The organism is Streptacidiphilus anmyonensis, assembly GCF_000787855.1.
GTDB lineage: Bacteria > Actinomycetota > Actinomycetes > Streptomycetales > Streptomycetaceae > Streptacidiphilus > Streptacidiphilus anmyonensis.
This window is the reverse complement of record NZ_BBPQ01000044.1, coordinates 1-55,405: the sequence shown is the minus strand read 5'-3', so window position 1 is coordinate 55,405 and position 55,405 is coordinate 1. Positions and strand designations below refer to the sequence as shown.

Sequence of the window (55,405 nt, the reverse complement as noted above, 5' to 3'; positions counted from 1 at the left end):
GACGACCTGGGCGAGCTCGGACTGATCCTGCTCGTCGCGGTGGGCGGCAAGTTCGTCGGGGCCTTCTCCGGGGCCCGGCTGCTGGGTCTGGGCGGCCGCGACTCGGCGGTGATGGCCACGCTGATGAACACCCGCGGCCTGACCGAGCTGGTGATCCTCACCGTCGGGCTCCAACTCGGTGTGCTGGACACCGGGCTGTACTCCCTCATGGTGGTCATGGCGCTGGTCACGACATTCATGACGGGCCCGCTGATCCGGTTGCTGCGCGGCAGCGAGCCGCAGCCGGAGCTGGTCTTCGGCGCTGCGGCACCGGTCGTCGAGCCCGTCGGCTGACCGGACCCGCGAGGAGGGCCGGGGCCCAGAGCCCCGGCCCTCCTTCGTGCATGCGATCAGAGCGCGGCCTCGGCCAGCAGGTCGAGGTGCTTGGGGTCGCCGGTGCAGGGGAAGAAGAGCAGTTCGTCGCAGCCGGCCGCGCCGTAGTCGTCGACGGTGGCGCGCACCGCCTCCGGGGTGGTGAGCACACCGGCGGCGGCGCGCTCCGCCTTCGGGCCGATGAAGGCGTAGTAGCGGCGCAGGTAGTTCTCGGCCGTCTGCTGCCCGTCGGGGCCGAGGGAGACGTAGGCGAGCGACAGGGTGCGCGGCCTGTCGGGGCGGCCCGCCTCCGCGAAGACGGTGCGGGCCTGCTCGGCGAGCGCGGCGAAGCCGGCGACGGAGGAGCCGCCCGCGATCCAGCCCTCGGCGTGCCGGGCGGCACGGCGCATCGCCGCCGGCGAGTGGCCGCCGACGATCAGCCGGGGCCCGCCCGGGGTGACCGGCCTCGGGCCGATGGGCGAGGAGTCCGCCCAGTGGCCGCGCAGCTCCTCGATGATGGCGTCCAGGCGGCGGCCCCGGTCCCCGTAGCTGGCGCCGGTGGCGGCGTAGTCGTCCTCCCGACCGCCCGCCGCCAGGCCCAGGCGCAGCCGCCCGCCGGAGAGGGCGTCCAGGGTGGCCGCCTGCTTCGCCAGCACGGCGGTGTCGCGGCGGTAGGGGGCGATGAGGATCGTGGTGGCCAGGCGGATCCGTGAGGTGGCGGCCGCGGCGGCCGCGAGCGCGATCAGCGACTCGTCGTTGTCGTAGACGAGCCGGTCCAGGGTGGACAGGGTGCTGAACCCGAGCGACTCGGCGTGCGCGGCCCAGGCCGGCAGGCGCGTGATGTCACGGTCGGGAACGGTGGTGGGCAGACCGACGCCGATGTCCATGGCAGCTCCGTAGCTGGGGGGTTGGCGGGAAGCAGGGGAACGGGAGGCGGCCCCGGGCTCCCGGGAGGGGAGACCGGGGCCGCCGGAACGGGCACGGGCCCAGGGGCGTCAGACGCCGCCGTCGACGTTGAGGGTCTGGCCCGTGATGTAGCGGGAGTCGTCGCCGGCGAGGAAGAGCACCGCCCCGGCCACGTCCTCCGGGGTGCAGATGCGGCCGAGCGCCGTCATCCCGACGATGCGCTCCACCGCCTCCGGCGGCAGGCCCGCGCCGGGCTCCGTCTCGGTCAGGCCCGGCGCCACGGTGTTGACGCGGATGCGGCGCTCGCCGGCCTCCTTGCACAGGGCCCGGGTGAAGCCGACCAGCGCCGCCTTCGACGCGGTGTAGTGGACTCCGCGCGCCCGGCCGCGCAGCCCGGCCGAGGAGCCGATGATGACGACCGAGCCGCCGTCGACGGTCTTGGGCAGCAGCGCCTGGGTGACCAGGAAGACCGAGGTGACGTTGGCGTCCATGACGCGGTGCCACTCGTCCTCGCGCAGGTCCCCGAACCAGAACTGGCTGTCCACACCGACGTTGTTGACGACGGCGTCCAGCTCGCCGAAGACCTCGCCGACGCGCTCGGCCAGCGCGGCGACCTGGCCTGAGTCGGTCACGTCCGCCTGGAGCAGGACGTGTCCGGGGCCGATCTCGTCGAGCTCCTTGGCGAGCGAGGTCGCCTCCTCCCCGCCGCCGCGGGAGACCACCGCGACCTTGGCGCCCGCGCGGGCGAAGGCCAGGGCCGTGGCCCGGCCGATGCCGCGGGTGCCGCCGGTCACCAGGACGCGCTTGCCGTTGACGCTCATGCCCCGGCCTCCTTCTGCGCGGCGCCGTTCTCGCCGGCACGCTTGAGACCCAGCTGCGGGAAGAACGACAGGTACAGGCCGGCCACGGCCTGCTCCTCGTTCAGCGGGGCCTGCTTCTGCTCGTGCACCCGGTTGAGGTTGTTCAGCGGGATCGGGTCGCCGCTCTCCGCGCCGTTGAGGTGGCCGTGCACCGCCGCATAGACGTCCTGCGCGTCGTTGAGGTCCTCGATGCCGGTGATGATGCGGTCGAACGCGGCCTGCAGGTCCAGCTCGTCGCGCTGCTCGCTGCTCAGCTTCTGCGCGTTGTAGAAGTGGTAGTCCTTGCCGCGGTAGCTCTCGTAGAAGACCGAGACCAGGACCAGCAGCCGCTCGTAGGCGTGCCGGTAGACCTTCTGGTAGAAGGCCCAGGCCTCCTCCTCGGTCGCCTCGCCGCGCAGCGTCGAGCCGATCGAGGCGGCGGCCAGCATGCCGCTGTAGGTGGCCAGGTGGACGCCGGTGGACAGCAGCGGGTCCAGGAAGCAGGCCGCGTCGCCGGAGAGCAGGTAGCCGGGGCCGCAGAAGGACTCGGCGGCGTAGGAGTAGTCCGCCTCGACCTTGAAGTCGGCCGTCTGCTCGGCGCCGTCGAGGATGTCCTTGACGATCGGCTGGTCGGCCACGGCCGCCGAGTAGACCTGCTCGACGCCGCCCAGCTCGGCCTTGCGGGCCAGGAAGTGGTCGCGGCCGGTGACCAGGCCGACGCTGGTGACGCCCTGGCCCATCGGGATGATCCAGAACCAGCCGTTGGGCATCGAGGCGACGCCGATCGCGCCCTCGGGGCCCTTGGGCAGCGGCTTGGCGTTCTTCCAGTAGGTCCAGGCGGCCATGTTCTTGAAGATGTCGTGGAACTTGCGGCTGTTGAACTGACGGGCCGCCAGCACGCCGTTGCGGCCGGAGGCGTCGACCACGTAGTCGAAGGTGATCCGGCCCTTCTTCGCCTCGTCCGTGGCGTCCTGCCAGCGGGCCGCGACCGGGCGTCCGCCCGCGAACTCGATCTCGCTGACGCCGGTCTCCTCGAGCACCTCGACGCCCAGCTCACGGGCGTGGTCGAGGAGGATCTTGTCGAACTCGGCGCGGCGCACCTGCCAGGCGTTGGTGGCGTCGCCCATGTCGCTGAAGCGGACCTCCCACTCCTCCTCTCCCCAGAAGAAGAAGGCGCCGCCCTTGGGCTGGAAGCCGTGGGCCTCGATCTTCTCCCAGACGCCGAGCAGCTCGAAGATGGGACGGCAGGAGGGCAGGATCGACTCGCCGATGTGGTAGCGCGGGAATCGGTCCCGTTCCAGCAGGGTGACCTCGAAACCCTGCTTGGCCAGCAGCCCCGCGGCGGTGGAGCCGGCCGGGCCGCCCCCCACGACGAGGATCTGGGTGTGTTCGCGCATGGATCTCTCCATCCTTTCAGGGAGTGGTCTGCGGGACGGGACCCTGGGCGTCCCACGCCGAGGCGACCTCGTAGATGCCGAACGGGACCGCGAGCCGGTCGTCGCGGTAGGCGCGCAGCGGCGCGGTGTCCTGGCGGTGCTCCGCGCCGCGCTCCCACGCCTCGAACGCGGCCCGGTCGGCCCAGCGGCTGGCGACGACCAGGCTGGTCGGGTCGGTGGAGGAGCGCAGCAGCTCGTTGCCGAGCAGCCCGGGGACGCCCGCCATGCGGGCGGAGACCAGCTGGTAGGCCGCCTCGACGGCGGCCAGTTCGGCGGCGTCCCTGGCCCGCTGGTGGACCATCACCCGGACCTCACCCGACACGGGTCGCCGCTCCCTCGATGTGGTGGACCACCCGCATCGTGGCGAAGGTGGCGTCGGCCCGGTAGGCGTGCAGGCGCTCGCGGTGCTCGACGTGGGCGCCGCTGTCCTCGAAGTCCTTGAACCCGGCCTCGTCGACCCAGTCGCTGACGATGAAGTAGGTGTCCGGGTCGGTGCTGCTGCGGCCCAGCCACTGGCCCAGGTTGGCCCGGTGGCCGGTGACGGCGTCCGTCCCGGAGAGCCACTCCTGCTCGAACGCGGCGGCCTGGCCCTCCTTGATCTTCATGGAGAGCAGGACGCGGAAGGTCTCGGCGCTCTGGGCCGCCATCAGGAGATGCCCCCGTCGACCGAGACGGTGGAGCCGGTGACGTAGCGGGAGAGGTCGCTCGCCAGCCACAGGATCGCGCCGGCGACCTCCTCGGGCAGGCCCAGGCGGCCCAGCGCGGTCTTCGCCGAGTAGCGCTCGACCATCAGCGCGCGCTGCTCCTCGGGCATCTTGTAGAGGTTCTCCGTCTCGACGACGCCGAGCGCGACCACGTTGAACCGGATGCCCTTGCTGCCGAACTCCTTGGCCAGCGACCGGTTCAGGCCGGCCAGCGCCGCCTTGGTGGCGGTGTAGTGGGAGCGCAGCGGGATGCCCGCGTCGACCGCCTTGGAGCCGATGCTGACCACCGAGGACCCGGCGTCCAGCAGCGGCAGCGCGTTCTGGATGACCAGGTGCGCGCCGGTGACGTTGACCGCGAAGACCCGCTGGAACTCCTCGAGGGGCAGCTCGGCGTAGGGGATGTGGCTGATCGCGCCGGCGTTGTTGACGACCAGGTCGAGCCGGCCGAACTTGGCCCGCGCGTGCTCGACCAGCGCGGCCACCTGGGCCGGGTCGGAGACGTCGGCCTGGACCACCAGGTGGTCGCCGCCGATCTCCTTCAGGTCCCGCTCCAGCGCGGTGACGGCCTCACCGGGCTGCTGGTAGCAGGTGACGACGTCCACTCCGGCCCGGGCGAGCGCCAGCACGATGCCGCGCCCGACGCCCCGGGTCCCGCCGGTGACCAGTGCCTTCTTACCGGTGAGGCCGAGATCCATGACTCCTCGTTCCTTGGGTGATCGGTTCCGAGCGGTGGCTTTACAGCAGGGCTGACAGGGCGGCGCAGTTGACGAGCAGGGCGGCGATGGCGACCAGGCTGCGGCGCCGGTTCCAGACGCCCCAGGCGGCCTTCTTGGCGGGCAGGTCCGCGGGCGGGGCGTCCGGGTCGACGGACTGGATCCACCGGTTGGTGGGCACGTTCTTGCTCACCGAGATGGCGACCGTGGTCACCGCCAGCGCCGCCGCGACCAGGAAGAGCGCACGGGCGGCGGGGTGGCTGCCCACCGAGGAGAGCGACGCCAGCGTGACGTCCCCGGCCAGGGTCCCGAGCAGGCAGATCGGCATGGCCGGGTCGTAGCGGGTGGCGAGGAACGCGTACGCCTCGACGTAGCGGTCCGCGGGCAGTGCGGCCAGCAGCGGCCAGCCGCCGAGCAGGGTGCCGAGCATTACGCCGGCGGCGAGGCCGTTGAGCAGCAGCACCACGGGTGCGAGCAGGGCGAGCACATCGGCTCCCTTCTGGCGTCGGTCGGTGGGATCGCCTCAGCGCGCGGCGACGGCCGCCGCCTCGACCTTCTCCTTGATGAGCTTCATCTGGACGGCCGTGTTGCGGTTCAGGTGCGCGGTCATCCCGGCGTCGTCGACCGGAGCGGCGGGCTTCATGTGGAAGTCCTGGATCCAGCGCATGACCACGCCGGAGCCGTCCTCCGCCTCGCGGTACTCCCACCGGATGTCCATGAACTCGAACGGGCCGGTCTCCACGCGGTGCGCGGTGACGGTGCGGGTCTCCGGGTCGGGCGTGCGCTCGGAGACCCAGCTCCAGACGGTGCCGTCCTCGTCGGGGTGCATCGTCAGCCGGAACCGGACGGTGGCGCCGTTCCGCTCGATGACGTCGACGGAGGCGTACTCGCTGAACAGCTGCGGCCAGGAGGCGAGATCGTTGGTGCGCTCCCAGACGAGCTCCATCGGCGCCTCGATGGTGATCTCGTTGTCGGTGTGTCCGGCCATGGACGGGGCTCCTTCCGAACCTGTGCGAACGTCGTGGGATCAGTGCGGGACGGCGCCGAGGACCAGGGCCGCGTTGAAGCCGCCGTAGCCGCGGGCCACGATCAGGGCGGTGCGCAGGGCGGCCGGACGGGGCCCGTCCAGCACCAGGTCGAGCCCGAACTCGGGCCGCGCCGACGGCACGCCCGGGGTGTGCGGGATGACCTGGTGGTGCAGCGCCAGCGCGGCGGTGGCGACGTCCAGCGGGGCGCCGCCGCCGTAGAGGCGGCCCGTCAGCGTCTTCGGCGCGGTGACCGGGACGCCGTACGCGCCGAACAGCGCGCGCAGCGCCGCCGCCTCCTCCGCGTCGGCCTGCGGCACGCCGGAGGCGTCGGCGAAGACCACGTCGACCTCCTGCGGGCGCAGCCCCGCGTCCGCGAGGGCCCGCTCGATCGTGCGGGTGAGCACCGGCGGGCGGTCACCGCCCGGCGCCGGGTCGAAGCCGGCCGCGTAGCCGAGCACCCGGGCGTAGGCGCGGCCGCCGCCGCGCTCGGCGAGGGCGTCGGGGCGCTCCGTGATCAGGATCGCGCCGCCCTCCCCCGGCAGGAAGCCGGAGGCGTCCGCGGAGAAGGGCAGGTAGGCCCGGAGCGGGTCGTCCACCGTGGACAGTCCCTCGGAGCTGAGCTGCGCGGTCACCCCGTAGGGACAGAGCGAGGAGTCGGTGCCGCCGGTCACGACCAGACGAGCGTCGCGGCGCAGCAGCCTTCTGCTCTGCCCTACCGCGTCCAGGCCGCCGGCCTGCTCGCAGCAGATCACGCCGCAGGGGCCGCGCATGCCGTGCCGGATGGAGACCTGGCCGGTGGTGGCCGCGTAGAACCAGGCGATCGACTGGTAGGCGCCCACCCAGGACGGGTCGTGCTGGTACAGGTTCTCCATCTCGTGCTGGCCGAACTCGGTGCCGCCCGAGGAGGACGAGGTGACCACGGCCATCTCGAACTCCGGCAGTTGCTTGGGATCGACGGCCGCGTCCTCCAGCGCGTCGGCGGTCGCCGCGAGCGCCAGGTGGGTCCACCGGTCGGTCTGGGTGACCAGCCGGCTGGGCACCTGCGCCGCGGTGTCGAAGCCGGGCACCTCGCCCGCGTAGCGGACCGGGTAGGTCGCCGGGTCGAAGCGGCTGATCGGGCCGATGCCGGACTTGCCCGCGAGGACCGCGGCCCAGTGATCGGCGGTGCCCAGCCCGGTCGGCGCGACCACGCCGATACCGGTGATCAGCGGGGCGTCGTCTGCTGATGCGGACACGCTCAGCTCCTCTCGTAGGCGACGACGCCCGGTCGGGCGAGCAGCATCGCGCTCTGGAATCCGCCGAATCCGCTGCCGACGCTCAGCACCACGTCCATGCGGTGCTCGCGCGCGGTCTTGGGGACGTAGTCCAGATCGCACTCGGCGTCGGCGACCTCCAGGTTGGCCGTGGGCGGCACCACCTGGTGTTCCAGGGCCAGCGCGCTGGCGGCGACCTCGATCGAGCCGATCGCGCCGAGCGAGTGGCCGACCATCGACTTGATGGAGCTGACCGGCGTCCGGTAGGCGTGGTCGCCCAGGCTGCGCTTGAAGGCCGCCGTCTCGTGACGGTCGTTCTGCTTGGTGCCGGAGCCGTGCGCGTTGATGTAGCCGACGGCGGTCGGGTCCAGCTTCGCCTGGGCCAGCGCCCGGGTGATGGCCTCGGCCATCTCCCGGCCGTCGGCCTTCAGGCCCGTCATGTGGAAGGCGTTGCTGCGGCCGGCGAAGCCGACCAGCTCGGCGTAGATGTGCGCGCCGCGCGCCTCGGCCGCGCTCTTCTCCTCCAGCACCAGCACCGCCGAGCCCTCGGCCAGCACGAAGCCGGAGCGGTCCCGGTCGAAGGGCCGCGACGCCGACTCGGGACGGTGGTTGTCCGGGGTGGTGGCCTTGATCGCGTCGAAACAGGCGGAGGTGATCGGGGAGAGCGGCGCGTCGGTCGCGCCCGCGAGCACGACGTCGGCCGAACCCTCCTCGATCAGCTGCATGGCGTGGCCGATGGAGTCGAGCCCGGAGGTGCAGCCGGTCGAGATCAGCGCGACCGGCCCCTCCGCGCCCGCGTCCCTGGCCACCTCGACGGCCAGGGTGCTCGGCACCATGTAGCCGTACAGGTGCGGCACGCCCTTGGTGTGGTCGACGAGCCAGTTGCGGCCGCCGTCGCTCAGGGTGACGTACTCCTGCTCCAGGCCCATGGTGCAGCCCACGGCGCTGCCGATGCTGACCGCGATCCGCTCGGGTTCGACGGCGTCCAGCTCGATGCCGCTGTCCTCGACGGCCTCACGCGCGCCGACGACGGCGAACTGCGCGGCCCGGTCCATGCGCAGGATCTGGGCGTCCGTCAGCCCCCGGGCCGCCGGGTCGAAGTCGACCTCGGCGGCCACCTGGGAACGGAACGGGGTGGGGTCGAAGAGGGAGATCCGCCGGGTCGCGGTGCGCCCGGCGGACAGCAGGTCCCAGAAGGCCTCCCGGTCGGGTCCGCCGGGAGCGACCACCCCTATGCCGGTGATGACGGCACGACGGGTCATGGGGCATCGCCCACCTGCGGCTGCGGCGCGCCCGCGTCGACGACGTCCTCGGTGTCCACGTGGCCCAGCTCGGGGCGGGGCGCCAGCGGCGACAGGTGGAAGACGGCGGTGGCCCGCACCTTGCCGACGTTGACCAGCCGGTGGTCGACGCCGATCGGGATCAGCACCGAGTCCTCCGGGCCGAGTTCGAGCGGCTTGCCGTCCAGGGTCAGCTCCAGCTGGCCCTGGACGACGTGCAGGAACTCCTCGGAGTACGGGTGGTAGTGGCGGGTGATGTACTCGCCGGCCTCCAGGTGCAGCACACCGCCGAAGCCGGAGCCGCAGCCGACGGTGACGGGGCTCAGGGTGACCCGGATGTCACCGCCGCGCTTGCGGTTGGGCGTGGCGTCGGAGACGTTGACGCGAAGGATGCTCGGGTCGTTGACGGGCGTGGTCACTGGATCCTCCCCTGCTCGCTGGTCCACACGTAGAACGGGGACGCCATGGCGTCCTTCGGCTCCTGCCAGTTCGGGTCGTACGGCGAGATCCACTCGGTCAGACCGGTGTTGATCCGCTCGTACAGCGGGTGGCTGCGGGCCTTGTAGAGGTTCGGGGAGATGTCCTGGTCCGCCTCGACGAGGTGGAAGTACAGGTTGTGGAAGTTGAAGAGCGTGCGGCGGGACACGCCGATCAGGTGCGGCAGATCCGTCCCGTCCGACTCCTCGAACAGCTTCGCGACAGGCTCAGCGTTCCTCGGGTCCATCCGTGCCACGATCAGTGTCCGGTGCACCGCCGCCTCCTCTGCGGGTCGATGACTTGCTTCACAGCAGCGGTCCGAACACTCCTCCGCCTCCCTCGAGTGGCGCTCGACATGGGCTGCACGGTCGGCGGACCAGCCGCCCTCGAGTCCGGCGCGAAAGCGCGGGCCAGCATGGAGGGGCCGGGCGGGCCGCGCGGCCGTCGGCCTTCCCCCCGCCGACGGCCCGGCCCGCCCGCGACCATGAGGAGAGGAGAGGGCATGCCCTTCGCGGCGATCCAGTACGACATCAAGTCCGGCTTCGAGAAGGAGCTGGCGGAGATCTTCGGCAGCTTCAAGCGGGTCGGCTCGTCGTCCGTGCAGGGCCGGCCGGGAGCGGGAGCGGGCGCGGCGCCGGACGCCGACGCGCCGGCGCCGACGACGCGGATCCTGTCCACGGCCGTCTTCCTGCGCGACGCGACGATGGTCCGGCTCATCGAGTACGAGGGCGACCTCCAGGAGGTCGCCTGGCACATGGCCACCCAGCCGGGCGTGCAGGAGGTCGAGGCCAAGCTGAAGCCCTACCTCAGCAAGCCGCGCGACACCGGCACGCCGGAGGGCTTCGTGGCGACCTTCAACCGCAGCCTGCTGCCCTGCCTGACGCAGATCTCGATACGCGGCTGACGTCCCGGACCGTCCCCGGACGCGTCGAGGCCGGACCCCCTGCGGGTCCGGCCTCCTTGTGCGCCGCTCAGCTGGAGACGTTCACTCCGGCCGAGCCGTCGTTGACGTCCGCGAGCTTCAGGTGGAACCGGCCGAGCTTCAGGTCGAAGCCCTTCTGGAGCGTGTAGCTGAAGCCGTGCGAACTGATGACGATCGAGGCCGCGTCGACCCGCTTGACCACGAAGTCGGCTCCGTCGAGCGAGAGTTGCGAGCCCTCGTGCAGGTCGAGGCGGCACTGCCCCTTGTCGCACGAGCCCTTGGCGTCGGCGCAGGCCGCGAGCCCCGGCAGGGCCAGGCCCAGCACCAGCGCCGTGGTGAGCAGGCGTCGTCGTAATCGGATGGATGGTGGTCGCATGGGTGGTCGTCTCCTTGGCCGGCCGCCCGCGGGCGGGAAAGGGCGGGACTCCGAGGAGCCCCGCCCGGGGACTGTCAGTGCAGAGCTGTCGCGCCGCTGCCCACCACGAGGGCGGCCAGCGCCAGGCCGGTGCGCAGCATGTGCCACCGCCGCCAGAGGGGACGCGGGTCCTCCCAGTCCGACGGTAGCGCCCCGTCCGTGGCGACCGCCTTGACTCTGCGGTTGATGGGGACGTTGCACAGGTGCGAGACCGTCGAGACGCCCAACAGCAGCACCGAGGTCACGATGTACAGCTCACGCGCCGTGCCGGTCCGCAGCACCGCGAGCGCCACGTTGAGGCCGGTGCTGGTGAGCACGATCAGCGGCATCACCGGATCCCAGTTGCGACCCAGCAGCCGGTGCGCCTCCACGTAGGTGCGCGGCTCCATCGCGAACAGCGCGGGCAGCACGCTGAGCGCGACGGCGAACAGCACGCCCGCGGTGACTCCGGTGCCCAGGGCCGCGAGCACGCTGAGGGTCTCGACCACGGCCCTCCCTCCTCTCTCGGCCGTGCCGGTCAGCGGCCCGGGTGGGTGTCCACCGTGAGCTGGGCGATGGAGCGCATCGTCGCGTCCTTGAAGTACGCGGCGAAGTCCGCGTCGCTGCGGGTGTCGCGCTCCTCGGCGAGGTACGGGAGAAGCTCCTCCTCCAGCTTGTGGACGCCCTTCTGCGCGGCCATGTGACGCCCGACCGCGGCGAACTCCCCCTCGTAGTGGATGACCCGGACCAGGACGTCGTCCTTGATGAAGACGCCGGTGCCGAGCAGGCGCCCGGCGGGCGCCTCGCCGGCCTGGAACGAGGGGAGATCGGGCGTGTCCACCCGCTGGAACCCGGCGAAGATCGCGGCGATCTCGTCCTCGAAGCCGGGCTTGACCCGGTAGGTGATGGCTGCGTACGGCATGAACGTTCGACCTTTCGAATCAGGCGGCGCGCGACGGAGCGGCGTTGATGATCTTCAGCAGCAGGCGCGGCGTCTCCGCCTGCGCCACCGCGTCGTCCTCGATCTGGATGCCGAGCTGGCGCCCGATCACACCGGTGACCTGGAGCACCGCGAGGGAGTCGTAACCGAGCTCGAAGAACGTGACGTCGAGGACGGAGTCGTCGGCCGTGGACAGGTCGTAGGTGTCGGAGTCGCCGGCGCACTCGCGCAGCGCAGCGGTCAGCTCCTGCACGGTATAGGTGGCCATCGCGTGCGGTCCTTTCGGTGAGGTGAGTGGTGCCCTTGCGGCGCCGAGGGGCTGACCAGGTCTCAGCCCGACCGGCCCACCGCCAGCGAACCGGGCCCGATTCCCGCTCCCGCTCCCGCGTACTCCAGCTCGGGGTCGTCGGAGAGCATCGCCCGTTGCAGGCCCTGCAGGGTCGGGGACGGGTCCAGGCCCAGCTCGCGGCCGAGGGTGATCCGGAGCCGCTGGTAGGTCTCCAGGGCGCTGCCACGACGTCCGGCCCGGTACAGGGCCAGCATCAACTGCGCCTGGAGCCGCTCATGGGTGGTGTGGCGGGCGGCCAGACCGGCCAGCTCGCCGAGGATCTCGTGGTGCATGCCGAGGGCCAGGTCGGCCTCGATCCGCTGGCTCAGGATGCTCAGCCGGCACTCCTCCAGCCGGATCACGTCGGCCTCCAGCAGCGGGCCGACCTGCACGTCGACCAGGACCGGGCCGCGCCACAGGGCCAGCGCCTGGCGGAAGCGGGAGGCGGCGGTCTGGTGGTCGCCGACCGACAGGGCGCGGTGGCCGATGGCGGCGAGCCGCTCGGCCTCGACGGCGTCGACCAGGCCGCCCTGGGTGTCGAGCATGTAGCCGTTGGCGGAGGTGACCAGGATGTCCTTGGGGCCGCAGCCCAGGTTCCCGCCGGGGCCCACCGCGAGCGCGGCGCCGATGAGGTTGCGCACCTGGAGGATGTAGGTCTGGAGCGTGGTCTGCACGCTCCGGGGCGGGTTGGCGCCCCACAGCTCCTCGATCAGCCGGGAGACCGCCACCACCTGGTCGGGGTACATCGCCAGCAGCGCCAGCACCTTGCGCGGCTTGATCGCTGTCGGTACGACGGAGGCCCCCGCCAGCGTGACCTGGCAGGGCCCGAGCACACCAATGTCCATCGTCGAGCTCCTTCTTGAGTCAGCCCAGGGGGGCGGCGGTCGCGGAGGTCAGGCAGTCCGCCGGGATCTGTCCGAGCCGTTCCGCGAGCAGCGCCACGACCGGTTCGTCACGGACGAAGAAGTGGTCGCCGGGAAGGCTCCGCAGCGTGAAGCCCCCGACCGTGTAGGCGCTCCACTCGGCGACCTGGGCCACCGGCGCGACATGGTCGGCCTGACCGGCCAGGGCGAGCACGGGAACGTCCAACGTCCGGCCCGCGGCCGCCCGAAGACCCCGGGCCAGCAGCAGGTCGTCCCTGAGGATGTCGAGCATGGTCTGCGACCAGACCGGCCCCAGGGAGCTCTGCGGCATCTCGCCGCCGGTGCGCTCGAGCAGGCCGTGCAGCGCGCGGTCGTCGAGCTCGGCGCCGTCGAGCAGCGGCATGCCGAGGTGGGGCGGGGAGCAGGCGCCGACGGCGAGCAGCTCCGGCGGGCGCAGCCCTCGGCTGCGCAGCCGGTCCGCGACGGAGTAGGCGACCAGCGCGCCCAGGCTGTGCCCGTAGAGCGCGTACGGCTCGTCGCAGTACGCGCGCAGGGCCGCCTCGAGTTCGTCGAGCAGACGCGTCGCCGAGGTGATCCGCGGTTCGCGCAGCCGGCTCTCGCGCCCGGGAAGCCGCACGGGCACCACACGTACCGGCGCCTCCACGGGGAGAGCGCTGAGGAAACGATTCTGCCAGCGGGCGAAGGAGAGCGCGCCCGCCCCCGCATGGTGGAAGCAGAACAGACGCATCGGCCCCGAAGGCCCCGGGTCCACCGCGAACCAGCCGCCCATGACCGCACCCCCTCGTCACGTCGCGCACACCCTGAGCAACCTCAGGTGTGAACGATCGTCCTCAGAGAAGCTGCAGGAACGCTTGACATGCTCTTGAGCCCGCGCACGGCGGCGGAGCCGACGGCGCGGGCCGGGGCGGAGCGATGGTGGTGTGCGGGCGCCTCAGCCGCGGCTCCCTGCCCTCGGGGCCATGGCCCGGCCCGGCCCGTCGAGGGTCTGCCGACGCTCCGTGCCGACCGGCTGCGACCTGGGACTCTGCGGACGCAACGGACTGACCGGGTCGAGCATCGGATCCGAGGACAGCACCGCCCGCTGCAGCCGCTGCACCGGCGCGGAGGGCTCCAGGCCCAACTCGTCGATCAGCGAGGCGCGCAGCCGCCGGAAGACCTCCAAGGCCCGCGCGGACATCCCGCAGCGGTAGAGCGCCAGCATGAACTGGGCGTGCAGGTTCTCGTGCAGCGGGTACTGGGCGGTCAGCCCGGCCAGTTCCCCGAGGATCTCGTGGTGCCGCCCCAGCTGCAGGTCCGCGTCGAGGCGTCGCTCCAAAGCCGCGACCCGGCTCTCGTCCAGCCGGGTCGCCTCGATCTCCAGCCTGCTGCCGCGCGGAAGATCGATCAGCGCCGGACCTCGCCAGAGGCCCAGCGCCTGACCGAGCTGGCGCGACGCGGCCTCCGGGTCTCCCGCCTCGAAGGCCGCGTAGCCTCTGACGGTCAACTCGTCGAACCGGCAGGCGTCGACGTCGCCCATCGGAGTCTCCAGCAGATATCCCGCACTGCGGGTGATCAGCACCTCCTTGGCGTCGCGCCCCGTGCCGACCATCGCGGCCGAGAGCGAACGACGCAGTTGAAAGATGTAGGTCTGCAAGGTGGTCGCCGCACTGCGCGGCGGACGCGGACCCCACAGCTCGTCCATCATCGCGACCACAGGCACCATCTGACGCGCGTTCAGCGCCAGCAGGGCGAGCAGTTGACGCGGCTTGCCGGCCGTGGGAACGATCGAGACTTCCGCTTCGACCGCCTCAAGCGGGCCCAGTACCTTGATCTCCATGCCCTCACCGTCCCCTCCACGGTAGGCGCCGCGGCCTTCTCCTTTCGAGGTCGCTGCGGAGAGAGCCAAGCACCAGAGTGCCAAAGGCCGGACGGTCGGGAACAGTGAGATCTTCACGACTTGCGAAGGACTTCCTCAATCACCCTCAAACGCGATCAATCGCCCCACGGCCGCCCTCAGCTGCTGAGGTCCAACTGACGCAGCACCTCACGCTCGTAGGAGGAGAGCCCGACCCCGGCGGTCAGCCGCTCCGGGTGCCCCAGCGGCGGCCCGGCGAGGCCGAGGAACGTGGCCGGCACGGACGGCACCCGGTCGTCCGCCGGACGCAGCTGACGGGCCAGCTCCGTCGGGTTGATGTCCGGGTGGAAGACCCCTACCTGGCACTGCCCGTAGACGGCCAGTGCCCGCAACACCGGATAGAAGCAGTACTTGGCGAGACCTCGCCCCAACCTGCCCACGAGGGCACCTCCTTGGCACAAAGGGGATGCCTTCCATGGTCGGCCCGGCCGCTCGAGAGCCACTCCAGGGCGAGTCATGGTCGGTGTGGTTCACGATCTCGACCGGAATCCGAGCGGCCGCGCCGACACTCCCCGCATGAGCCTCGACTACCCGCCCGCCCGTGCGAACGCCACCGAGGTGCCCGCCGCCTACCGCGAGCTGCGCGGCTCCTGCCCCGTCGCCCACGTGCGCTTCCCCAGCGGCGACCACGGCTACCTGGTCAGCCGTTACGAGGACGTGCGCCGGATCCTCGGCGACCCCGACTTCAGCCGCGCCGCGACGGTCCTGCCGGAGGCCCCGAAGCTGACCCGGCTCCCCTTCGACCCCGGCGGCCTGTTCACGCTGGACAGCCCCGAGCACACCCGCCTGCGCGCCCTGGTCGCGAAGGAGTTCAACCCGCGGCGCACGGCCGCGCTCCAGCCGCTGCTGGACGAGGCTGCGGACCGCCTCGTCGACGGCCTCGTCGCGGCCGGTCCCGGGGCCGACCTCATCAGCCACTTCGCCTTCCCCCTGCCCGCGTTCGTCATCTGCGAGCTGCTGGGCGTGCCCTTCGCCGACCGCGACACCTTCCAGTCCTGGTCCGACCAGGTCCTCTCGCTCACCGCCCCCAGCCCCGAGGCCCGCGGCGCGCTGCTCCAGTACCTCGGCGGCCTGGTCGCCGCGAAGCGCCGCGACCCCGGTGACGACCTCCTCAGCGCGCTGGCCCTCGGCGGCCTCGACGAACGCGAACTGCTGACGATGGCGGTCACCCTGCTGCTCGCCGGCCACGAGACCACCGCCGGCGTCATCGGCACCTCCGTGCTGACGCTGCTGCTGCGCCCGGAAGGGCTGCGCGCGGTCCCCTCGACCGGGGCGGCGCTCGACTCCCTGGTCGAGGAGTTGCTGCGGTACAACCCCGTCGGCGACGGCGGCCCGCTGCGCGTCACCCTGCGCGACGTCGAGATCGCCGGGACGTTCGTCCCGCGCAACAGCGCGGTGATCGCGTCGATCTGCTCGGCGGACCGCGACGAGTCCGTCTTCCCCGACCCGGACCGCTTCGACGCTTCCCGCGACGGCCGCCCCCACCTGGCCTTCGGCCAGGGCCCCCACTACTGCCTCGGCGCCTCCCTCGCCCGCGCGGAGCTGCGCACGGCGCTCAGTGCGCTGGCGCGCAGGGTGCCGCAGCTGCGTCTGGGCGTGCCGGTCGACGAACTGCGGATGCACAGCGGGTTGTTGGTGAACCGGTTGGTGGAGCTTCCGGTCGAGTGGTAACCCCGGGGGCGCGAGGAACTGCGCGAGAAACCCCCGACATGCGGATGGCCCTGCGCGTTCGGGGCTCTACCCGCGTGGGTGGCTTGTCGCGCAGTTCCTCGCGCCCCTAGGCGTGTGCAACGAACCCTTCGGCGTCGCGTGGCCCGTAACCGAACGCGCGGTCGACCGCGATGTGCGCCAGCCAGGCGAGGCCGGCGACCGTGGTGCCGCGATGGCGCGAGATCCCCGCGGCCAAGAGAAGCGCGGCAGGGACGACAGGCGAGTGCAGCGTGTTGTACGGGCGGATCGCGTAGGACGGCAGCTGCTTCCACGTCGGCGCGGCCGATAGGCCGATCAGCAGGGCCACGTCCGGCACCACCGCGCAGACCCACAGGGTCCTGCTCCGCGGCCCGGCGAGGCCCCGCGCCGCGGCCAGCGCGGCGACGCCGACCAGCGCGCTCGTCGCGCGGCCGGTCGGCGTGCGGTAGGTCCAGCCCGGTGTCATCTCCCCGCCCCCGGGGCGCCTCTGAACGTCGCGAGCGCGCCGCCGATCAGGTGGAGGCGGGTCTCGTCCAGGTGGTCCGGCGCGCCGTGGACGTCGTCGAAGGCGCGGTCCGTGCCGGGCACGCCCGCCCGGCGCAGCAGGTCGGCCTCCCCCGGGGGCGTGATCTCGTCGCGCAGGCTCGCGACGTAGTGCACCGGCACCCGCTGCTCGGCCAGCCGCGCCAGCTCCCCGTCCGTCAACGCCCAGTCGCGCAACCGCTCCCGCAGCTCGGTCGGCGGCGTCCGCATGGTGTGGGCGAGGCACGCCCGTGTCGTGGCGGGCAGCGTCGACCACCAGGCGGCGTCGGTGAAGAACCGCCGCACGGGCGCGCCGACCGTCGCGACGGACGCGATCCGCGGATCCTCCAGCGCGCAGCGCATCGCGAGGTGACCGCCGAAGCTCAGTGCCACCGCCGCGACGCGGCGCACGTCGGCGAGGCCGAGCAGCGCGTCGAGCAGGGCGGAGAGCATCCGCGGCGCGGCCGCGTCGTACCGCAGGGTGTTCTCGCCGACGCCCGGGAGTTCGGTGACGGCCAGGGCCACGCCCAGCGCGTCGGCCTGCGTCAGCAGCGGCGCCCACTGCTCCTTGACGCTGACGATGCCGCCGAGCACCAGCAGCAGCGGCCGGGGCCGCACCGGGTCCAGGCCCGCCGTCCAGGCGACGAAGCGCTCGCCGTCCAGGGAGACCGTCAGCCGGTCGATCGGGGTCGGCTGCGCGTGGCGCCAGCGGTCGAAGCTCTCGACGCAGCGCCGCTGCGCGACGCGACGCGGCTCGTCGCCGGGGAAGGGGAAGCGGGCGACGGCGTAGAGACGGCAGGCCTCCAGCAGACGGCCGAGCCCGGCGAGCCGGTCCGCGGCCGCCGTCCAGACCGGCCCCCACGCGTCGGAGCCCTCGCCCCACGGGCGGCGCACCCGCGTCAGCAGCTCCCGCGCCGTCGGTTCGTCGATGCCCTGGGCGAGCGCGTGCAGCAGCGCGAGCTCGGACAGCTCCTCGACGCCGACGCCGTCGTGGACTCTGCTGACGGTCATGCCCCTGCTCCGTCCATGAGTGCCTCCAGCAGCCCGGGATCGAGCATGGTGCTGGCCCGGGTGTCCTCGGTGTCGCCGAAGCCGGCGTCGTACAGGGCCCAGCTGACGGTGTACCTGCCGTCGATGGTGCAGCTGTCGAGGACCCACTCGTCCCCGGTGCCCGGCGAGCCGTCGGGCCGCAGCACCTGGAGCGGGCGTCCCGCCGGGCCGAAGCCGAACTCGTTGAAGCGGAACCGCAGGCCCTGCCCGATGGCCTTGCTGTAGGCCTCCTTGAGCGTCCACAGCCGGACCATCTCGTGGTTGCGGTCGTCCTCCTCCACGTCGGCCAGCATGGCGCGCTCGTACGCGGTACAGACCTGGCGCTCGATGCCGGGGCTCAGCATGGGCCGGTCCGAGAGCTCCGCGTCGACGCCGATCCAGCCGCGCCGGGTGATGCCGACCAGCAGCAGCTCGTCGGTGTGGCTCAGGCTGATGTCGATCTGGTCGCAGCCGCGCAGGTAGGGGCGGCCGCCGGGCTTGTACGCGATCTCGACCGTCTCCGGCGGCGCGTCCATGGCCTGTCCGGCGACCCAGTGCAGCAGCGAGCGCGACGCGGCGAACCGCTCGCGGACGGGCCGGTGGCGCATGTCGCGGAAGCGCGCGTAGTCGCGGCCGAGCGCGAGGGCGAGCCCGGGGTCGTCCAGGTCCTCGGGGACCCAGTCGGCCAGCCGGGCGTGCACCATGGCCACGCCGTGCTCACGGAAGGCCTTGGCGAACCGGTGCCAGGGCCCCTCCGGACCGGTCAGGCGGATCGGCCGGTCCATCACCGAGACGGAGTCGAGGGTCGTCCCACCCCCCGGGAAGAGCGGCATCACAGGCCTCCAGCAAGTGGACGAGCTCGTCGAGGACATCCGCGGCTGCGGCGCCGTCGATGACGCGGTGGTCGAAGGTGAGCCCCAGGCGCAGCACCGGGGTGGGGTGCTGCTTGATCCGGCCGGCGGTGAGGGTGACCGCCGTGCCGCCGAAGGCGTCGAAGGTGTCCACGCGCCGGTGGCCGAGCGAGCTGACGGCGACCGTGCCGAGCAGCTCGGGCCTGCGCGAGGTGCGGGCCATCGCGGCCCGGAAGGCGAGCCGGCCCACGGGGGCCGGCAGGCGGGCCAGCAGCCGTGCGGCGTCGGCGCTGCCGTCCGTGTGGTCGTCGCGGTGGTGCTCCACGAGCCGCTGGAGCTCCGCCAGCGGGAGCCGGTCCACGTCGTGCAGCACGGCGGTGTGCACCCGCCGTTCCCCGCCCGTGCCCCCGGCCGGTCCGCCGCCCGTGTCGACGGCGAGCTTGGCGTGGACCCGGTCGAAGCGGACCGTCCTCGGGAAGACCCGGCCGACGGCGACGGCGTTGGCCTCGGGGTGGCGGGCCAGCACTCGTCCGGCGGCGTAGAGCAGGTAGCTGACGACGGACGTCGGCGAGCCCGCCGCACGGGCGGCGGCCCGGTGCGCCTCGACGCCGCGCATGTCGACCTCGGCGCCCAGATGCACCGGGGCGGCGCTGCGCGCCCAGTCGAGGAAGTACCGGGTGTGACGCCGCGCCCGGTCGCGGCGGCTCACCGCCGCACCGCCCGGTGCAGCTCGCGCAGCGTCCCGGCGGTGAGCAGGTCGGCGAGCGACTGCGCCCGGCCCGCGGCGGCCTCGATGGCGAGCAGGACGCGCAGCAGCAGCATCGAGTCCCAGCCGGGCAGCGCGTCCAGCGGCAGGTCGGCCTGCTCCGCCGAGAGCTCCAGGTCCAGCTCCTCGTTGAGCAGCGCCACCAGGCCGCCCAGGTCGGCCAGTTCGGCAGGCCCGGTCCCGTTCACACCGGTCATGCCGATCGCCCTTCCCCGGGCTGCGGGCCGGGCGTGCCCAGCGCGAGCGTGCCGGTGATCCAGCGGCTCGACTCGACGCAGACCGCGAGCGTCCGCTCCCCCTCGCGCAGCAGCGGCAGCAGCAGCGCCAACTGCTGGAGCAGCAGCGCGTTCCCGGTGTTGCCGGTGTCCGCGACGCAGGACAGCTCCGCGGCTCGCTCCGCGCCGAGCGCGGCCCGCAGCCGGGCGGTGATCGCGGTCGTCATCCGGCCGCCGAGCTGCGGCGGCAGCAGGTGGTCCAGCTGCTCGCCGGTCCAACCCAGGGTCGCCAGCTGCTCCTTGGCGGCCTGCTCGGCCAGCTCGGGGACGCGCTGCTCCACGGCGGCGTAGTCCTCCGTCGCGGGCGGCAGCTGCGAGTCGCGCTCCGCCGCGCCGTACCACTCCAGCCGCTGGCCGGGCGCCACGCCCGGCAGCACCGGGCGGTGGCCGACGGCCGCGCAGCGGGCCGCGCCCGGCGCGCGGTCGGCGGAGACGACCGCCGCGCCCGCGCCGTCCCCGAAGACGACGTAGTTGACCAGCTGGGCCGGGCGCATCGAGCGGAAGTCCTGGTCCAGGTCCAGGTGTTTGGCCGCGACGTCGCCGCCGAGGACGAGGCCCAGCCCGGCCCCGTCGGCGAGCAGCGCCCGGGCCAGCGCCAACGCCTGCACAGTGCCGGAACAGCCGGACTGGAGCTGGTAGACGGGCGCGTCGCCGGCGCCGATCCGGTCCGCGACGACGGCCGCCGTGGTCGGCATCAACGCGTCCGGGGTGGCGGTGGCCAGGACCACGAAGTCGAGCTCGCGGGCCGCGACACCGGCCCGGCCGAGCGCGTCGCGCGCGGCGCGCTCGCACAGGCCCGCCAGGTCGGTGCGGCCCTTGGCGAAGTGCCGCGCGCGGGTGCCGACGAAGCGGTCGATCCACTCGGCCGGCAGACCGATCCTGGCCCCCAGCGCGGCGTTGTCCACCGGCGGTCCGGGCAGCGCGGCCGCGGCGGAGCGCAGCCACATCGTCGTGCTCATGCGGCCCTGCTCAGGGCCAGTTGCTCGTCCAGGTGGCTGACCAGCGAGTCGACGCTGACCAGGGCGGCCATCATCTCGGGCAGCGCGAGCTCGCCGAGCGCCGGCAGCCGCTCCTCCAGCAGCGTCTTCAGCTCCATCAGCATCACCGAGTCGAAGCCGAGGTCGTCGTAGAAGCGGTCGTAGCGGCCGACCTCGGCCGCGTCGACGCCGAGCACGGCGGCCACGCTGGCGGGGACCGCCTCCGCCGGGCTCTCGGTACGGGCGGGGCGGTCACGCTCGCGCTCCGCCTGATCGTGCCCGGCCGCGGGCGGGGCGGCCGACCGCACGACGGGCGCGGACGGGCGGCGCCACAGCCGCACCGAGTCGTCGAAGACCTGCGGCAGCAGCCGGGTCAGGCGCTGGTCGCCGGGGGTGTAGAGGGGGTCGAAGGACAGCTCCGCGCCCTGCCGGTACAGCTCGGCGGCGGCCGCGGCGAGCGCCTGCGCCCCCGACTGCGGGCCGCTGAGCACGCTGAACCCCGGTACTCGCGTGCCGCCCGGCACACGTCGGGCCAGCGTCAGCAGCACCGGCTTGGGGCCGAGCTCCACCAGGTGCGTGATGCCGGCCCGCAGCATCGTCTGCGCCGCGTCGGCGAAGCGGACGGTGCCGGTGATGTGCGCGCACCAGTAGTCCGCGTCCAGGCTGTGCTCCAGGCCGTGGTCGAGCACGGCGCCGGTGACGGTGGAGAACATGGGCAGCCGCGGGCTGCCCGCGGGGATCCGCCCGGCGCGGCGCAGGAACTCGGGCAGCACCGGCTCCATCAGCGTGGAGTGGAAGGCGTGCGAGACCTTCAGCGCGGTCGCGCCCGTGCCCTGCTCCGCGAAGCGCTCGCGCAGTCTGGCCAGCGCGCCCAGGTCACCGGCGAGGACGGTGGCGCCGGGGCCGTTGACGGCGGCGAGGGAGACCAGGGGCTCGGCCGCGACGATCTCGGCGAGCGCGTCCGCGTCGGCGCGTACCGCGAGCATTCCGCCGCCCTCGGGCAGCGCGCCCATCGCGGTGGCGCGGGCGGCGACGACGGCCGCGGCCTCGTCCAGGGTCAGCGCCTCCGCGGCGACGGCGGCGGCGAACTCGCCGATGCTGTGCCCGACCACGCTGTCCGGCCGCACGCCCAGCTCGGCGAGCGAGGCGGCGAGGGCGTACTCGACGGCGAAGACGCAGGGCTGCGTCCACTCGGTGCGGTGCACTGCCTCGTCGCCGCGGAGCAGCAACTCCACGACGGAACCGGGAAGGTGGGGGTCCAGGGCGCGCGAGGCCAGGTCCAGGTGGTGCCGGTACAGGGCGCTCTCGCGGTACAGCCGGGCGGTCATGCCGGGGTACTGCGCGCCCTGTCCGGTGAAGAGGAACCCGAGCACCGGCGTCTCGCCCGGCGCGTTGCCGCACCGCTCCTCGCCCGACGCGGCGTCACGCAGCCCCTCCACCAGACCCGGCAGGTCGGCGGCGGCCAGTGCGAGCCGGTACGGCTGCCCGGTGCGCACTCTGTTGCTGGTCCAGCAGACGCGGCCCACCGACACCGCAGCGGGCTCGCCCGCCCAGTCGGGCGTGAGCCGCGCCAGCGCGTCCGCCTGGGCGGCCGCGTTGCGCCGCAGTCCCTGCGCGGAGGGCGCGGTGAGGGTGAACACGGAGGCGGAGACCTCCTCGTGGTCCGTCGCCGCCGCAGCCGGTGACACGGCGGCCGCCGCGACGACGGCCTCACGCGGCGCGCCGGCGAGGATCACGTGCGCGTTGCTGCCGCCCATGCCGAAGCTGGAGACCCCGATCAGCACCCCGGTGACGTCGGCGGGCAGCGGCTCGGGCCGCTCGATGAGCCGCAGACCGTGGTCGCGCAGGGCCAGCCCCGGGTGCTCGCCGCCGACCGTGGCCAGCGGCGGGACCACGCCGTGGCGCAGCGCCAGCGTCGCCTTGATCAGCCCGGCGATGCCGGCCGCGCCCTCGGCGTGGCCGATGTTGCCCTTGACCGACCCGATCCCGCAGGGGACCGCCCGGCCCGGCCCGTAGACGTCGCCCAGCGCCCGCGCCTCGATCAGGTCGCCGATCGGGGTGCCGGTGCCGTGCGCCTCGACGAAGGAGACCTCGGCCGGCTCCACCCCGGCCCGGCGGCAGGCCGCGAGCATGACCTCGCGCTGCGCCCGTCGCGACGGGGCCATGATGCCGTTGCTGCGCCCGTCCTGGTTGACGGCGCTGCCCAGCAGCAGCGCGTGGACGAGCTGCCCGTCGCGCCGCGCGTCCGCCGCGCGCCGCAGCACCACCGCGCCGACGCCCTCGGCCCGGCCGATGCCGTCGCTGGCCGCGCCGAACGGCTTGCAGCGCCCGTCCGGCGCGGCGAGCCCGGCCTGCCGGTAGATCGCGTCGAGCGCGTCCGTCAGCACCAGGTTGACGCCGCCGACCACGGCAGTGTCGCACTCCCCGGCCAGCAGCGAGTTGACCGCCAGGTGCACCGCGAGCAGCGCCGAGGAGCAGGCCGAGTCGACGGTGAGGCTGGGACCGCGCAGATCCAGCTGGTAGGAGAGGCGGTTGGCGAGCATGGAGCGGCCCGCGCCGATGCCGAGCCGCGGCGTCGGCTCGCTGGTGTCGGAGAGCTGGAGCCGGGCCCAGTCGTCGGCCATGGCGCCGACGAAGACGCCGGTGCTGCTGCCCGCCAGCTGGAGCGGGCTGAGACCGGCGTCCTCCAGCGCCCGCCAGGCGGTCTGCAGCAGCAGCCGCTGCTGCGGATCCATCGCCGCCGCGTCGGCCCGGCTGATGCCGAAGAAGGCGTGGTCGAACGCGTCGGCGTCGTCGAGGAAGCCGCCGGGCGCGCCCGTCCCCTCCCCCTGCGCGCCGCGGCTGGCCGGACGGGGGGCGACGCTCTCCGCGCCCGCCAGCAGCATCCGCCAGAAGGCGTCGGGGTCGGCGGCCCCCGGAAACCGGCAGTCGAGCCCGACCACGGCGATCGGCCCGGCGATCGGCCCAGAGGTCGGCCCGGCGCTCGGCCCGGCCGTGGGTTCGGGCATCACAGCGCCCCGTCGCTTCCGGCGCGGACCAGGAAGCGGGCCAGCGCCTCGATGGTCGGGTAGTCCCAGGCGACCGTCGGCTCCAGGTACAGCCCGAAAGCGTCCTCGATGTCGCCGAACAGGCTCAGCGCCGCCACCGAGTCCATCCCGTACTCGCTGAACGGGATGCAGACGTTGATGTCGTTCTCCGGTCGGCGCAGGTAGCCGCTGAGCCGGGTGACGAGCCAGTCGCGGTACTCGGCCTCGAGAGGCGTGACAGCAGGCATCGCGTGGTCCCTTCGAATCGGCCCAGTCGAGTCAGTGGCGGGCGGCGGCGGGCTCGTCGTCGACGAGCGGACCGGCCAGGTGGGTGTCGTACAGGTCGAAGCTGCGGCCCTCGTGGTACCGGCCGAGCACCTCGGCGAGCATCCACTCGCTGTGCTCGTCGGCCTCCTCCGGCAGCGGCAGGCCCAGGTGGCGGCAGACGCGGGTGAGCGCGGCGACCACCCAGCGCGGGTCGGCGAGGAAGTCCCCGCCGTCCTGACGCTGCGCCAGCCACACGTTGACGCAGGCCGATCCGGCCAGCAGCAGGGTGTAGCGGTCGGCCAGCGCGTAGGCGTGCGGGCTGGCCATCGCGGTGCGGTCGTGCGGCCCGAGGGCCAGGCACTCCTCGCGGACCCGGGTCAGCTCGGCCACCAGCGCGCGGACCAGGGCCCGGACCGGCGCGAGCTCGGCGCCCGCCTCCCGCGGCCCCTCCAGCCGGTCGGCGGCCGCCAGCAGCGAGGCCACCAGGGCGTCGTCCTCGGCGGCCAGCACCAGCCGGTCGGTGTCCAGCGCGGGCAGCCCGCCGCCGGTGCGGAACAGCGCCTCGGGCGCGGGGGTCCCCTGCGTCCACGAGCGCCGGGCCAGCCGGGGCAGCTGCGGGATGATCGTCGCCTGGCAGGCGGCGCTGCCCGCGTGCCCCAGGCTCACCATGGGCAGGTCCCTGACGTGCTTCTGGAAGACGCCGTAGTCCCCGTCGCGCACGTAGAAGTTGGCGCCGAGCACGATGGAGAGGTTGTAGCAGGCGTCCTGGAGCAGCTTGGGCACCAGGTACTTGACCGCCGCCGCGTAGACGCTGGTCTGCTCCGGCAGCAGGTGCACCGCCCGGGTCGCGGCCAGGCAGATGCTGTCGCAGACCAGCAGGTCGGTGAAGGCGCTGGCCACCGTCGCCTGCGCGTGCGGGATGTCCAGCACCGACCTGCGGTACAGCTCCCGGCTGGTGGCGAAGCGCACCACGGTGCGCAGCGCCGTGTCCGCCCCGCCCAGCACCATGCCGGGCACCACGCTGCGGGTGATCTGGAAGGAGCGCAGCGCCGTCTCCACACCGCCGCCCTGACGTCCCACCAGGGCGTCGGCGGGGACGCGGCACCGCTCGAACGAGAAGCCCGCGACCTGGCAGCCGCGCACGCCGACCGTCCGGTACCGGTCCGTCACCCGCCAGGCGTCCTCCGGCAGCCCGGCGGTGTCGACCAGCAGCACCGAATGGCTGCGCGGGCCGCGCTGACCGGGCGGCGCGGTCAGGCAGAACAGCACCAGGCCCTCCGCGCGCCCGGCGTTGTTGATGACGTCCTTGCGCCCGTCGAGCAGGTAGCCGCCGCTGCCGTCCGGACGGGCGGAGAACTCGTTGCGGACGAAGTCGTTGCCGTGCGCCAGCTCGTGGTAGGCGATCGCGAGGCGGCCGCCGCCGCGCAGCAGGTCCGCGGTCCGGCCGCGCTGCGCCTCGTCGCCCGCCGCCCACACCGCGATCGCGGCGAGGAACGAGGTGACGCCGTAGCCGAGCCCCAGCGAGGCGTCGCGCCGGAACAGCGGGCGCAGCACGCGGGCCAGCCCGTCGATCCGGTCCAGGTTGCCGCCCAGCTCACGCGGGACGAACTCGTCGTTGAGCCGGAAGGCCGCCAGCGCCCGCTCCGCCTCCACCGACAGCTCGCCGCGCTCGTCCGCCTCCAGCAGCGCCGCGTTGCCGAAGGGGTTGCCCGCCTCGTGCGGGTCGCCCAGCAGCTCCTCGAACGCGGCGACCCGCTCCCGGATCTGCCGCTCCCCCGCGTCCAGGCCGACGCCCCCGTGGTCGGGCGTGGCGCCTGCCTGGCCGTGCGTCGTGCCTGCGCCGTGTGGACCCTCCGCCGGATCGCCGCTGCACGGCGTGTCGTTCAGCCTGCTCAACATGACACGGGTCCCTCCGCCACTGGGCAGGGCAGCAGCGAGAAGAGGCTGCCCCGCTGGTACTGCTCGATGAGCCGGGCCTCGAGCCGCTCGCTCAGGTCCGTCTCAGTGGCGCCGCCCGCCGCCGGCGCCGACAGCCGGGCCGGCCCGCCGAGGGCCTGACGCCGCAGCACCCGGTCGAGTACGGCCTCCAACCACAGGCCGTCCCGCCACAGTTCGCCCGTCGGCCCGCACTCGGCGGCCTGATGGGAGTGCAGCCACAGCCCCAGCGCCGCCGCGCCGGCGAAGCACAGGGAGTACCTGCGGGCGTCCTCGAAGCTCGCCGGGGCCGCGTCGCCGACGGTCGAGGTGCACGTCGCGATCCGCTCGTGCAGCTCGCGGGCGGTCCGGTCCAGCTCCTCCGCCAGCGCGGCCGCACGGGCCAGCGCGGGCCGGCCGACCGCCTCGGCGCGCAGCTCGCGGACGGCCGCGGGCAGGGTGCCCATGATGCTGCTGCCGTAGCGCGAGACCAGCACCAGCTGCCCCGGGTCGAACTCGGGCAGCCGCCGGTCCAGGTCGAACAGCGAGGCCAGACGCGGCCGATGGTCCGCGGGGGCGAGGAAGCTGCGCGCCAGCGCCCGGAACTGGACCACCAGCGAGTACAGGTTGACCATCGTGTTGCCGTCGAAGATGCCGACGATCCGGTGGTCGCGCGCCAGCTTCTGGTAGCGGCCGTGGGCGTAGTGGTCGGCGAGGAAGCTGCGCGCGCCCAGCAGCCCGCCCAGATCGGCGACGATCTCGTCGACCACCGACGGCACCAGGTACTTGGCCACGGCGGCGGTCACGCCCAACTCGCTGGTGAGCGCGTGGATGCTGCGCACCGCGACGGTGTTGAGCGCCTCGCACAGCAGCAGGTCGGCGTAGGCGCCGGCGAGGGTGTGACGCGTGAGCGGCAGCTCGGCCAGCATCCTGCCGTACAGCTCCCGCTCCTGCGCGAAACCGACGGCCAGCCGCAGCGCGTGGTCGGCGGCGCCCAGCGAGAGCGCCGGGCACAGCGTCCGGGTGACCTGAAGCGTGCGCAGCACCAGCTCGGCCCCGCCGCCCACGCCGCCGACGACGGCGTCCGCGCCCACGGGCGCGTCCTGGAGGACGACGCCGCTGATGTCCGCGCCGCGGATGCCGAGGGTGCGCAGCTTGGGCAGGTGCCGGTAGGTGCCCTCGGGCAGCTCGTCCTTGTCGACCAGCACCAGCGAGAATCCGCGCGGGCCGCCGGTGGGCGAGGTCCGGGTGAGCAGCGACAGCAGCCGCCCCCGGGTGGCGTTGTTGATCAGCCACTTCTCGCCGTTCAGGCGCAGTCCGTCGCCGTGGTTCTCGGCGGTGAGCTCACCGGCCAGGATGTCGCTGCCGTGGGTGCGCTCGGTCAGCCCGAGCGAGACCCGGGCCCCGCGCCGGACCAGCCGGGCCAGCCGCCGGGCGGCCGCGTGGTCGCCCGAGAGGAAGACCGGCGCCGCGCCGAGGAAGGTCTTGCCGTGCGCGATCGCGACCGTGAGGTCCCGTCGGGCCAGCATCCGGATCAGCTGGGACAGGTCCTGGTAGTCCGTCAGCCGACCGCCGTACTGGGCCGGGACGTAGTACTCGGCCAGCCCCCACAGGTCGAGCGCGGCCAGCTGCTCGGCGGGGAACTCCTCGCCCTCGTCCAGCCGGATCGACTCCTGGTAGGAGTGCACCCCGGCGTCGTCGGCCGGGTCGCCGAGCTCCCGGTCGAGCCGGGCGCCGAGCTCCCAGGAGGGGTGCGGCAGCGGCCAGTCGAGCCCGGCGGGCGCAGTGCGCCGCGGCGTCGTCACCACGACGGCCTCCCGCCCGCGCCTGGCGATCCCATCGTGCCGTTCGGCATCGTGCCGTTCGGCATGGCACCGTTCGGCATCGCACCGCCCCTGAAGCCGCTCATCCCGCTGCCCATGCCGCTGCCCATCCGGCTGCCCATGGCCCTGCCCGCTCCGCCTAGGGCTGCGCCGGCGACCCCGCTGGCGACCCCGCTGGCGATCAGCTCGCTCAGGTACGGGTGCAGCACCGAGTGGATCGGGCGGATCGAGCCGTTGAGCAGCAGCTGCCGCATCTCGCCGCGCCGCGGCTTGCCGCTGGTCGTGCGGCGCAGCGTGCCGGGGCGGACCAGCAGCACGTTCTCCGCCGGGATGTCGAACTCGCGCAGGATGCTGCGCTGCGCGGTGGCCGCGAGCGCGGCGAAGTCGGTGTCGGGCTGCCCGGGGCGGCGCACCTCCTGGATCAGGACGACCTGCTCGCGGCCGGACTCGCCGGTGTCGATCCCGAACGCGGCCCCGGATCCGAACTGCGCGTCCGCACGCTGCACGGCCCGCTCGATGTCCTGCGGGTAGAGGTTGCGCCCGGCCAGGATCACGATCTCCTTGATCCGGCCGGTGACGAACAGCCGCCCCTCGTGCAGCACACCGAGGTCGCCGGTGCGCAACCAGCCGATGTCGCCCTCGGCGGTGACGGCCTGGAAGGTCTCGCCGGTCTCCAGCGGCCGGTTCCAGTAGCCGAGCGCGACCCCGGGACCGCGGAGCCAGATCTCGCCGACGGTGCCGTCGGGCAGGCTCGCGTGCGTGTCGGGGTCGACGACGCGCAGCTCGCAGCCGTGCGGACGGCCGCTGCTGACGATGGTGCGCGGCGTCCCGCCGCCGATGGCGGCGCCCTTGAGGCGACGCCCGTCCAACTCCTCGCCGTCGGCGCGGAACCGCATCGGCTGACGGCCCGGGGTGTCGCCGGCGACCAGCAGCGTCGCCTCGGCCATGCCGTAGCAGGGGTAGAGCGCGCCCCGCTGGAGCCCGACGGGCGCGAAGCGCTCCGCGAACCGGGCCAGCGTGCCGGCCTTGATCGGCTCGGAGCCGTTGACCGCGTTGCGCCAGCTGGAGAGCTCCAACCCCTCCATCTGCGCGTCGCTGATCCGGTCCAGGCAGAGCTGGTAGCCGAAGTCGGGCCCGCCGCCGGTGGTGACCCGGTACTCGGTGATCATGCGCAGCCAGGACACCGGTCGGCGGATGAACGCCACCGGCTCCATGTGCACGCCCGACGCGCCCAGCCAGAGCGGGTGCAGCAGGTGGCCGACCAGGCCCATGTCGTGGTGGAACGGCAGCCAGCCGCCGATGACCGAGTCCGGCCCGGTGCGCATGGCCCGACGGATCGTCTCCTGGTTGGCGGCGAGGTTGCCGTGGGAGACCATCACGCCCTTGGGCTCACCGGTGGAGCCGGAGGTGTACTGCAGGAAGGCCAGCTTGTCAGGCGCGAAGGCCGGCTCGACCCAGCTGTCGGCGCTGTCCTCGGGCAGTAACTCGGTGGCCAGACACCGCACCTGCGGCCGGCCCGCCTCGGCGAGCCGCTGCGAGATCTCCGGCGCGTTGGCGCTGTCGGTCAGCACCAGGCTCGCGTTGGCATCTCTGATGATGCCGAGGAACCGCTCGAGGTTGACGCTGGAGCTGTCCGGCACGGGCGTCGGCACGGCGACCGCGCCCGCGTACAGGCAGCCGAGGAAGCTGGTGAGAAAGGCCAGCCCCGAGGACTGGAGCACCAGGACCCGGTCGCCGGCCTTGCCCGTCTCCTGGATCCACGCGGCGATACCGCGGGCGGCGCGGTCCAGCTCCTGGTAGGAGACGCGCTCCGGCTCCGGCCCGCTCGGCTTCTGATGCAGGAAGACGAACGCGTTCCGCTTCCCCAGCGCCTCCGCGTGTGCACGGAACCGCTCGGTGAAGGTGCGTGCGTCGGTGAACGTGCGTGCGCTCGACGGCTCGACCCCACTCGTCACGTCTGTTCCCCCTCAGCTCGGACCGTGTGCGGGATCCTCCGTCGGATCCGCTGGTGCCGAGAATGGGGCGGGTCTCTCGAGAGCCCCTCGCGACCATGTCGAACCGGCCAGAGGCCGACTCGCGCGCTCCCTCATCCGTACTCGAAGGGCTCCGCCCTGCTCATGGCCGTTCGCTCACGTCGGCCACGGCTCCGCGAGGCGCCCGGCTCGAGTCGTTCCCGCGTCCGACCGCTGCGCCACCTGGGCGGCCTGGACCGCGCCCCACAGCGTCCCGGCGGCCGAGAACGCCGTCGTCGGCATGGTCCCGGGCGGGAACGAGACCCCGTACGTGCGCTCGAGCACCTCGGTCAGCTGGATCATGCCCATCGAGTCGAGCCCGCACTCGGTCAGCGAGGTCACCGGCAGCAGCGGCTCGTCCGGCTCCAGGTACGGCAGCGCCGCACGCACCGTCCCCTCGAACGTCTGGTCCCAGGGCGCAGCGTCCATGATCGCTCCTTCGGCCGTGTCAGCGGCGGGGTGACGTCTCGGAGCCGCACTGTGCGCCGCGCTGCTCGAGCCGACCTTGAGCACGTCACCGGGGTCGCGCGAGACCCCTTCCGCTCCCCCCGCTCGCCCCTCCTTCAAGCGTTCCTCCGGCCCGGTCGGCGACGGTTCCGGCGCCCGTCCGTCCTGCCAGCCCTGTCCTGTCCGTTCCGCCATCAGGAGGCGCAGACCATGACGCAGACCCCCGGCAGCCCGTCCTCGGCTCCCGCGCCCGACGACGCCTTCCTCTCCGACGCCTTCCTGTCCGACGCCGACCTCGACGAGATCCTCGAGGAGTCCGACGCCCTGCGCGCCGCCACCGCCACCACGGCCACCGCGGCCGACTAGGCGCTCAGCGAGGCGCCCCGCCCCTCCCCGCGGGGCGTCCCTCCGGGACGGCCGAGAGGCTCCTGGACGGCATACGCCGCCCAGGAGCCTCTGGCGTTGACGACGCGCCCTCGCGTTTCGTTGCGACCGGTTCAGTGCGTCGGCGCGTACGGGCGCATCATCTCGTTGTCCTCGTGGTCGATGATGTGGCAGTGCCAGACGTACCCCGGCCCCTCGGTGGGGTCGAAGGGGAAGCGGTTCTCGCCCGGCTTGACGGTGCCGGCGCGCAGCGCCGTGGGCGCCCAGCGGGCGACCACTCGCGTGATCATTCCGGGCAGGGCGTTGACGGTGTCCTTCCAGCCCGCCTCGCTCGGGTCCGGCGGGATGACCGGTCCCACCAGGTGGGGGCCGAAGGCGGGATTGCCGCCGATGGCGCCGTCCGCGTTCGGGGTGAGGTAGTCGCGCGGCGGCCCGTAGCCGGGGATGACCACCCCGGGCGGGTAGCTGACCTTGCCCAGCGTCCCGTCGCAGTTCTGCCCGTCGAACACGCCGCCCGGGAACTCGGACGCCCAGGCGTCCATGTAGGACCGGACGTCGACGTGCTGCCGGTTCAGGACCTGGAACTGGACCAGGTGGATGTGCATGGGGTGCGCGAACATGGCGACGTCGAGGATCTCCCAGACCTCGGTGGCCCCGACGCGCGGCCGTTCGGTCAGCCACAGGCCCTGGCCGTACCCGTCGGGCCGGGAGCCGACGATCGGAGTGTCCGTTCCGGCGCGCAGGCCGGTCCACATGCTGTTGTTGACCAGGGCCAGGATCGTTCCCGGCTCGGCGGGCTTGGGCGGCGTGTAGCACGCGACGCTGTCCTGCTCGTTGATCACCAGCTGGCGCCTGGCGTGCACCGGAACGCCCGGCGGCACATGGCCGGTGCGGGGATCGGCGAGCCGGACGATCGGCGCGGGCCGCCCGGCTCCGCCGCGCAGCGGAGCGCAGGACGCCGGGTCGTAGGTGGCGTCCCTCCCGCAGAGCGGGAGCGACACGTCGATCCGCATGATCTGACCGTCCAGGGTCGGATCCGGCGGGCTGCCGGTGGGGAAGGAGCGGACCGCGTCGTTGGTCAGGATCAGTGAGGCGCCTTCGAGGCCGGCGAAGTCGATGACCACGTCGGCGCGCTCGGCCGGAGAGAGCATGAGCCGGGGAGCCTTGGGCCGGCCGGGCGTGTTGAGTTCGGCGGGGGTGTCGAGCAGTCCGCCCTCGGTGCCGATCTGCCAGAACGCGACCGCGGACGGCGCGCCGCCCCGGTCCGCGTCCGGTGCGTCGGTCAGGCTCATCGACAGGTAGCGGTTGTTGCATCCGTTGAGGAAGCGGAAGCGGTAGCGGCGTGGCTCCACCTTGAGCACCGGCCAGGTGCGTCCGTTGACGCACATCGCGTCACCGAGGTACGCCGGGATCCAGTACGGGTGCGCCTTCGGATTGGGCGGCGGGCCGACGAAGGTGTCGTCGTAAGGGTTCGAGCCGTCGGGGAAGAGCAGTTGCCCGTTGGTGTCGAACCGCCGGTCCTGGATCGCGAGTTCGATCTCGTACGGGTCGGCGGGAAGCCCCAGCGGGTTGTCCGGCCGCCCGGTGTCGTACTGGTCGCGGACGAGGTAGAAGGCGGCGAGACCGGCGTACACGTTCAGTCGGGTGACGCCGAGGGCGTGGTCGTGGAACCACAGCGTGCACGACTGCTGGCTGTTCGGATACCGGTAGACGGCCTCGTTCGGCGCGGCCCCGTCGTGGGTGGCGTATCCGGGACCGCGCAGCCCGTTCGCAGTGAACCACCCGGACGGCCCGCCGTCGTCCCCGGAGGGCACCTCCCCGCCGTGGAGGTGCGCGACCGCCGGGATCGGACCGCGGTAGGGCTCGAAGGACTCCATCTGGTGGAGCGGGTCGGCCCAGTGGATGGTCTGGTCGACCGTCAGCAGCGGTGCCAGCCGCGAACCGTGGCCGATCCAGGGCAGCTTGTTGACGTAACGGACGGTGGTGGGCCGCCCCTCCCAGGCTTCGACGGTACAGCCCGGCCAACTGGCCGGTCGGTCCGCGACCTGGTAGCCCCACACCCAGGTGCCCTCCTTGTGGGAGCGCGGATACATCCCCGGCGGCAGCACCTGCTGCGGGAACTCGACGAACGAGGTCGTCATCGACGAGGCGGTGACCCGCTGACCGCCGAACGTCGGCAGCGCGGTGACGTATTTGGGGATCTTCCCGCCGGGCAGCGGCGTCTGCGGCCGAAGCACCGACGCCACCGCCGTCTGAGGCCGGATCAGACCGTTGAGAGAGGTCACGGAGGCCGCCCCGAGGCATCCCGCGACGGCCAGCAACCGTCGGCGGCTCAGCTGTGCTCGGTCGGACCGGTCGCTGTTTTCGTGCTCGGACAAGGCATGCCTTCCTGGGAAGCTGCGACACCGCCCGTCTGCCAAGCCGCAGCAGGCCCTGCCGCCGACCACCGTCAACCATCCGATATGCGCACTGTCACCACTTATGCGCGCATTGTGACGACGCTGAGCATACGACTTGTCACTCCGCGCTCAAGGAACCGCCCCAGCACGGCGCGCCGTCGCCACTGGGGGCCTCCCTCACGCCGTCTCCCGCCTCCGCACGCACCTGATCTGTCGAAAGTCGTGTGACGTCACCGTCGGCCTCCGGCACAATCCGCGGCATGGAGTCGTCTGATCTTGTGCTTGAGCCAGTCGAGGTCATGGCCGGCGGCTACCGCCTCCGGCCCCCTTCGCCGCGTGAGGCCAAGGACGTGCTGGCGATGTCGCACGAGGCCGAGATCCGGATGTGGAACGCGCTGACCGGCGTCACCGATGAGGAGACGGCCCTGGCCTGGTGCGAGCGTTGGTCGAACTGGAACGGGGGCGCCTCGGCGCAGTGGGGAGTCTTCGACGCCCCGGAGGGCAGGCTGCTCGGAACGATATCCCTGTTCGACATCGACACCGAGAACTCCTCCGCGGAGATCGGCTACCGGGTCGCACCGTGGGCCCGCGGCCGAGGCGTCGGCACCGCCGCGCTGCGTTCGGTCGCAGACTGGGCGTTCGGGGAGCTGGGGCTGACGCGGCTACAACTCCTGCACGGACTGGAGAACCCCGCATCCTGCCGGGTCGCGGCGAAGTCCGGATTCCTGCTGGAGGGCACGCTCCGGTCCTCGTATCGCTACGGCGACGGCGAACTGCACGACGAACATCTCCACGCACGGCTCGCGCGTGACCCGTTCCCGCCGCCACTGCCTGGCACGCAGCACCCCTGAGGCAGCCCGGCCCAGGGTGGCACGGCCGAGCACCGCTCGCCCTGCGTCCACGTCCCACACCGGGGGACTGCCGGAGCCCGGACATGCGAAAGGCCCTGGACCGTTTTTTCAGGTCACAGGGCCTTCCGGCTTCCACGTGGCGGGTGCAGGGTTCGAACCTGCGTAGCTTGCGCGACAGATTTACAGTGTCCCGTGATCAACTAGCGCCGGGGCACTTCCGCCGCAGGTCAGACGGGTACCAGGACGCCCGCAGCGCCGTCGTCTCCGTCGTCGTGCCGTTCACGTGCCTTAAGCGCTTGATCACGCATCGCGTCGAGTGTCCGTGCCGCTTCGTCCTCTCGCGCCTGCACAGCACGAGCGTAGTGGCGCGTCGTGACACTGGCGTTGGAGTGGCCGAGCCGCTTGGCCGCCGCCATGACGCCGAGCCGGTCCGCCACCCACGTGGCGTGAGTCGCCCGGAGGTCCTTCGGGGTGATCTCAGGGAGCCCGGCGCGCTCGGCGGCGGGGTCGAAGATGTACTCGCGCCACCAGCCGTAGCGGAGCGGCCGACTGAGGCGGTCCCCGGTGAAGACGAGGGGGTCACCTTCCTCCGGAAGCTTGGCGATCAGCCGCTGGAGGGCAGTCACCACAGTGGCCGGGATCGTGATCTCTCGTGTCTGGTGCGACTTGGGCAGGTCGAACACCTGCTTCCCGCTGATCTCGGTAACGCTGGCCACGACGTGGATGCGCTGCGAGGCCAGATCGACAGCGGACCGGCGGAGGGCGAACGCCTCACCGAGCCGCAGTCCGGCGTACGCCAGCAGCATGACGAGGACGCGGTGCTTGCCCCGGAGTTGCCCGATGAGCCGTTCGACCTGCTCGGGCGTCAGGATGGTCGGTTCTGCCTGGGTGATGCGCGGGAGCTTGACGCCACGGCACGGCGATGAGCTGCGCATATCATTGTCCACAGGCGCGGCCATCATCTGACTCAGCACGATGTAGGCGTGCCGGATGCGCGACGCGCTCAGGCCGTCCGAGCGCATCTCGGCAACCCACTCGGCAACCATGATCGGGCGGAGGTCAGCAACAGCCACCGTGCCGAACTTCGGCTTGATCCGGGAACGGATCAGTCCGGCATAGAGCGCGTCGGTGGTCGCCTTGAGGCCCGGCCGGGCGGAGGCCAGCCAGCGGTCAGCCCACTCCCCCACGGTCGTCTTCCCCGCGTCCGGGTCGAGCCAGCGACCTTCCTCGATCTCGACGCGCTTCCTGTCCAGCCACAGGCCAGCGTCGGTGATCGTGGCCGAGCGCGAAGCGCGAGGCATGTCCCAGGGTGATGCGATTGCGATGCTGCGCGCACACGCACCGAAGAAGCTGCCAGAAGACGCCAACATGCTTCGGCAATGGAAGCGTTGGGAGGCCGGCGAAACGATGCCGGGCGCGTCAAGGCGTCGGTCAACGGTCGCTGAGCACTGCACTCACCAGATCCGTTGGGCGCCCGGCAGATGTCTAGGTTCAGTTGATGCTTGACGGTTCGGCTTCACCTGACGTTTGACGGTCGGGCTAGACGATCAAGCTGCAATCGCCTCCCTTCGGGGCGGGCCCTCGGGCATGCTCATGGCCCGTGAGCGCCTACAGCAGCGACCAGGACTTGAACGTCATGGACATCACCGGGAACGGCGCTGAGATGGACGTGGCCACGAACCTGCTGGATGGCACAGTGCGCCTGTCAGTAGTGCTGTGGACCGATGAGATCTACCTGTCCCCGGACGATGCCGAGCGCGTAGCCCATGCCTTGCTCCGCGCCGCCGAGGAAGGCCGTCGTCGTGCGCACGAAGCCCGAGTACGGACCTCACGAGGCACAGCAGGACCGGACTGTGGAACCGGGAGGGCATGAGGCAGGATGACGGCTCATGACGCCGGTTCCTTCTCCTGACACACACAAGTCTGCCGCTGAGTGGGTCAGCCGAGGCCACCAGGCCGCAGCACGAGGAGACTGGAAAGAGGCCGCCAACGCCTGGCTCGCTGGCTCGAACTCGGGAAGCCTCGAATCGGCGAACTTGCTGCTGAGCGCCATCCCGGGCCTCAGGGCGCTCGCGGACACTGGCGACATCGACGCACAGGCGCTAGCGGCCGGCCTGATGGTCGACTTCCTGGACGACTCCGCGCTCCCCACTGCATTCGAATACGCACGTTCGGCAGCCAAGGCCGGGAACGCGGCGGCGACACGCACCCTGGGGTACATGTACCGCTCAGGACGCGGCGCCCCAGCCTCCTCGTTCCAAGCGGAGTCCCTGTTCAGCTCCGCCGCCCAGGCAGGCGACCCGTACGCCGCCTACAACCTGGCGGGAATGCACATCACGGGCGAAATCCGCTCCAGGAACCACGCAGAGTGCCTGCGCCTCCTCCGCCAAGCCGCCAATGGCGGGGTGACAGAGGCAGCGGCCGTGCTCGGCAACCAACTGGCCGCAATCGACGAGGACGAAGAGGCCCTCTCCTGGTACCTCCACGCCGCTCGGCAAGGCCATACAAGTGCGATGTTCGCCGCTGGCTGCTGGTACCGCGACGGCTTGGGAACAGCCCCAGACAAGGTCCAAGCGGTTCGCTGGTTCCTCGCCATGCTCAATCACGCCAACGGGGATGGACTACACGAAGCGATCCAGCTGGTCATGCACGGGATGACCGATGAACAGATCCAGGCCGCTGCAGAACTTGCCGGTCGGACACAGGACGCCGAGACACTCATACGCAGAGCGCATCACCACGGGAGGTGATCGACCCTCGCCCGAGGTCTGGACGATGTAGCAGACACCTCCTTGACCGCGTCATGCCTCTGCTCGATCACGCTCAACTCCACCAGCACAGCCCCGGCCTCCCCATACGCGTCGTCAGACACGCACAGCCAAGCCGAGGAAAGCGGTGTCAAGCATCACCCGAGACCGGACATGGGCGCCCGGCAGGGAGCTGTGATGACTTTCTCTACTGAGTTAAGGCGCTCGCTCCGCTCGCGCGGCACCGCCCGCCGTCGTCCCCGCTGACCTTCCCGCGGATGACTGCCTCGGTCCCGCCCCGACCCGATCGGCACCCTCTCCCCGGTCGCTCCCGCAGGCCCGTACTCAACCAACCGCAGGGCGAGGAAGAGCAGGAATCGACGCGGGACGAGTCCCGCAGCAGCCACCACGGACTCACGGCAGAGCGAATAACTGATCGGCGACCTCACGGTCTGGACATTCACGCTGCTACGCGGGCGTCGGCCATCCGCCGACGCCCGCCCGCCCTCAAGCCTTAAGTACGGGCGAGCGCGCGCCGGCGGTGGCCGCCCCCTCAAGCAAAGAAGGACTTGGGGGATCAACAGTCCGGGACGGCATGGCTGAGCTCACCGACGATTTGCATCAAGCACCCACCGCCGGAACGGGTACGGGGTGCGTCCAGGGTGCCGGTCGGGTCGGGGCGGGACCGGGGCCGCCTCGGCGGGAGGCACGCAGCAACCATGCGGCCCGCCTTCGCGAGCGTGACGCCCTACTCCTCAGCCGCGACCATCACCGCCAGCAGGGCGGACGCCATGGGGCTCTGCCCCAAACCCCGGCCCTCTCAAGGAGGCTCGAAGCGAGGGCGAAATGGTGCGGGAGGTGGGGGGGTAAGGGTGGTGGCGTGGGGCGGCACCTCCCCGACCGAGCACCAGAGGCGTACCGGGAACCTCCCAGGGCCGCCAGGCCAAGCCCAAGGGTCACGCCGTGAGCCTGGCGGCCCTGGGAGAACCCCGGTGCGGCAGAGCTGCCCGATCGAGGAGGAACCACCCCACTTAGCCCCCGATATGGGCAGGCCCGCATGATTAGGCTGTCTGGCCAGGCGAACACGAATTACCCGGAGGGTTTTGTGTCTGAGGTATTGGAAGCGGCGATGCGGCATCTGAGCGTCCGCCTCAATCACGAAGGCGGGGCCTTGCTCGACCTCCCCGGGGAGCTCGTGACCACGAAGCCACTGGATGTATCCGAGGCAACTCTCCAGGACGCCGGCATGACCTGGATCGGTGACGACAGCGGCACCAACCTCTGCATCAGCAGCCAAGACGGCCACCTCCACGCGGTCCCAGTCGGTTCCAGCGAACGGATTCCGAACCGGTTCGTAAGCCGGTCCCTCGATGCATTCGTGGCTACTCTGGGCGCCTATGGCTCATGCCTTGCCGAATTCTCCGAGGCGGCTGCCGAGTGTGACGAGGATCAAGCCACGCAGACCCTGGATGACCTCCAGAGGCGGATCTCGATGATTGACCCCTTGGCATTGGCGGACGCTGAAAACTGGTGGTCGGTCATCCTGGAGCAGATGGCTGATGGGCTTCTCTGAGAGCCGTGCCACAACTGCGCCAGATCGACCGGGGAGCCTAGGGGCGGCAAGGGCACCAGCGGGGAGAAGAGCACCCGTTCCTACAGGTACAGGAGTCGAGGTCAGCCCAAGTTGCTTAGACGGAGCCTCCTCGGTGTGGGCGATGCGGCCCTGTGAGCTAGATTCCCTGCCCTGGGCAACAGAAGGGGCGCAGCGTGGCGGCGTCGATTGCGATTCGTCTCGTGTCGGATACGGAGGCTGGCGCGGTGTACTCCTGGGCTGAGTCGGATGGTGGGCGTAGCGGGTGGCTGCTCTTCTGTTTGCCCGAGGCCCTGTTCCGAGTGTCCAACGAGGTTGGGGAGCCCGTCCCGAACGGGATGAGCGTCAATCTGGAGACCGAGGAGTGGAGCAATCAAGACGCTGACGGCTGGCGCTCCTTTCTTCAAGCGGCCTTCGGCGTGTGGACCCGGTATCGGCGCACTGGTACGCGGCCCGAGGTAGCCAGTCGCACCTTCTACTGACTGGCATCAAGATCCGGACCAGGGGCGGACCAAGGCCCCGGGCGCGTCAGGCACAAGACGACCCGGTGCAGATCAGGAGGCTAGACCCCTCGTTTGCTGGGCGGTCTGTAAATCCGCTCGCGTCCTCGGCCGCTCAGGCCCGTGACGGGATATCCCCACCCTGGCCCGGCTCGAACACGGCAGGCCCCCTCCACAAAGACGGACCGGCATTAGGGGCGTCTGCCGATCGGCGCAGGGTCAGGTCAAGCCTATCGGGGGCGCCAGCACGGCCGTGCCATCCACGTGCCAGAAGAGGCGGGGAACAGCGGTACGTGGCGGAGTTCACCGGGGACCTGACATGCGAGAGGCCCCGGACCGCTTGTGCTGGTCCGGGGCCTCTCGGCTTCCACGTGGCGGGTGCAGGGTTCGAACCTGCGTAGCTTGCGCGACAGATTTACAGTCTGCTCCCTTTGGCCGCTCGGGCAACCCGCCAGGGATAGTGTCTTCGCGGTCGCCCGCTCCGACGTCGTAAACCATACCTGATGGTGGGGGGTGCTTCGCCACTCGGTTGATCAGTGTGGGGGGCGGGCAGGAGGCCGGACGGGTGGCTAGGCTGGGTCGACCGCCGTGCCCGGGCCGGTGCACGGGACCCGAGGGAATCAAGGAGACTCAAGCATCATGGCCGACTCCAGTTTCGACATCGTTTCGAAGGTCGAGCGGCAGGAGGTCGACAACGCGCTCAACCAGACCGGCCGCGAGATCGCCACGCGATTCGACTTCAAGAACGTCGGGGCCTCCATCGAGTGGTCCGGCGAGAAGATCGAGATGAAGGCCAACGGCGAGGAGCGGGTCAAGGCCATCCTCGACGTCTTCCAGACCAAGCTGGTCAAGCGCGGGATCTCACTGAAGGCGCTGGACGCGGGAGACCCGCAGCTCTCCGGCAAGGAGTACAAGATCTTCGCGACCATCCAGGAGGGCATCACCCAGGACAACGCGAAGAAGATCGCCAAGATCATCCGGGACGAGGGCCCCAAGGGCGTCAAGGCCCAGGTTCAGGGCGAGGAGCTGCGGGTCAGCTCGAAGAGCCGCGACGACCTGCAGGCCGTCCAGACGCTGCTGCGCGGCAAGGACCTGGACTTCGCCGTCCAGTTCGTGAACTACCGCTAGATCATCGCCCTGACCTGCGCAAACGCAGGTATGCATTCATGCAGGCAGGCAGGCCCTGGGTGACTGACGGGGTGGCTGCAGGGCACAACGAGGGCATCCGGGCCGGGGCCGACTCCGCTGCCGCCCTCGTTGTGCCCTCGTCGTTCGGCCGACCGGGCGCACGCTGCCGGCGACGATCCGCCGCGAGGCGCCCGGCGTCGGCCCGGACCTTCAGGACTGGTGGTCCGCGGACTGCATCGAGCTGACGGCGTCCGCGACGTTGTCGCGGTAGAGGCCGAGCTTCGGCTTCAGCACGAGCGCGCCGTCGCCGAGCGGGAAGTTCAACGTGGCCGCGTTCGGCATGTGGTCGCCGTCCGCGAGGACGTTGAGCTCGTTGACGCCCGCCACCGTGCCGGTGGTCGCGCCGCTCGGGTCGAGGTCGATGACGGCGTAGGCGGTCCGGCCCGCGTAGACGGGGAAGGCGGGAGCGCCGCCGAGGCCGCTCGGGATCAGCGGCCTGACCGCCTGGCTGCCGTCCGCCGCCTGTGCGTTGTCCAGCGAGACCTGCGGGAAGTAGCTGAGGCCGCAGGAGCGCGACCCGTTGTTGATGACCTCGATCACCCGCTGGGACGGCGCGGCCGAGCGCCGGACGACGTGCACCGAGAGCTGCTGCGGCGCGCAGGGGTGCTTGTAGGCGTAGCTGTCGCTCGTCGCGTCACCACCGGAACCACCGGAACCACCCGTCCCGCCGGAGCCGCCCGTGCTGCCGCCGCTCGACGAGGCGGGCCCGGACGAGGCGGAGACCGGCTGACCGGAGGTGCTGCCGGACGTGCCCGACGAGGCCCCGGCGGTGCCGGACGCGGGGCTCGACGCGACGGAGGACGGCGAGGACCCGCCCGCCGTCCCCGTCGTACCCGCCTGGCAGGCGGTGAGGGCGAGCGCCCCCAGGGTGAGGACGGCGGCGGACGTGAGAGCGGACTTCATCGACATGGTGGCTGACCTTCGCTGTGTGATCGTCGACTGGCTTGCGACACCACCGTCGGGCCTGATCCGTCCCGGATGCCACAGTCTCGCGACAGTCAGGGACGCTGGAACGTTTCTGCCGCCCTGAGCTGCGATGATGGCGTCGCCTGGAACGGCGTCGCGGGACGAGGGGAGAGTGGAATGGCCACGCGCATCGAGGATTTCGCGGCGCTGCTGCGCGAACTGAAGGAGCGTTCGGGACGCAGCTACGGCCAGCTCGCCACCCGGCTGCACGTCAGCACCTCCACGCTGCACCGCTACTGCAACGGCGCCGCGGTCCCCACCGACTACGCCCCGGTCGAGCGCCTCGCGCGCCTGTGCGGGGCGACGCCGGACGAACTCGTGATCCTGCACCGCCGCTGGCTGCTGGCGGACGCCGCGCGTCGCGAGCCCGAGCGGGCGGCAGAGGAGCCGGAACCCCTGTCCACGGTCGCACCCGAGGTGGTCGAGAGCGCACCCGGCACGGCCGAGCCGGTCGATGCCCACGTTCTGCAGCGGCTGCCGCGGCTGCGCCGGCCGCGGCGGTCCGTGCTCGTCCTCAGCACCGTCGCCGCAGTCGCCGGGCTCGCCACCGTCGCCGCCCTACCGGTCGCCCTCCACGGAGGAGGCGCGGGCGGCGGCGCGCAGAACACCGGCGCCACCACCCCGCTCGCGCTCCGCGCCTCGACAGGTGCGGCCGGTGCCACCGGTGCCACCGGCCCATCCGGTCCACCCCCGGACGCCTCGGCGACGGCGTCCGCGTCCTCATCCGGTTCCCCGAGCTCTGCGAACGGAACCCCCTCCACCTCGGCGAGCGCCGGAGGCGGCCAAAGCGGCGCCGGCAACGGTCAGCCGCTCATCTCGGTCAACGTCCTGGCCGACAACTGGGACATGCAGTGCGGCCAGTGGTTCCTGATGCAGCAGCAGCCGGGCAAGGTCCCGCCGCCGCCGTCGCTGGAGCAGACCGGCGCGTGGGCGTCCGCCCTCGGCGGGGTCCCGGGCGGGCACCTGCGGCTGCAGCTGACGGTGCAGAGCACGAACGGGCAGCCGGTCGTGCTGCACGCGCTCTTCGTGCACGTGATCAGCAGCAAGCCCGCGCCGAAGGGGAACGCCTTCACCCCCGGCTCCGGTTGCGGCGGCGGGCTCGACCCGGCGTCCTTCGCGGTGAACCTCGACCAGCCGGTGCCGCGCACCACGCCCGTGGCGGGCTATGTCGGCAACGGCGTGACGGCCACGGTCACGAACTTCCCCTACCAGGTCTCGGCCGGCGACCCGCAGGTCCTGGACGTGGACGCGAGCACCGTGGGCCGGGACGTCAGCTGGTACCTCGAGCTGTCCTGGAGCAGCGGCGACCGGCAGGGGCAGCTGCCGATCACGTCCCAGGGCCGGCCCTTCCGCACCGTCGGCCTCCAGGGCGACCCGGCCTACTTCTACGACGGCACCGCCTGGTCCCACACCTCGGTCGACGAGTAGGGCCCGCACGCCGGCCGGTGCAGACTGGGGCACGTGAAACCCACCGCCGAACAGCTGGCCGCCGCGCAGGACGCGATCATCGACGACGTGATCGGACCCGACCTGCGGGTGCTGTTCTGCGGCATCAACCCGGGGCTCTGGTCGGGCGCGACCGGCCGCCACTTCGCCCGACCGGGCAACCGGTTCTGGCCGGCGCTGCACCGCGGCGGCTTCACACCGCGTCAGCTGCGGCCGGAGGAGCAGGGCGAACTGCTCGGGCTGGGGCTCGGCATCACCAACGTGGTGGCCCGCACCACAGCCAAGGCGGACGAACTGACCGCCGAGGAGTACCGGCTGGGCGGCAAGGCGCTGGTCGAGCGGGTGGAACGGTGGCAGCCGAGAGCGCTCGCCGTTCTGGGCATCGGGGCCTACCGGGCGGCGTTCGGCCGGCCGAGGGCCACCGTCGGACCGCAGGAGCTCGGGCTCGGCGGCGCGACGGAGGCCACCCGCGTCTGGCTGCTGCCCAACCCGAGCGGGCTCAACGCCCACTACACCCTGGACGGCATCGCGGCGGAGTTCCGCCGCCTGCGCGAGGCCGTCGAGGGCTGACCCCGTCTGCGCCCCACCTGTGCCCCACCTGGGCCCCGCCTGCGCCGCGCCGCGCTCACCAGCCGGCGAAACGGTCCTCGGTCGAGACGATCTCGCGGCCGAGCGGCATCAGCGAGACCGGGATCAGCTTCAGGTTCGCCCAGGCGAACGGGATCCCGATGATCGTGACGGCCAGCGCGATGCTGGTGGCGATGTGGCCGATGGCCAGCCACCAGCCCGCGAAGATCAACCAGACCACGTTTCCCGCGCAGGAGGCGGCGCCGGCGTCGTCGCGCACCCTCGTCGTCCGTCCGAACGGCCACAGCACGTACATGGCGAGCCGGAAGGAAGCGATCGCCCAGGGGATCGTGATGATCAGGATCGCGCAGATGATCCCGGCGACCACGTAGGCGAGCGCCATCCACAGGCCGCAGAAGACGAGCCAGATGACGTTCAGGACGAAGTTGATCAGCTTCACTTCTCTCCTCCGTGTCGACGCTTCCACCACGTTCCACGCCCGTCCATGACAGTCTGGTTCCCCGTTCGACGTGCTGCCACTCGGGCCCCGAGCGGGCCTGGAGCTGGACCAATGGCGTGCTGCAGCTCCACCTGGGTAGAATCCGGCCGGTTGTCACCGTGTCGACCTGTCATTGTGTCAACGGCACCGCAGACCGACGGCATCGCAGGCCGACGGCACCCAAGACCGACGGCACCCCAGACCGCCGACTCGCAGCGACGCGAACACGCACTCATGTGCGGCGTCCCCGATCGGAAGGAGGCGAAACGTGGACAGTAGTCCGGGCCATAGTCAGCCCCACCCAGTTCCCACCTCGTCCTCCGCCTTCTCCCGCTGCTCGAAGTCGGCCGCCCCGCGCCGGTAGGCGTCTCCCCACAGACCGCGCCCGCCGCCGCGCCCTGGGCCCGCGCCTGAGGCCGTCCGTCTTCGTGCCGCCCTGATCCGCCTTCGCGCGGGTAACTGGGGGTGTCACCGCCATGCCTTCCACCACCTCGTCCAACGCCGGCCCGAGCTCGTCCGCCCTGCTCACGGGCACGACGGCGCGGCTGCGCGGCCGACGCGTACAGCTGGTCCGCCAGGCCACCGCCTCACGCGCCGTGCGCGAGGCCCTCGTCTCCCTCGCCGGCCTGACCGGTCGCCCGGTGCTCAATCCCGTGGGCGACGAGGTCGGCCGCGTCGTCGACGTCGTCGCGCGGCTGTACGGCAACGAGCCCTACCCGCCCGTCACGGGTCTGGTCGTCCGCGTCGGACGCCGCCGCTCGTTCCTCGCCGCCTCCGCGATCGGGCAGATCCGCGCGGACCGGGTGCAGCTCAAGAGCGCCCGGATGGACCTCACCGACTTCGTCCGCCGCCCGGGCGAGGTGCTGCTCGGGCGCGATGTGCTGGACCATCAACTGGTCGACGTGGACGGCGTGCAGGTGAACCGCGCGGCCGACCTCTACCTCGCGCCCGTCGGCGGCCGGGTGCTGTTGGTGGGAGTCGATGTCAGCCTCCCCACCCTACTTCGGCGGCTCGGCCCGAAGCGCTGGCAGACGCGGGCTACACCCGAACGAGTGGTCGACTGGCAGACTGTCGCCCCCTTCGCCGAGAACGCCACCGACGGCCCGGCCGAGGTGCGGCTCAACGCGTCCCGCTCCGCCCTGCACCGGCTGCGCCCCTCCGAGCTGGCCGACCTGCTGGAGGACCTCGGCCGCTCCGAGCGCCAGCAGCTGCTGGCCATGCTCGACCCCGGGCACGCCGCCGACGCGCTGGAGGAGATGGAGCCCGCCGAGCTGGAGAACCTGCTGCGCGAGGCCCCTCCGGAGAGCGCCGCCCGCCTGGTCGAGGAGATGGAGCCGGACGAGGCCGCCGAGGCGCTGCGCGACCTGCAGCACGACGAGCGCGAGCAGCTGCTCACCCGGATCGGCGACGACGAGGCGGCCCAGCTGCGCGAGCTGCTGGCCTACCCCGAGGACACCGCGGGCGGCTCGATGACGACCCGCCTGGTCACCGCCCTGCGCGAGCAGACCGTGGCGGAGATCCGCGCCGAGCTGGCCACCTCCGCCGAGCACCGCGCCGAGATCGACGCGGTGGCGCTGGTCGCCGACGACGGCCGGCTGCTGGCCGACATCCCGCTGTTCGACCTGACCGTCGCCGAGGACCGCACCACGATCGGCGAGATCGCGGACTGGCTGAGCCAGTTCACCCGCGACGAGGCGGTGGACGCGCACACCCGGCTCGGGGACGTGGCCGCGCGGCTGGTCGCCTCACGCGCCTCCTCGCTCCTGGTCGTCGACGAGGACCGGCGTCCCCTCGGCCGGATCCTGGCCGACGACGTCCTCGACCACCTGCTGCCCGCCAGGGGCCGCCTGCACTTCCGGAGGTTCCTGCAGTGACCGTCGACACCGACAGCGCCCAGGGCGAGGCCGCGGCGGCCGAGCCCGGCGCAGCGCCGGCGAGCCGACTGGCCCGGATCCCCGTGCTGGGCCGCGTCACCCGTTGGAGCCGCTGGACCAGGATCGTGGCCCTGGTCGGCGTGGCCGGCCCCGGCCTGGTCGCGGCGAACGCCGGCAACGACGCGGCCGGCATCGCGACGTACGCCAGCGCGGGATCGCAGTACGCCTACGGGACGCTGTTCTTCATGGTGCTGGTCACCATCGCCCTGGTGCTGGTGCAGGAGATGGCGGTCCGGCTCGGCGCCTTCACGGGCAAGGGCCTGGGCGCACTGATCCGCGAGCAGTTCAGCCTGCGCGCGACCGGGCTGGCGCTGGGCTGCCTGCTGCTGGCCAACACCGGCCTGGTGGTCTCCGAGTTCGCGGGCATCGGCGCGGGCTTCGAACTGCTGGGCATCCCCAAGTGGGCGATCATCCCGCCCGCCGCGCTGCTGCTGTGGGGGCTGGTGCTGTTCGGCTCCTACCGCTACGCCGAGCGGATCTTCCTGGTGATGTCGCTGGTCTTCTTCGCCTACCCGATCGCGATGATCCTGGGCAAGCCGCACTGGGGCGTCGTCGGCAAGAACCTGGTGATCCCCCACCTGACCGGCGACAAGGCCTTCATCCTGCTGGCCGTCGCCCTGATCGGCACCACGGTCAGCCCCTACATGCAGTTCTACGCCGCCGCCGGCGTGGTCGACCGCGGCACCCGGACCATCGACTACCCGCTGATCCGCGCGGACGCGATCATCGGCGCCGTGTTCGCCTGCGTCATCAGCCTGACCATCATCATCGCCACCGCCTCCGCCATCGGCGGCACGGGTCCGCTGAACTCGGCGGCGGACGCGGCCAAGGCGCTGGAGCCGGTGGCCGGGCAGAGCGCGGAGGCCCTCTTCGCGGTCGGCCTGATCGGCGCCTCCGCGCTGGCGGGCGCGGTCGTGCCGCTCTCGGCCAGCTACGCCATCGGCGAGGCGGCCGGCGTCGAGCGTTCCGTCTCCCGCTCGTTCCGCGACGCGCCGTTCTTCCTCAGCCTGTTCACCGCGCAGATCCTGCTGGGCGCGGCGGTGGCGATGACGCCGGTCGACGTGATCCAGCTGCTGATCGGCACTCAGGTGCTGCAGGGCCTGATCACCCCGATCATCCTGGTCTACCTGCTGATCCTGACCAACCGCCGCAGCCTGCTGGGCGCGCACGCCAACAGCCCGCGCTACCGGATCGTGGCCACGGTCGTCGTGGTGGGCGTCGCGCTGATGTCGACGATCCTGCTGGTGGACACGGTGCTCGGCTGGTTCGGGCTGGCCTGACGCGCCCTCACGGGAGGTCAGCCCAGGGGGCCGGCCATCTGCTCCAGGCGGGCGATGCGGTCCGGCATGGGCGGGTGCGTCGAGAACAGCCTGGTGGCGATCCCGCCGCCGGAACCGGCCCGGAACGGGTTGGCGATCATCATGTGGCTGGTGGTCTCCAGCTCGGGCCGGGCCGGGAGCGGCAGCAGCTGCGTGCCGCGCTCCAGCTTGCGCAGCGCGCTCGCCAGCGCGAGCGGATCCCCGGTCAGCTGGGCGCCCGAGGCGTCCGCCTGGTACTCGCGGGAGCGGCTGACGGCCAGTTGGATGATGCTCGCGGCCAGCGGGCCGAGGATCATGATCAGCAGCATCCCGACCAGGCCCGGGCCCTCGTCGTCGTCGCTGCGGCCGATCGGGATCAGCCAGGCGAAGTTGACCAGGAACATCACGACCGAGGCCAGCGCGCCCGCCACCGAGGAGATGAGGATGTCCCGGTTGTAGACGTGGGACAGCTCGTGGCCGAGCACGCCGCGCAGCTCCCGCTCGTCCAGGATGTTGAGGATCCCCTGGGTGCAGCAGACCGCGGCGTTGCGGGGGTTGCGGCCGGTGGCGAAGGCGTTGGGCGCGTCCGTGGGAGAGATGTAGAGCCGCGGCATCGGCTGACGCGCGGAGGTGGAGAGCTCACGGACGATCCGGTACATCACCGGCGCCTCGATCTCGCTGACCGGGCGGGCCCGCATCGAGCGCAGTGCCAGCCTGTCGCTGTTCCAGTAGGCGAAGCCGTTGGTCGCCAGCGCGACGAACAGTCCGATGACGAGGCCGGTACGGCCCCAGAAGCTGCCGATCACAAGGATCAGCGCGGACATCGCGCCGAGGAGTACGGCCGTCTTCAGACCGTTGTGCTGGCGGTGCACGGAAGCCCTCCGAGACGTGCGTGGGGGGTGTCTTTCACAGCCCGTTCAGGACTTCCAACGGGTGGGACGGATTCCCTGGTTCCCTGCTCACCCGTGGGGTCCCCGGTACGGGTGACCGACCCGGGCTGACCGGGGAGGGGCCCGGCCGGTCAGCCGAAGAGGGAGCCCGAGGCGAGCTGCATCACGATCTGCGGGTCCACCGACAGCACCACGCCCAGCGCCGCGGCCAGCGCGAGCGCGCCGACCAGCGCGCCCGGAACCCGGCGGCGCGTCGCGACCGCGTCCGGCGCCGACTGGAACAGCCGGGCCGTCCAGACGAGGTAGTAGTACAGCGCGATCACGACGTTGACGGCCATGATGACGGCCAGCCAGCCCATCCCCGCGTCGACCACCGCGCGGAAGACCACGACCTTGCCGAACAGGCCGATCACGCCCGGAGGCAGGCCCGCCAGGTTCAGCAGGAAGAAGGCCATCGCCAGCGCCGCCGCCGGGCGGCGCGAGAACAGGCCGCGGTACTCGTCCAGTCGCGCGCCCGCCGAGGTGACCACGGCGAAGGCGCCGAGGTTGACCACGCCGTAGACGAGCGCGAAGGCGACGGTCGCGCCCACGGCGTGCGCGCTCGCGCCGTAGCCGGCCGCGGCGATCGGGACCAGCAGATAGCCCGCCTGGGCCACGGAGGACCAGGCCAGCAGCCGGACCGCGCTGTACGGGGCGTCGGCGCGCTGACGCAGCGCGCCGACGTTGCCGACCGTCATGGTGAGCGCGGCCAGTACGGCGAGGGCCAGGCCCCAGTCTCGCCCGTAGGAGTGAAAACCGAGCACGGCGATTGCGGCGAGGCCGGACAGTCCGGCAGCCTTTCCGACCACGGAGAGGTATCCGGCCACGGGCACAGGAGCGCCCGCGTACGTGTCGGGCACCCAGAAGTGGAACGGCACCGCCGCGGTCTTGAAGGCGAAGCCGACGAGGGTGAGCACGGTCCCGACGGCGGTCAGCGGCTGCAGCTGGTCGGGCACGTTCGGCAGGGCCGCGGCGATCCGGTCCAGGTAGAGGCTGCCGCTGGCGGCGTAGACGAAGCTGACGCCGAGCAGCGTGACGGCCGTCGCCGTCACCGACGACAGGAAGAACTTCAGCGCGGCCTCCCCGCCGCGGCCGTCGCGGCGCAGCGCGACGAGCGCGAAGGCGGGCAGCGAGGCGAGCTCCAGCGCGACGACGAGCGAGGCCAGGTCCCGGCAGGCGGGCAGCAGGGCCGCCCCGCAGGTCGAGGCGAGCAGCAGGAACCAGAACTCACCGGCGGGGAGGCGGTCCTCGTCGACGGAGACGATCGAGAGCAGCGCCACCAGCAGCGCCCCGCCCAGCACCAGCAGCTGGAAGGCCAGCGCGAAGTGGTCGGCCACATACGAGCAGGAGACCGGCACGTGGGCCTGGGCCGCCTGGCTCGGGAGGCAGAAGGTGCGGTGGTGGCCGCCGCGCAGCGGCACCAGCAGCGCCAGCGAGGCGACGAGCCCGGCGACGGTGAGCCAGCCGAGCAGCGCCTTGCGGGCGGGCGGCAGGAAGAGGTCCGCGACGAGGACGACGAGCGCCAGGGCGGCGGGCACCAGCGGCGGCGCGATCGCCGCCCAGTCGACGGACTGGATCAGCGAGGGGGCGGCGACGGTCAGCATGGGTCAGCTGCCTCCGAGCAGGGCCTTGACGGCGGGGGTGGTCAGCCCGAGCAGCAGCGCGGGCCACAGCCCGGCGACGACGGTCAGGACGACCAGCGGGGTCCAGGTGGCGGCCTCGTAGCCCTGGACGTCCGCGAGGGCCGGGGCCTTGGCGACGGCCGGGGGCTCCGCGGCCGGATCGCCCATGCAGACGCGGCGGACGACGGAGAGGAGGTAGGCCGCGGTGAGCACGGTGCCGAGCCCGGCCAGCACCATCAGGGTCACGAACGTCGGCCGGGAGAGGCCGGCGGCGGGCTGGAAGGAGCCCAGCATGGCGAGGAGCTCGCCCCAGAACCCGGCGAGACCGGGCAGGCCCAGGCTGGCCACGGCGGCGAACGCCAGCAGGCCGCCGAGACGCGGCAGCCTCCCGTACAGCGCCGCGCCGGTGTCGGCTCCCGCCCCGGCGAGCGCGTCGAGGTCGGCGGTGCCGTAGCGGTCCTTGACCGCGCCGACCAGGAAGAAGAGCAGGCCGGTGATCAGCCCGTGGCCGATGTTGGCGAAGAGCGCGCCGTTGACGCCCGTGGCGGTCAGCGTCGCGATGCCGAGCAGGACGAAGCCCATGTGGCCGACGGAGGAGTAGGCGATCAGGCGCTTCAGGTCGCCCTTGGCGCCGGGGCGGACCAGGGAGAGGCAGGCGAGCGAGCCGTAGAGGATGCCGACCACGGCGAACGCGCCGAGGTAGGGCGCGAGGGTGTGCATGCCGAGCGGCGTGCTCGGGATCAGCACCCGGACGAAGCCGTAGGTGCCCATCTTCAGCAGTACGCCGGCCAGCAGCACCGAGCCCGCCGTGGGCGCGGCGGTGTGGGCGTCGGGCAGCCAGCTGTGGAAGGGCCACATCGGCGACTTGACGGCCAGTCCGACGCCGACGGCGAGCACGACGATGATCTGCGTGCCGCGGGAGAGGCCGAGGCCGTGGTTCGCGGCCAGCGCGGTCATGTCGAAGGTTCCGGCCTTGAGGCCGAGCACCAGCAGCCCCAGCAGCATCACGGCGGAGCCGAGCAGCGTGTAGAGGATGAAGCGGAACGCGGCCGGTCCCCGGTTCTCCCCGCCCCAGCGGGCGATCATGAAGTACATGGGCACCAGCACGATCTCGAACGCCAGGAAGAACAGCAGCAGGTCGAGCACGGCGAAGGTGGCGAGCATGCCGGTGGTCAGGAGCAGCAGCAGGCCCGTCCAGGCCCGCTCGCTGCCGCCTGAGGGCAGCTTCTTCAGCGAGTAGAGCGCGCACAGGAACGTCAGCAGCGCCGTCAGCACCAGCAGCGGCAGCGAGATGCCGTCGACGCCGACGTGGAAGCGGACGTTCAGGGCGGGGATCCAGGCGACGTTCGTGACCCCCTGCATGACGGCGGGGCGGTGCAGGTCGAAGCCGGCGGCCAGGGCGACGGCCAGGGCGAGGTCGGCTCCGGTGACGGCGACGCCGAACCAGAGCGCGCGACGCCCGCCGAGCGCCGGCACCAGCGTGGCGGCGGCGCCGGCCAGCGGCAGCGCGAGCAGGGCGAGGAGCAGGGCGGTCATCGGACGGTCGCCTCCGTGCTGCGGACGATCGAAGTCACTGCCGTGGTCGTCACTGGGCCACCGCCACGATCACGGCCAGCACCACGACGCCCGCCGCGAGCGCGCTCAGGTAGCCCTGGGTGTTGCCGTTCTGGGCGCGGCGCACCACCCGCCCGATCAGACCGGGGGTGCCGGCGGCGCCCTGGACGTAGGTCTCGACGACCTCGCGGTCCAGGAAGGAGACCAGCCGGGCCGCGCCGAGGACGGGGCGGACGAAGGCGCGGTCGTAGAGGGCGTCGACGCCGAAGCCGTTGCGGGAGGGCTGCAGCAGCGGGCCGAGCAGCAGTGGCGCCGGGTCGGCGGCAGCGGCAGCGTCGGCCTCGGCCTCGGCCAGCACCCGGGCGGCGGCGCGACGCCAGGCCAGCCAGGCCAGGCCCGCGCCGAGCAGCGCGAGGGCGGTGGCGATCGGCCAGGTCACGCTGGAGGGGGTGAGCGAGACGCCGTCCAGCCAGTCCGGCAGCGCGTGCGGCCACAGTCCGACGAGGCCGAGAGCCACGCTGGGCACGGCCAGCAGCCACAGCGGGCCCACCATCGCGGCCGGCTCGACGGGCCCGGCGGGCTCGTCAGAGGCGAGCGCGGCGACCGCGGCGGCGGTCGGTGCGACGGCCCCGACCTCGACGACGCCCTCGGCCGCGGGGCGCCGCACCGGGAAGAAGGCCAGCAGCCACAGCCGGGTGGCGTAGGCGGCGGTGAGCAGCGCGGTGAGCAGGCCGCCGATCAGCACCGTCCAGCCGAGCCAGGACGGCACGTTCCCGGCCGGGCCGAGCCCGCCGGTCAGCGCGTCGCCGTTGGCGGCGTGCTCGGCGGCGGTGAGGACCGCGTCCTTGCTGAAGAAGCCGGAGAAGGGCGGCAGCCCGGCCAGCGAGGCCAGACCGATGCCCATCGTCGCGTAGGCGTCCGGGATGCGGCGGCGCAGGCCGTCCATGCGGCTCATGGCCGTCAGCGAGTTGGTGTGCGCGGCGTGGATGACGACGCCGGCGGAGAGGAACAGCAGCGCCTTGAACGCGCCGTGGGTGAGCAGGTGGAACAGTGCGGCGTCGCGGTCGCCGACGGCGAGCGCCCCGGCCATGTAGCCGAGCTGACCCACGGTCGAGTAGGCCAGCACCCGCTTGAGGTCGTCCTGGGCGAGCGCGCAGAGCGCCGAGCCGATCATGGTGATCACGGCCATGATCCCGAGCACGACCAGCGCCGCGGTGGAGAGCAGGAAGACCGGCTCCAGCCGGGCCACCAGGTAGACGCCGGCGGCGACCATGGTCGCGGCGTGGATCAGCGCGGAGACCGGCGTCGGGCCCGCCATCGCGTCGGGGAGCCAGGTGTGCAGCGGGAACTGCGCGGACTTGCCGGCCACGCCGCAGAGCAGCAGCAGCGCCGCGAGCGTCGCGTGGTGCAGGCGGCCCGCGGCCGCCGCGCCGAGGATGCCGTCGATCTGGAACGTCCCGGCGTCGGTGGCCAGCACGAAGATGCCGAAGAGGAATGGGACGTCGCCCAGCTTGGTGACCAGGAACGCCTTGATCGACGCGGACCGCGCGTCCGGGCGCTCCCAGTGGTGCCCCACCAGGAAGTACGAGCAGACGCCCATGACCTCCCAGCCGACCAGCAGCACGATCAGGTCGCCGGAGTAGACGACCAGCAGCATCGCCGCGGTGAACAGCGAGACCAGGGCCGCGTACGAGGGGTAGCGGGGGTCCTCGCGCAGGTAGGCCGTGGAGTAGATCTGCACGCAGGTGGCGACGACGGTGACCAGCACCGCCAGCAGCACCGCGATGCCGTCCAGGTGCACCGACAGCGAGATCGGCAGACCTCCGGTCGGCGTCAGCCGCGTCGCCGAGTCCAGGTGACCCTTGGCGCCGAGCTTCGCCAGGACCAGCACCGCCAGCACGGCCGAGGCCAGCGTCGGCAGCACGGCCAGCGGCCGGACCAGTCCGGGCGCGCGACGACCGGACGCGAGGCCGGCGAGCGCGCCGAGGAACGGCAGCAGCGGGACGAGGATCGCGAGGGTGAGGGTCATCCGACGCCTTCCATCTCTTCGTCGTCGGCCTTCTGGTCGCCGGGCTTCTCGTCGTCGTCGGCCTTCTCGTCGCCGTCGGTCAGGCGGCCCACGCGGTCGATGTCGGCGGTGCCGCGGTTGCGGAAGATCAGCAGCACGATGGCCAGCCCGAGTCCGATCTCGGCGGCCGCCACGGTGATGGTGAACAGCGTCAGCGCCTGGCCGGAGTGCAGGGTGTCGCGCAGCCAGACGTCGAAGGCGACGAGGTTGAGGTTGACGGCGTTGAGCATCAGCTCGACGGACATCAGCATCAGCACGGCGTTGCGCCGCGCCAGCACACCGTAGAGACCGACGCAGAAGAGCAGGGCCGCGAGAACGGCCGGGAACACCAGATGCATCCCGTCAGGGCTCCTTCTTCTCGCGCCTGGACAGGATGATCGCGCCCACCAGTGCGGCCAGCAGCAGCACCGAGAGCGCCTCGAACGGCAGCACCCAGTAGCGGAACAGGCTGACGCCGTTGGCCTTGGTGCTGCCCGCCACGGTGCCGAGGTCGATCCAGGTGCAGCGGAACGCGTCGACGACCAGGGTCACCAGTGTCGCGGCGGCGGCGAGGGCGACGCCGAGGGCGAGCCACCGGTTGCCCGAGTCGGCGTCCGGCGAGGCGCCGATCGGCGCTCTGGTCAGCATCAGCCCGAACAGGACGAGCACGACCACGGCGCCGACGTAGATCAGCACCTGCACCCAGGCGATGAACTCCGCCGTCAGCAGCAGGTACTCGATCGCCAGTCCGCCCAGCGCGACGACCAGCCAGAGCGCGGCGTGGACCAGTTGCTTGGTGGTGACCGTCAGCAGCGCGGCGCCGAGCACGCCGAGGCCGACGAGGACGAAGACGATCTCGGCGCCGGACGGCGAGAGGAAGCCGTGGGTGGAGTCGAGAGGGGCGGCGGCCAGGTTCACGCCTCGGCCTCCTTCGCGGCTTCCGCCGCCGCGTGCGCCTTCTCGGCGGCCTTGCGGGCGGCGCCGATCTCCTTGGGGTCCTCGGCGGCCGGGTCGAGCGCGGGCGGCGCCGGCACGGTCCACATCCACTCGCGCAGACGGTCGCGCTCGTGGGTGAGGTCGTGGATGTCCTCCTCCGCGTACTCGAACTCCGGCGACCAGAACAGCGCGTCGAAGGGGCAGACCTCGATGCAGATGCCGCAGTACATGCAGAGCGAGAAGTCGATCGCGAAGCGGTCCAGCACGTTGCGGGTGCGGGCGCGGGCGTTCGGCTCGGCGGCGGGCAGCGTCTCCTTGTGGGAGTCGATGTAGATGCACCAGTCCGGGCACTCGCGCGCGCACAGCATGCAGACCGTGCAGTTCTCCTCCAGCAGCGCGATGACGCCGCGCGAACGCGGCGGCAGCTCCGGCTGCACGTCGGGGTACTGCGCGGTGACGGTCTTCCTCGTCATCGTGCGCAGGGTGACCGCGAGGCCCTTGGCCAGGCCGCGGCCGGGGAACGAAGCCACTAGGAGATCACCACCTTGACGATGCCGGTCAGTGCGAGCTGCGCGAGGGAGAGCGGGATGAGCACGGTCCAGGCGAAGCGCATCAGCTGGTCCTCCCGCAGACGCGGGTAGGTGACGCGGATCCAGATCACCAGGAAGGCGAGCGCGAAGGTCTTCAGCAGCATCCACAGCCAGCCGAGGCTGTCGGCCATCGGCCCGTGCCAGCCGCCGAGGAACAGGACGGCGGTCAGCGCCGAGACGACGAGGATGCCCGCGTACTCGGAGAGCAGGAACAGCGCGAAGCGCAGTCCCGTGTACTCGGTGTAGGCGCCGAAGATGATCTCGGAGTCGGCCACCGGCATGTCGAACGGCGGCCGCTGGAGCTCCGCGAGCCCGGACACGAAGAAGACGAACCCGCCGACGATCTGCCAGGGCACCCACCACCAGTGGAACGCCCCGAGGATGCCGGTCAGCGAGACCGTTCCGGCGGCCATCGCCACCGACGCGGCGGCGAGCAGCATCGGCAGCTCGTACGCCAACAGCTGGGCGGCGGTGCGGATGCCGCCGAGCAGGGAGAACTTGTTCGCCGAGGCCCACCCCGCCATGAGCGAGCCGAGCACGCCGACGCCCATCACGGCCAGCACGAAGAACAGCCCTGCGTCGAGCGACTGCCCGAGCAGGTCGCCCGGCCCGAGCGGGATGGCCACGAGCGCGAGCAGGTACGGCAGCAGGGCCACGGCGGGTGCGAGCTGGAAGATCTTCCGATCGGCCCCGGCGGGGACGACGTCCTCCTTCTGCGCGAACTTCACGCCGTCGGCGACGAGCTGCGCCCACCCGTGGAAGCCGCCCGCGTACATGGGCCCGAGCCGGCCCTGCATGTGGGCCATCACCTTGTGCTCGGTCTGCCCGATCACGAGCGGGAAGACGAGGAAGACGAGGAGCACGGCGATGCAGCGCACCAGCGCGTCGAGCGTGGTGGTCACGCGCCCTCCTCAGGAGCGGAACCGCCTTCGGCGGAATCGGATTCGGCGGCCTTCTCGGACGCGTCGGGAGCCGGGGGCTCGTCGCCCTCTCCGCCTGCGGCGGGCTCATCGGCGGCGGGCTCATGGGCGGCGGGCTCATCGGCGGCCGGGGCCTGGCTCACGCTGCCTTCGGAGGCCGACCTCGTCCGGCGCGGACGCGCCGTCGGAGCGGACGCATCCGGCGCGGCCGGGGTCTCGGTCGAGGCCGGGGGCTCTGCGGAGGCCGGGGGCTCGGCGGAGTCTCCGCCGGCGGCGGGTGGCTGGGCCGGCTCGGCTGGCTGGCTGACGCTGCCCTCCGAGACCGAGCGCGAGCGACGCGGGCGGGCCGTGGGGGCGGCGGCGTCCGCGGTCTGCCACGGCATGTCCGGCGAGGACGCCGGGGCCTCCGGCGTCTCCGGGGAGGCAGGGGTGGAAGGGGCCGCCGGGGCGGTGGTGGCGGCGTCCGCCGCCGGGGCGGGCTGGCTCGCGC

56 protein-coding genes and 1 tRNA gene (1 of these 57 cut by a window edge) are annotated in these 55,405 nt (G+C 72.3%); 12 read left to right on the top strand and 45 right to left on the bottom strand.

Features of this window, described 5'->3' with window-relative positions:
• Window positions 1-333: the 3' end of a cation:proton antiporter domain-containing protein gene (locus TR50_RS29210; protein ID WP_042428704.1), read on the top strand. It extends 924 nt beyond the left edge of the window; the window shows 333 of its 1,257 coding nt (coding positions 925-1,257); its start codon lies off the left edge, out of view; its stop codon occupies window positions 331-333.
• 56 nt (window positions 334-389) lie between these two features.
• Here TR50_RS29210 and TR50_RS29205 read toward each other — a convergent pair whose 3' ends face one another.
• The 12 genes from TR50_RS29205 to TR50_RS29150 all read right to left on the bottom strand — a co-directional run bounded on the left by TR50_RS29205 (window position 390) and on the right by TR50_RS29150 (window position 9,261).
• Complete coding sequence (locus TR50_RS29205) at window positions 390-1,238, bottom strand: LLM class flavin-dependent oxidoreductase (protein ID WP_042428701.1); 849 nt, start codon at window positions 1,236-1,238, stop codon at window positions 390-392.
• A gap of 108 nt (window positions 1,239-1,346) precedes the next feature.
• Window positions 1,347-2,078, bottom strand: a complete 732-nt coding sequence (locus TR50_RS29200) for an SDR family NAD(P)-dependent oxidoreductase (protein WP_042428698.1) — start codon at window positions 2,076-2,078, stop codon at window positions 1,347-1,349.
• A complete protein-coding gene (locus TR50_RS29195; RefSeq protein ID WP_042428695.1) occupies window positions 2,075-3,493 on the bottom strand; it encodes an NAD(P)/FAD-dependent oxidoreductase in 1,419 nt (472 codons plus the stop codon). The genes TR50_RS29200 and TR50_RS29195 overlap by 4 nt, the downstream gene beginning before the upstream one ends.
• A gap of 16 nt (window positions 3,494-3,509) precedes the next feature.
• Complete coding sequence (locus tag TR50_RS29190) at window positions 3,510-3,854, bottom strand: antibiotic biosynthesis monooxygenase family protein (protein WP_042428691.1); 345 nt, start codon at window positions 3,852-3,854, stop codon at window positions 3,510-3,512.
• Complete coding sequence (locus TR50_RS29185; protein ID WP_042428688.1) at window positions 3,844-4,179, bottom strand: antibiotic biosynthesis monooxygenase family protein; 336 nt, start codon at window positions 4,177-4,179, stop codon at window positions 3,844-3,846. Before TR50_RS29185 ends, TR50_RS29190 begins: the two co-directional genes overlap by 11 nt.
• On the bottom strand, window positions 4,179-4,931 hold the full coding sequence (locus tag TR50_RS29180) for an SDR family NAD(P)-dependent oxidoreductase (RefSeq protein ID WP_042428685.1): 753 nt from the start codon (window positions 4,929-4,931) through the stop codon (window positions 4,179-4,181). The genes TR50_RS29185 and TR50_RS29180 overlap by 1 nt, the downstream gene beginning before the upstream one ends.
• 40 nt (window positions 4,932-4,971) lie before the next feature.
• Window positions 4,972-5,436 (bottom strand): anthrone oxygenase family protein, encoded by a 465-nt coding sequence (locus TR50_RS29175; protein ID WP_042428682.1) that lies wholly within the window; start codon window positions 5,434-5,436, stop codon window positions 4,972-4,974.
• A 36-nt stretch (window positions 5,437-5,472) separates the two neighbouring features.
• The gene (locus TR50_RS29170) at window positions 5,473-5,937 is read right to left on the bottom strand and encodes an SRPBCC family protein (RefSeq protein ID WP_042428678.1); all 465 of its coding nucleotides are present in this window, start codon (window positions 5,935-5,937) and stop codon (window positions 5,473-5,475) included.
• A 39-nt stretch (window positions 5,938-5,976) separates the two neighbouring features.
• On the bottom strand, window positions 5,977-7,212 hold the full coding sequence (locus TR50_RS29165) for a ketosynthase chain-length factor (protein WP_201776891.1): 1,236 nt from the start codon (window positions 7,210-7,212) through the stop codon (window positions 5,977-5,979).
• Between the two features lie 2 nt (window positions 7,213-7,214).
• Window positions 7,215-8,492, bottom strand: a complete 1,278-nt coding sequence (locus TR50_RS29160) for a beta-ketoacyl-[acyl-carrier-protein] synthase family protein (protein WP_042428675.1) — start codon at window positions 8,490-8,492, stop codon at window positions 7,215-7,217.
• Window positions 8,489-8,929 (bottom strand): cupin domain-containing protein, encoded by a 441-nt coding sequence (locus TR50_RS29155; protein ID WP_042428672.1) that lies wholly within the window; start codon window positions 8,927-8,929, stop codon window positions 8,489-8,491. Before TR50_RS29155 ends, TR50_RS29160 begins: the two co-directional genes overlap by 4 nt.
• Window positions 8,926-9,261 (bottom strand): TcmI family type II polyketide cyclase, encoded by a 336-nt coding sequence (locus TR50_RS29150; RefSeq protein WP_042428669.1) that lies wholly within the window; start codon window positions 9,259-9,261, stop codon window positions 8,926-8,928. Before TR50_RS29150 ends, TR50_RS29155 begins: the two co-directional genes overlap by 4 nt.
• A gap of 228 nt (window positions 9,262-9,489) precedes the next feature.
• On the opposite strand from TR50_RS29150, the gene TR50_RS29145 reads away from it, so the two are divergent.
• On the top strand, window positions 9,490-9,891 hold the full coding sequence (locus tag TR50_RS29145; protein ID WP_042428667.1) for a SchA/CurD-like domain-containing protein: 402 nt from the start codon (window positions 9,490-9,492) through the stop codon (window positions 9,889-9,891).
• 67 nt (window positions 9,892-9,958) lie between these two features.
• Here the strand turns inward: TR50_RS29145 and TR50_RS29140 are convergent, their stop codons facing one another.
• The 8 genes from TR50_RS29140 to TR50_RS29105 form a co-directional block, all read right to left on the bottom strand.
• Window positions 9,959-10,285, bottom strand: a complete 327-nt coding sequence (locus TR50_RS29140; RefSeq protein ID WP_152648701.1) for a hypothetical protein — start codon at window positions 10,283-10,285, stop codon at window positions 9,959-9,961.
• A 74-nt stretch (window positions 10,286-10,359) separates the two neighbouring features.
• Window positions 10,360-10,812: an anthrone oxygenase family protein gene (locus TR50_RS29135; protein WP_042428664.1), complete on the bottom strand. Its 453-nt coding sequence runs from the start codon at window positions 10,810-10,812 to the stop codon at window positions 10,360-10,362.
• Between the two features lie 29 nt (window positions 10,813-10,841).
• Window positions 10,842-11,225: a SchA/CurD-like domain-containing protein gene (locus tag TR50_RS29130; protein WP_042428662.1), complete on the bottom strand. Its 384-nt coding sequence runs from the start codon at window positions 11,223-11,225 to the stop codon at window positions 10,842-10,844.
• Window positions 11,226-11,244: 19 nt separating this feature from the next.
• A complete protein-coding gene (locus tag TR50_RS29125) occupies window positions 11,245-11,511 on the bottom strand; it encodes an acyl carrier protein (protein ID WP_042388935.1) in 267 nt (88 codons plus the stop codon).
• Between the two features lie 62 nt (window positions 11,512-11,573).
• Complete coding sequence (locus tag TR50_RS29120) at window positions 11,574-12,416, bottom strand: AfsR/SARP family transcriptional regulator (protein WP_042428660.1); 843 nt, start codon at window positions 12,414-12,416, stop codon at window positions 11,574-11,576.
• A gap of 19 nt (window positions 12,417-12,435) precedes the next feature.
• Window positions 12,436-13,224, bottom strand: coding sequence for a thioesterase II family protein (locus tag TR50_RS29115; RefSeq protein WP_042428657.1), 789 nt, complete (start codon window positions 13,222-13,224; stop codon window positions 12,436-12,438).
• A 162-nt stretch (window positions 13,225-13,386) separates the two neighbouring features.
• A complete protein-coding gene (locus TR50_RS29110) occupies window positions 13,387-14,271 on the bottom strand; it encodes an AfsR/SARP family transcriptional regulator (protein ID WP_063775165.1) in 885 nt (294 codons plus the stop codon).
• Window positions 14,272-14,447: 176 nt separating this feature from the next.
• Entirely contained in the window at window positions 14,448-14,729 is a 282-nt protein-coding gene (locus tag TR50_RS29105) for a DUF6059 family protein (RefSeq protein WP_042428655.1), read from the bottom strand.
• A 136-nt stretch (window positions 14,730-14,865) separates the two neighbouring features.
• Here TR50_RS29105 and TR50_RS29100 point away from each other — a divergent pair, with 136 nt between their 5' ends.
• Window positions 14,866-16,020 (top strand): cytochrome P450, encoded by a 1,155-nt coding sequence (locus tag TR50_RS29100; protein ID WP_042428652.1) that lies wholly within the window; start codon window positions 14,866-14,868, stop codon window positions 16,018-16,020.
• Window positions 16,021-16,126: 106 nt separating this feature from the next.
• Here TR50_RS29100 and TR50_RS29095 read toward each other — a convergent pair whose 3' ends face one another.
• The 12 genes from TR50_RS29095 to TR50_RS47125 form a co-directional block, all read right to left on the bottom strand.
• Complete coding sequence (locus tag TR50_RS29095; protein ID WP_052441455.1) at window positions 16,127-16,504, bottom strand: DUF4260 family protein; 378 nt, start codon at window positions 16,502-16,504, stop codon at window positions 16,127-16,129.
• Window positions 16,501-17,571 (bottom strand): alpha/beta hydrolase, encoded by a 1,071-nt coding sequence (locus TR50_RS29090; RefSeq protein WP_042428651.1) that lies wholly within the window; start codon window positions 17,569-17,571, stop codon window positions 16,501-16,503. The genes TR50_RS29095 and TR50_RS29090 overlap by 4 nt, the downstream gene beginning before the upstream one ends.
• A complete protein-coding gene (locus TR50_RS29085; RefSeq protein WP_052441453.1) occupies window positions 17,568-18,422 on the bottom strand; it encodes a 4'-phosphopantetheinyl transferase family protein in 855 nt (284 codons plus the stop codon). The genes TR50_RS29090 and TR50_RS29085 overlap by 4 nt, the downstream gene beginning before the upstream one ends.
• The gene (locus tag TR50_RS44710; protein ID WP_236654632.1) at window positions 18,307-19,149 is read right to left on the bottom strand and encodes a 2-oxo acid dehydrogenase subunit E2; all 843 of its coding nucleotides are present in this window, start codon (window positions 19,147-19,149) and stop codon (window positions 18,307-18,309) included. Before TR50_RS44710 ends, TR50_RS29085 begins: the two co-directional genes overlap by 116 nt.
• A complete protein-coding gene (locus tag TR50_RS29075) occupies window positions 19,146-19,403 on the bottom strand; it encodes a hypothetical protein (protein WP_042428650.1) in 258 nt (85 codons plus the stop codon). The genes TR50_RS44710 and TR50_RS29075 overlap by 4 nt, the downstream gene beginning before the upstream one ends.
• Window positions 19,400-20,440, bottom strand: a complete 1,041-nt coding sequence (locus TR50_RS29070) for a 3-oxoacyl-ACP synthase III family protein (RefSeq protein WP_042428648.1) — start codon at window positions 20,438-20,440, stop codon at window positions 19,400-19,402. Before TR50_RS29070 ends, TR50_RS29075 begins: the two co-directional genes overlap by 4 nt.
• Entirely contained in the window at window positions 20,437-23,466 is a 3,030-nt protein-coding gene (locus tag TR50_RS29065) for a type I polyketide synthase (RefSeq protein WP_042428640.1), read from the bottom strand. Before TR50_RS29065 ends, TR50_RS29070 begins: the two co-directional genes overlap by 4 nt.
• Window positions 23,466-23,732, bottom strand: a complete 267-nt coding sequence (locus TR50_RS29060; protein ID WP_042428637.1) for an acyl carrier protein — start codon at window positions 23,730-23,732, stop codon at window positions 23,466-23,468. The genes TR50_RS29065 and TR50_RS29060 overlap by 1 nt, the downstream gene beginning before the upstream one ends.
• A gap of 31 nt (window positions 23,733-23,763) precedes the next feature.
• A complete protein-coding gene (locus TR50_RS29055; RefSeq protein ID WP_084701153.1) occupies window positions 23,764-25,650 on the bottom strand; it encodes an acyl-CoA dehydrogenase family protein in 1,887 nt (628 codons plus the stop codon).
• Window positions 25,644-27,473, bottom strand: coding sequence for an acyl-CoA dehydrogenase family protein (locus TR50_RS29050; protein WP_152648700.1), 1,830 nt, complete (start codon window positions 27,471-27,473; stop codon window positions 25,644-25,646). The genes TR50_RS29055 and TR50_RS29050 overlap by 7 nt, the downstream gene beginning before the upstream one ends.
• Complete coding sequence (locus TR50_RS29045) at window positions 27,467-29,443, bottom strand: fatty acyl-AMP ligase (protein ID WP_063775164.1); 1,977 nt, start codon at window positions 29,441-29,443, stop codon at window positions 27,467-27,469. The genes TR50_RS29050 and TR50_RS29045 overlap by 7 nt, the downstream gene beginning before the upstream one ends.
• A 174-nt stretch (window positions 29,444-29,617) precedes the next feature.
• Complete coding sequence (locus TR50_RS47125; RefSeq protein WP_042428632.1) at window positions 29,618-29,929, bottom strand: acyl carrier protein; 312 nt, start codon at window positions 29,927-29,929, stop codon at window positions 29,618-29,620.
• 228 nt (window positions 29,930-30,157) lie between these two features.
• On the opposite strand from TR50_RS47125, the gene TR50_RS47120 reads away from it, so the two are divergent.
• Window positions 30,158-30,313, top strand: coding sequence for a hypothetical protein (locus TR50_RS47120; RefSeq protein ID WP_160311204.1), 156 nt, complete (start codon window positions 30,158-30,160; stop codon window positions 30,311-30,313).
• Window positions 30,314-30,444: 131 nt separating this feature from the next.
• Here the strand turns inward: TR50_RS47120 and TR50_RS29035 are convergent, their stop codons facing one another.
• Window positions 30,445-32,709 carry a multicopper oxidase family protein gene (locus TR50_RS29035; RefSeq protein ID WP_052441451.1) on the bottom strand — a complete coding sequence of 755 codons (2,265 nt, stop codon included), beginning with the start codon at window positions 32,707-32,709 and terminating at the stop codon, window positions 30,445-30,447.
• A 299-nt stretch (window positions 32,710-33,008) separates the two neighbouring features.
• Between TR50_RS29035 and TR50_RS29030 the strand changes: the two genes are divergently transcribed.
• Window positions 33,009-33,581: a GNAT family N-acetyltransferase gene (locus TR50_RS29030; protein WP_201776890.1), complete on the top strand. Its 573-nt coding sequence runs from the start codon at window positions 33,009-33,011 to the stop codon at window positions 33,579-33,581.
• A 227-nt stretch (window positions 33,582-33,808) separates the two neighbouring features.
• On the opposite strand, the gene TR50_RS29025 is transcribed toward TR50_RS29030, so the two are convergent.
• Window positions 33,809-34,882, bottom strand: coding sequence for a tyrosine-type recombinase/integrase (locus tag TR50_RS29025; protein WP_042428621.1), 1,074 nt, complete (start codon window positions 34,880-34,882; stop codon window positions 33,809-33,811).
• 588 nt (window positions 34,883-35,470) lie between these two features.
• Here TR50_RS29025 and TR50_RS29020 point away from each other — a divergent pair.
• Entirely contained in the window at window positions 35,471-36,331 is an 861-nt protein-coding gene (locus TR50_RS29020) for a tetratricopeptide repeat protein (protein ID WP_084701149.1), read from the top strand.
• Window positions 36,332-37,433: 1,102 nt separating this feature from the next.
• Window positions 37,434-37,901 carry an SUKH-4 family immunity protein gene (locus TR50_RS29015; RefSeq protein WP_042428619.1) on the top strand — a complete coding sequence of 156 codons (468 nt, stop codon included), beginning with the start codon at window positions 37,434-37,436 and terminating at the stop codon, window positions 37,899-37,901.
• Window positions 37,902-38,791: 890 nt separating this feature from the next.
• On the opposite strand, the gene TR50_RS29005 is transcribed toward TR50_RS29015, so the two are convergent.
• Window positions 38,792-38,872: transfer RNA gene (locus tag TR50_RS29005), tRNA-Tyr, on the bottom strand.
• A gap of 186 nt (window positions 38,873-39,058) precedes the next feature.
• Between TR50_RS29005 and TR50_RS29000 the strand changes: the two genes are divergently transcribed.
• Entirely contained in the window at window positions 39,059-39,547 is a 489-nt protein-coding gene (locus TR50_RS29000; RefSeq protein ID WP_042371753.1) for a YajQ family cyclic di-GMP-binding protein, read from the top strand.
• A gap of 210 nt (window positions 39,548-39,757) precedes the next feature.
• On the opposite strand, the gene TR50_RS28995 is transcribed toward TR50_RS29000, so the two are convergent.
• Window positions 39,758-40,516 carry a DUF4232 domain-containing protein gene (locus tag TR50_RS28995; RefSeq protein WP_042428614.1) on the bottom strand — a complete coding sequence of 253 codons (759 nt, stop codon included), beginning with the start codon at window positions 40,514-40,516 and terminating at the stop codon, window positions 39,758-39,760.
• Between the two features lie 174 nt (window positions 40,517-40,690).
• Here TR50_RS28995 and TR50_RS28990 point away from each other — a divergent pair, with 174 nt between their 5' ends.
• Both TR50_RS28990 and mug read left to right on the top strand, forming a co-directional pair.
• A complete protein-coding gene (locus TR50_RS28990; protein WP_042428612.1) occupies window positions 40,691-42,001 on the top strand; it encodes a helix-turn-helix domain-containing protein in 1,311 nt (436 codons plus the stop codon).
• A gap of 33 nt (window positions 42,002-42,034) precedes the next feature.
• Window positions 42,035-42,589, top strand: a complete 555-nt coding sequence (gene mug / locus TR50_RS28985; RefSeq protein ID WP_042428608.1) for a G/U mismatch-specific DNA glycosylase — start codon at window positions 42,035-42,037, stop codon at window positions 42,587-42,589.
• A 55-nt stretch (window positions 42,590-42,644) separates the two neighbouring features.
• Here mug and TR50_RS28980 read toward each other — a convergent pair whose 3' ends face one another.
• Window positions 42,645-43,046 carry a YccF domain-containing protein gene (locus tag TR50_RS28980; protein WP_042428605.1) on the bottom strand — a complete coding sequence of 134 codons (402 nt, stop codon included), beginning with the start codon at window positions 43,044-43,046 and terminating at the stop codon, window positions 42,645-42,647.
• A gap of 515 nt (window positions 43,047-43,561) precedes the next feature.
• Here TR50_RS28980 and TR50_RS28975 point away from each other — a divergent pair.
• Together TR50_RS28975 and TR50_RS28970 are read left to right on the top strand one after the other, a co-directional pair.
• A complete protein-coding gene (locus tag TR50_RS28975) occupies window positions 43,562-44,959 on the top strand; it encodes a magnesium transporter MgtE N-terminal domain-containing protein (RefSeq protein WP_042428602.1) in 1,398 nt (465 codons plus the stop codon).
• The gene (locus TR50_RS28970; RefSeq protein ID WP_236654631.1) at window positions 44,956-46,299 is read left to right on the top strand and encodes an NRAMP family divalent metal transporter; all 1,344 of its coding nucleotides are present in this window, start codon (window positions 44,956-44,958) and stop codon (window positions 46,297-46,299) included. Before TR50_RS28975 ends, TR50_RS28970 begins: the two co-directional genes overlap by 4 nt.
• 17 nt (window positions 46,300-46,316) lie before the next feature.
• On the opposite strand, the gene htpX is transcribed toward TR50_RS28970, so the two are convergent.
• From htpX to TR50_RS28930, 8 genes are all read right to left on the bottom strand, one after another.
• Window positions 46,317-47,189 carry a zinc metalloprotease HtpX gene (htpX, locus tag TR50_RS28965; protein ID WP_042428600.1) on the bottom strand — a complete coding sequence of 291 codons (873 nt, stop codon included), beginning with the start codon at window positions 47,187-47,189 and terminating at the stop codon, window positions 46,317-46,319.
• A gap of 149 nt (window positions 47,190-47,338) precedes the next feature.
• Window positions 47,339-48,850, bottom strand: coding sequence for an NADH-quinone oxidoreductase subunit N (locus tag TR50_RS28960; RefSeq protein WP_042428597.1), 1,512 nt, complete (start codon window positions 48,848-48,850; stop codon window positions 47,339-47,341).
• Window positions 48,851-48,853: 3 nt separating this feature from the next.
• Window positions 48,854-50,404: a complex I subunit 4 family protein gene (locus TR50_RS28955; protein ID WP_042428594.1), complete on the bottom strand. Its 1,551-nt coding sequence runs from the start codon at window positions 50,402-50,404 to the stop codon at window positions 48,854-48,856.
• A gap of 49 nt (window positions 50,405-50,453) precedes the next feature.
• Window positions 50,454-52,451 carry an NADH-quinone oxidoreductase subunit 5 family protein gene (locus tag TR50_RS28950; RefSeq protein WP_042428591.1) on the bottom strand — a complete coding sequence of 666 codons (1,998 nt, stop codon included), beginning with the start codon at window positions 52,449-52,451 and terminating at the stop codon, window positions 50,454-50,456.
• Window positions 52,448-52,828: an NADH-quinone oxidoreductase subunit NuoK gene (gene nuoK, locus TR50_RS28945; protein WP_042428588.1), complete on the bottom strand. Its 381-nt coding sequence runs from the start codon at window positions 52,826-52,828 to the stop codon at window positions 52,448-52,450. The genes TR50_RS28950 and nuoK overlap by 4 nt, the downstream gene beginning before the upstream one ends.
• Window positions 52,829-52,832: 4 nt before the next feature.
• The gene (locus tag TR50_RS28940; protein ID WP_042428585.1) at window positions 52,833-53,387 is read right to left on the bottom strand and encodes an NADH-quinone oxidoreductase subunit J family protein; all 555 of its coding nucleotides are present in this window, start codon (window positions 53,385-53,387) and stop codon (window positions 52,833-52,835) included.
• A complete protein-coding gene (locus tag TR50_RS28935; RefSeq protein WP_042428582.1) occupies window positions 53,384-53,935 on the bottom strand; it encodes a NuoI/complex I 23 kDa subunit family protein in 552 nt (183 codons plus the stop codon). Before TR50_RS28935 ends, TR50_RS28940 begins: the two co-directional genes overlap by 4 nt.
• Window positions 53,935-54,897: a complex I subunit 1/NuoH family protein gene (locus TR50_RS28930; protein ID WP_042428578.1), complete on the bottom strand. Its 963-nt coding sequence runs from the start codon at window positions 54,895-54,897 to the stop codon at window positions 53,935-53,937. Before TR50_RS28930 ends, TR50_RS28935 begins: the two co-directional genes overlap by 1 nt.
• Window positions 54,898-55,405 lie beyond the last annotated feature (508 nt).

What these genes read in the sequence shown, in the direction of transcription:
- TR50_RS29205 (WP_042428701.1), bottom strand. Translation starts at nt 1,238, where the DNA reads ATGGACATCGGCGTCGGTCTGCCCACCACCGTTCCCGACCGTGACATC.
- TR50_RS29200 (WP_042428698.1), bottom strand. Translation starts at nt 2,078, where the DNA reads ATGAGCGTCAACGGCAAGCGCGTCCTGGTGACCGGCGGCACCCGCGGC.
- TR50_RS29195 (WP_042428695.1), bottom strand. Translation starts at nt 3,493, where the DNA reads ATGCGCGAACACACCCAGATCCTCGTCGTGGGGGGCGGCCCGGCCGGC.
- TR50_RS29185 (WP_042428688.1), bottom strand. Translation starts at nt 4,179, where the DNA reads ATGGCGGCCCAGAGCGCCGAGACCTTCCGCGTCCTGCTCTCCATGAAG.
- TR50_RS29180 (WP_042428685.1), bottom strand. Translation starts at nt 4,931, where the DNA reads ATGGATCTCGGCCTCACCGGTAAGAAGGCACTGGTCACCGGCGGGACC.
- TR50_RS29170 (WP_042428678.1), bottom strand. Translation starts at nt 5,937, where the DNA reads ATGGCCGGACACACCGACAACGAGATCACCATCGAGGCGCCGATGGAG.
- TR50_RS29160 (WP_042428675.1), bottom strand. Translation starts at nt 8,492, where the DNA reads ATGACCCGTCGTGCCGTCATCACCGGCATAGGGGTGGTCGCTCCCGGC.
- TR50_RS29145 (WP_042428667.1), top strand. Translation starts at nt 9,490, where the DNA reads ATGCCCTTCGCGGCGATCCAGTACGACATCAAGTCCGGCTTCGAGAAG.
- TR50_RS29140 (WP_152648701.1), bottom strand. Translation starts at nt 10,285, where the DNA reads ATGCGACCACCATCCATCCGATTACGACGACGCCTGCTCACCACGGCG.
- TR50_RS29130 (WP_042428662.1), bottom strand. Translation starts at nt 11,225, where the DNA reads ATGCCGTACGCAGCCATCACCTACCGGGTCAAGCCCGGCTTCGAGGAC.
- TR50_RS29125 (WP_042388935.1), bottom strand. Translation starts at nt 11,511, where the DNA reads ATGGCCACCTATACCGTGCAGGAGCTGACCGCTGCGCTGCGCGAGTGC.
- TR50_RS29120 (WP_042428660.1), bottom strand. Translation starts at nt 12,416, where the DNA reads ATGGACATTGGTGTGCTCGGGCCCTGCCAGGTCACGCTGGCGGGGGCC.
- TR50_RS29115 (WP_042428657.1), bottom strand. Translation starts at nt 13,224, where the DNA reads ATGGGCGGCTGGTTCGCGGTGGACCCGGGGCCTTCGGGGCCGATGCGT.
- TR50_RS29110 (WP_063775165.1), bottom strand. Translation starts at nt 14,271, where the DNA reads ATGGAGATCAAGGTACTGGGCCCGCTTGAGGCGGTCGAAGCGGAAGTC.
- TR50_RS29100 (WP_042428652.1), top strand. Translation starts at nt 14,866, where the DNA reads ATGAGCCTCGACTACCCGCCCGCCCGTGCGAACGCCACCGAGGTGCCC.
- TR50_RS29095 (WP_052441455.1), bottom strand. Translation starts at nt 16,504, where the DNA reads ATGACACCGGGCTGGACCTACCGCACGCCGACCGGCCGCGCGACGAGC.
- TR50_RS29090 (WP_042428651.1), bottom strand. Translation starts at nt 17,571, where the DNA reads ATGACCGTCAGCAGAGTCCACGACGGCGTCGGCGTCGAGGAGCTGTCC.
- TR50_RS29085 (WP_052441453.1), bottom strand. Translation starts at nt 18,422, where the DNA reads ATGCCGCTCTTCCCGGGGGGTGGGACGACCCTCGACTCCGTCTCGGTG.
- TR50_RS29075 (WP_042428650.1), bottom strand. Translation starts at nt 19,403, where the DNA reads ATGACCGGTGTGAACGGGACCGGGCCTGCCGAACTGGCCGACCTGGGC.
- TR50_RS29070 (WP_042428648.1), bottom strand. Translation starts at nt 20,440, where the DNA reads ATGAGCACGACGATGTGGCTGCGCTCCGCCGCGGCCGCGCTGCCCGGA.
- TR50_RS29065 (WP_042428640.1), bottom strand. Translation starts at nt 23,466, where the DNA reads ATGCCCGAACCCACGGCCGGGCCGAGCGCCGGGCCGACCTCTGGGCCG.
- TR50_RS29060 (WP_042428637.1), bottom strand. Translation starts at nt 23,732, where the DNA reads ATGCCTGCTGTCACGCCTCTCGAGGCCGAGTACCGCGACTGGCTCGTC.
- TR50_RS29055 (WP_084701153.1), bottom strand. Translation starts at nt 25,650, where the DNA reads ATGTTGAGCAGGCTGAACGACACGCCGTGCAGCGGCGATCCGGCGGAG.
- TR50_RS47125 (WP_042428632.1), bottom strand. Translation starts at nt 29,929, where the DNA reads ATGGACGCTGCGCCCTGGGACCAGACGTTCGAGGGGACGGTGCGTGCG.
- TR50_RS47120 (WP_160311204.1), top strand. Translation starts at nt 30,158, where the DNA reads ATGACGCAGACCCCCGGCAGCCCGTCCTCGGCTCCCGCGCCCGACGAC.
- TR50_RS29025 (WP_042428621.1), bottom strand. Translation starts at nt 34,882, where the DNA reads ATGCCTCGCGCTTCGCGCTCGGCCACGATCACCGACGCTGGCCTGTGG.
- TR50_RS29020 (WP_084701149.1), top strand. Translation starts at nt 35,471, where the DNA reads ATGACGCCGGTTCCTTCTCCTGACACACACAAGTCTGCCGCTGAGTGG.
- TR50_RS29000 (WP_042371753.1), top strand. Translation starts at nt 39,059, where the DNA reads ATGGCCGACTCCAGTTTCGACATCGTTTCGAAGGTCGAGCGGCAGGAG.
- TR50_RS28995 (WP_042428614.1), bottom strand. Translation starts at nt 40,516, where the DNA reads ATGTCGATGAAGTCCGCTCTCACGTCCGCCGCCGTCCTCACCCTGGGG.
- TR50_RS28990 (WP_042428612.1), top strand. Translation starts at nt 40,691, where the DNA reads ATGGCCACGCGCATCGAGGATTTCGCGGCGCTGCTGCGCGAACTGAAG.
- TR50_RS28975 (WP_042428602.1), top strand. Translation starts at nt 43,562, where the DNA reads ATGCCTTCCACCACCTCGTCCAACGCCGGCCCGAGCTCGTCCGCCCTG.
- TR50_RS28960 (WP_042428597.1), bottom strand. Translation starts at nt 48,850, where the DNA reads ATGCTGACCGTCGCCGCCCCCTCGCTGATCCAGTCCGTCGACTGGGCG.
- TR50_RS28955 (WP_042428594.1), bottom strand. Translation starts at nt 50,404, where the DNA reads ATGACCGCCCTGCTCCTCGCCCTGCTCGCGCTGCCGCTGGCCGGCGCC.
- TR50_RS28950 (WP_042428591.1), bottom strand. Translation starts at nt 52,451, where the DNA reads ATGACCCTCACCCTCGCGATCCTCGTCCCGCTGCTGCCGTTCCTCGGC.
- nuoK (WP_042428588.1), bottom strand. Translation starts at nt 52,828, where the DNA reads ATGCATCTGGTGTTCCCGGCCGTTCTCGCGGCCCTGCTCTTCTGCGTC.